Raw genomic sequence first — 56288 nt, 5'->3', positions numbered from 1 at the left:
CGTTAGGCGGGTGGGGTAAATTTGGGAATTGTAAGTAATTAAGCGGACATGATATAACGGGATACCGAGAGTTGCGCTTGTAGCTTATAGCTCTCTTCTTTGTAGGTGTAGGATTCTCAACGTCATTGTCAGAACGAAAATCTAAAAAATATTTTAAATTTAAAATTTATTTTCACTACAGCGGCACATCCTGCTACAATCAACCAGGGTCAATGAAATGCACATTTACTTAATGGAGATTGTAAGCATAAATACACATGTATTATGTATACTTTGTGTCAATTTTAATTGCAAAATTTGAATATAAGTAAAGTTAGTATTTTTTGAAAGACTACAATAAAGTAGTTTCCGTGATGGGTGTGCGTAACATACGGAAGTTACCTAAGCGTGATTTTTTTACGGAGAGGTCAGGGTATGGCGATCGCCACAATTAATCCAGCAACTGGAGAGTTGCTGAAAACTTTTGAGCCACTAAATGATATAGAAATCGCTCAAAAATTAGATTTGGCACAACAGGCTTTTGAGAAGTACCACAAAACTTCTTTTCAAGAACGTTCTGTTTGGATGCAAAAAGCTGCTGAGATTTTAGAACAAGAAAAAGCAGATTTTGCCAAGATGATGACACTGGAAATGGGTAAGCCCTTGAAAGCGGCGATCGCCGAAGTCGAAAAATGTGCCCTCGTTTGTCGTTACTACGCTGAACACGCGGCTGAATTTCTGGCTGACACTTCAGTAAAAACCGATGCTAGCCAAAGTTTTATAAAATATCAACCATTAGGTATTATTCTCGCAGTGATGCCGTGGAATTTTCCCTTTTGGCAAGTGTTTCGTTTTGTGGGACCAGCCTTGATGGCTGGGAATGTCGGATTACTCAAACACGCTTCCAATGTTCCACAATGTGCTTTGGCGATAGAAGAAATTATACAAAAAGCAGGTTTTCCACAAGGTGTATTTCAAACTCTATTGATAGGTGCTAGCAAGGTTGCGGATTTGATGAGTGATGAGCGCGTCAAAGCTGCTACATTAACAGGAAGCGAACCAGCAGGCGCAAGTCTGGCGGCTGCAGCAGGAAAACAAATTAAAAAAACTGTCCTGGAATTAGGAGGAAGCGATCCGTTTATTGTATTGGAAAGTGCAGACTTAGAAACGGCAGTAGCCACCGCAACGACAGCGAGAATGTTGAATAACGGGCAATCGTGTATTGCAGCGAAACGCTTCATTGTTGTTGAGACAATAGCAGACAAGTTTGAAAAGCTATTACTAGAAAAATTCCAAGCACTGAAAGTTGGTAATCCGATGGAAAGCGAAACTGACTTAGGTCCATTAGCAACTCCTGATATTCTTAAAGAAATAGACCAGCAAGTGCAAGCAGGTGTTAAGAGTGGGGCAAAAGTTTTGACAGGTGGACATCCTTTATCAGATCGTCCTGGTAACTTTTATCCACCAACCATTCTCACGGATATTTCCCCAGAGAATCCAGTGGCGCAGGAAGAGTTTTTTGGTCCAGTCGCGATGTTATTTCGTGTACCGGATATTGACGCAGCGATAAAAATCGCAAATGCGACACCGTTTGGCTTAGGTGCTAGTGCTTGGACAACGAACTCTCAAGAATGCGATCGCCTGATCGAAGAAATCGAAGCAGGTTCAGTATTTATCAACGGTATGGTGAAGTCTGACCCTCGCTTACCCTTTGGTGGCATTAAGCGTTCTGGATATGGCAGAGAATTGAGTATCCAAGGTATACATGAATTCGTAAATGTTAAAACTGTGTGGGTGAAATAACAAAACAGAATATAGGAGTCAGAATCTAGAAGTCAGAAGATTTTGAAGTAAGGCTTTATACCCTACCTCAACTAAGACCTCTCCTACAGGCGGGGATCTGAAATCCAAAATTCATCTGCCACGTGTACAGAATCCCCAAGCTGGATTCTGACAACTGACTCCTGAATTCTTCTTCAAGAAACCACATCAGGTGCAATCAACCCAGAGGAATAATTAGAGGAAATATGAACACAGCGGAATTACTTGTACAGTGCTTGGAAAATGAAGGAGTGCAATACGTTTTCGGACTACCTGGGGAAGAAAATCTACACGTTTTAGAGGCGCTAAAACATTCTTCCATTCAGTTTATTACCACTCGTCACGAACAAGGTGCAGCATTCATGGCAGATGTCTACGGACGTCTGACAGGAAAAGCAGGAGTTTGTCTTTCGACTCTTGGTCCAGGGGCGACAAACTTGATGACTGGGGTAGCAGATGCTAACCTTGATGGTGCGCCTTTGGTCGCAATCACTGGGCAAGTCGGTACAGATAGAATGCACATCGAATCCCACCAATATTTAGACTTGGTGGCGATGTTTGCCCCGGTGACAAAGTGGAATAAACAGATTGTACGACCGAGTATTACACCAGAACTTGTGCGCAAAGCATTTAAGCGGGCGCAAAGTGAAAAACCAGGTGCAGTTCACATTGATTTACCAGAAAATATTGCCGCTATGCCTGCAGAAGGCAATCCCTTACGTAAGGATAACATCGAAAAAACCTTCGCTTCTTTTGCAAGTATTAGGGCAGCAGCCGCAGCAATTTCCCAAGCAGTTAACCCAATTATTCTAGTTGGTAATGGGGCGATTCGTGACCAAGCAAGCGATGCTGTCACACAATTTGCGAGTCAGATGAACATTCCTGTTGCCAATACTTTCATGGGCAAAGGTGTGATTCCTTACACTCATTCCTTAGCTTTGTGGTCAGTAGGATTGCAACAGCGAGATTTTATTACCTGTGGTTTTGATAGCACAGATTTAGTCATTGCCATTGGCTATGATTTGATTGAGTTTTCCCCGAAAAAATGGAATCCTGATGGAAGAATTCCTATTATTCATGTTGGCGTAACCCCTGCAGAAATTGATAGTAGTTATATCCCTAACGTTGAAGTCGTAGGAAATATTTCTGATTCCCTCTTTGAAATCTTAAAATTTGCAGATCGCGAAGGTAAGCCTAATCCCCAGGCTATCAGCCTACGGACAAATATCCGTGCTGACTATGAACAATATGCTCATGATGACGGATTTCCCATTAAACCTCAAAAGTTAATTTATGACTTGCGACAAGTAATGGGACCAGAAGATATCGTCATCTCTGACGTTGGCGCACATAAAATGTGGATTGCCCGCCATTATCACTGCCATAGCCCGAATACTTGCATTATATCCAATGGCTTTGCCGCAATGGGTATAGCAATTCCTGGAGCGATCGCCGCAAAACTCGTGCATCCGAAGCGCAAAGTTATTGCTGCAACTGGTGATGGTGGCTTTATGATGAATTGCCAGGAATTAGAAACAGCTTTACGTGTTGGTACACCCTTTGTCACCCTCATCTTTAATGATGGTGGTTATGGTTTAGTTGAGTGGAAACAAGAAAATTACTTCGGCAAAGGTAGATCATCTTTTGTGCATTTTGGCAACCCTGATTTTGTTAAATTTGCTGAGAGTATGGGTCTAAAAGGCTACCGTATTGAATCTGTTACTGATTTGGTTCCTGTCTTGAAAGAGGCTTTAGCACAGGATGTTCCAGCAGTCATAGATTGTCCTGTTGATTACCGGGAGAATGCTCGTTTCTCCAGAAAAGCCGTTGAGTTGAATTGTGCGGTGTAGGAGATTTTCCTCACGCCAAGACGACGCCAAGACGAGCCAGTACTGCAGGAGGGTTTCCCTCCGTAGGTATCTGGCGTCGCTAAGATTTCTTGGCGTTCTTGGCGTCTTAGCGGTTCGTTTTTGTTAACTTGTCTTCTAGCGCCCTTGCAACCTTTTCCAAGCTGTCATCAGTATCTTTAGTCATTTTTCGCCATGAGGTACTAACAAATGTATACATACCCCCTGCGGTAGCAGTAAATGCTCCTTCGGAAACTTTTCCAGACAATAGTAGTACAACACTTGCAATACCAATTATCGCACCGAGGATTGTTAAACTGTAAGCGAGATTGAATGCTTTACGATCTTGCAGCCGTTGCTGGCGATAAATACTAAAGAGTTCTTCAGACATCATTTTTTGAATTTGCTGATCGTACATTTGTCGTCTTTGTCAACTCTACAATTTCATTAAAATCTGTCAGGAGACGACATCCTGGTTGGGAAATCATTGAGTTGTGGCTGACTTATCGTTGACTGGAGGTTGATATACTCAAAATAGTTTTGTAATGATAAGTGATGGCGCGATCGCTTAAAGTTGCCCAAGAGTACCAGCAAAAAGTTAAATCATCTCTTCAGCGTAACAGCTATCCCAGCCAGAAAGCTTTAGCTGATGATCTGGGGATATCTCTATCCACCGTCAAAAATTTTCTTGGTAGCAAACCCGTTGATTACCAGTATTTTGTAGAAATTTGCCGGAAATTAGAGCTAAATTGGCAAGAAATTGCGCATAAAGAATCAGACACTCAACTCAACTCAAGCACAACCCTTGAGGAAACCTCACCTTTCATCACTGGTTCATCCATCACTCATCCTCGCCACTTTTTCGGACGACAAAAAGAACTCAAGCGCCTGTTCGATTTACTCAAACGCCATCCCCTACAAAACGCTGCAATTATCGGTAAGCGGCGCATTGGCAAAACTTCTCTGCTGCACTACCTGAAAAACATCACTACCACTCCACCAGAACAGTTGCGTGCAGCACAAAAGTACGACTGGCTACCGCATCCAGAAAATTACAAGTGGATATTCGTAGACTTCCAAGATCCGCGTATGGCAAGCAGAGAAAGGTTATTGAGCTATATCCTAGAATGCCTGAGTTTAAAAGTGCCAACGCTTTGTAATTTGGATTACTTCATGGATATAGTCAGCGATAATCTACATTCCCCCACAGTCATCTTACTTGATGAAATTGGCGTTGGGTTGAAACGCTGTCCGGAATTAGATGATGAGTTTTGGGAGTGTTTGCGTTCGTTGGCGACGAACCACACAAGGGGAAATCTGGCTTTTATCTTAGCAACCCACGAATCACCCATTGAACTTGCTCGCAATACAGGGCATAGTTCGCCTTTCTTCAATATTTTCGGTTATACCGCAACTTTGGGAGCGCTGACTGAGGCAGAAGCACGGGAATTGATAGCGAGTTCGCCTATTACTTTCGCTGAGGAAGATGTAGAGTGGATTTTACAACAAAGTCAATGCTTACCACTCTTGCTGCAAATTCTTTGTCGGGAAAGATTGTTTAATCTAGAAGATGGGGAGACTGATGAGAATTGGCGCGAGGAAGGGTTACGACAGATAGAGCCATTTGCTCATTTGTTGGAAGCACAAACACAGAGGTGAAAAAATGCCTTTTAGTAGCTACAAGAGTATTGGCGCTGTTGCCAAAGAATTTCAAATTAAGTATGTGCGGGATAATTTTATTGTTGAGACAGAATTTTTAATCAGTGATATTTTTCGTCAAGAATTAGATTTAATTTTTAATGAAGGTGTTTTTGATAATTCAGAAATAGCTATTTGTGAGAATATCATTTATCCGATTTTAAAAGAAGTTTGGAAAGCTTACCGGAGTAACTTTCTTCTCTGGAGTCATCAAACATTGATTTATGATGAGAAATTATGCGGGGTTCCTGATTACATAGTGGCAAAGCGCTCTCCCCTTGGGACAGTAGTTTTTGACAAGCCATATTTTGTTTTAGTTGAGGCGAAGAAAGAAAGCGATTTTACTGAAGGTTGGGGTCAGTGTTTAGCAGAAATGTTGGCAGTACAACGGCTGAATAATGAGCCAGAACAAACTATCTTTGGAATTGTTTCTAATGGGGCAGTCTGGCAGTTCGGCAAGCTGAGTTTAGATATTTTTACACAAAATAAAACTTTTTATACAATTCAGGATTTAGAGCGGCTGTTTGCAGCGGTTAATTATGTTTTTCAACAGTGTGAATTGCAATTGGATGAGCAATGATATCTTGTTATATTCATTATATGACAGAGAAAATGTCATTGCGAGCGAAACGAAGTGAAGCGAAGCAATCTCAAATCCTAGATTTCGTCACTAACGACGAAATAGAAAATGTCATTGTGATCGCAACGAAGTGTAGCGAAGCAATCTCAAATTCTAGATTTCGTCACGCATCTATCAATAAATTATTAAAAATGAACAAACAATACTATTTGTATATAATGACGAATCATTATAACACCGTGCTTTACACAGGGGTGACTAACGACTTACAAAGGAGAGTTTACGAACACAAATCAAAATCAATAGAAGGATTTACGAAAAAATACAATATTACTAAATTAGTTTACTATGAGATATTTGAAGATGCCTCGACAGCAATTAGTAGAGAAAAACAGATTAAAGCTGGTTCTAGGCAAAAGAAGATTGATTTAGTCAATAGTCTTAATCAAGAATGGAAAGATTTATATGATGAATTATAAAGTCACACAGTGTCATTGCGAGCGGAATGCAATGGGTGAGCCGAAGCCGCGAGCCGCAGGCGTGGCGGGAAGCAATCCCAAAGATTTGGCGTTAGGGGAGATTGCTTCACTACGCTAGCGCTGCGTTCGCAATGACATACTCTGTTTTATCATTGCGAGTGCAACAAAGTGGGTGAGCCGAAGCCGCGAGCCGTTCGGCGATAGCCGTGGCGTCAGCCATAGGCGTGGCGGGAAGCAATCTCAAAGATTTGGCGTCAGGGGAGATTGCTTCACTGCGCTAGCGGTGCGTTCGCAATGACATAAATTTAGTTTTAATTCCTAATGACACCCACCATCGACTACTCCAAAATCTACACCGATGCACCCCAGCAGCACCCCAACTTGATACTGGGTAGCTTGCAACTGCTGTTCTGGCTATTCTTCCGCCCCACAGCATTGCGGAATCACTTAGTCAACATTGACCCTGCTCTAGACCCCGACTCTTACAACCCTTTAGACTGGCGGAATCAGAAGCTATGGCAGCTGCTGATACAAGGATTCATTGTCTTGCCTATCCTGACTAATTTAACCCGAAGCGTGGTGCTGTGGGGATGGGGTGAGTCAGCAGAAAGTATAGCAGTTCGTGTGGTGGGGAGAGCAGTGTTCAGTGTGGTGGTCAGTGTGTTGGTTGGTGTGGTGGTGAGCGTCGCTTGGGCTCTGGTGTTCAGCGTGGTGTGGGATGTGGCGTGGGGCGTAGGGTGTGGTGTGAATTTGGGTGTGACGTTCGGCATGGCAGCAGGCGTAGCGGCAGGCATCGTGTTCGATATGGCATGGAACATGGCGTGGGGTGTCGCGGTGGGCGTGGTCTTTGGCGTGGCGTTGAGCCTGGTGTTCGGCACGGTGGGAGGTGTGGTTTTGGGCATATTGGGGAGCGTGGTGTTCGGCATGGTGGGAAACCTGGTGTTCGGCATGGTATGGGGTGTGATGTTTATTAGCATAATGGGAACCACTATAAACTTATGGCGACCTGTGGTGCTCTACCCCTTCCTAACGATATGGAATACTCTGCTCTATCTATTGGACAAAGCACTTACAGGCACTGATCCAAGTCGATTGCGCTATCATTCTGCTTTTTGGGATGAGTGGCAATTTCTTCCTCTAATTGGCTTGGACAAGCACCTAATATTAGTAGCTGAGCGTAACGCAGTTGAGGGACAAGCTGCTATTGATTACCTGAGTCATAGCCGCCACTGGGCAATTCCAGGAGCCCAGAAGGTAGTACAGATTGAACTGGATGCACGCAGTTTAGAACGCTGTAATGATATAGAAGCCATCCGTGACATTCACCAAAAACTAATAGTTGGTGAACTTAAAAGCCCAGTTACCGCCCTACTAAACATCTTCACTCGCATCAGCGGGGATGTGGACGCGGCTTTAAATCAGCAAAGTTCTTACAACCAGCGTCTAGCACTCAGGGCTGTTGTTGACAGTTTAGATGCACAGTTGCAAAACTTAGCTCGCACTAGCAATAAATATGCCCCCCGCTTCTACCCCATCGCCCAAAGTTGGCGTCAGATAATTGGCAACTATAAAGAGGTACTCGCTAAAGCCACCGAACTTCGCAAAGAAATTGACTCACCTTATATTACCGGCGTTCCCCTGACACTAGAGCAAGCAATCTTCACCGGACGCAATCATATCGGCACGCGCATTGAGCAATTAATTTTAGACCGCCGTCGTCCACCTCTGCTACTCTACGGACAGCGGCGCATGGGTAAAACTTCCCTGCTAAACAACCTGGGACGCCTGCTACCCAATAGCATCATCCCCATGTTTGTTGACTTGCAAGGCGCACCGTCATCAGCAAGTGACAATGCAGGTTTTCTCTACAATCTCGCCAGAGGAATGATAACATCAGCCAAACGGCAAAGCGCTTTAACTTTACCATCCTTGACACGGGAAGATTTAGAAAAAGACCCTTTCACCTGCTTTAATGAATGGTTAGATAAAGTAGAAGAAGCGTTACAGGATAATACAGCACTGCTTTCCCTAGACGAATTCGAGGTACTCGATAGCGCCATTTCCAAAGGGCGCTTTGATGAGCAAGATGTTTTAGGAATGCTGCGTAATCTCATCCAACATCGTCCCAAGTTTAAGATATTAATTGCTGGCTCGCATACTATTGAAGAATATCAGCGCTGGGCTAGTTACCTCATCAACGTCCAAGTCGTGCATATCAGCTACCTGAAAGAAGACGAAGCCCGTCAACTCATTGAACGCCCTGTCAAAGATTTTACCCTACGCTATGAACCAGAAGCCGTGGAGCGAGTGCTGCAACTTACCCGCTGTCACCCATTCCTCGTACAATTACTGTGTGGTGAAATTGTCGTTCTCAAAAATGAGCAAGACCCCTCAGTGCGACGATTGGCAACTTTAGCAGATGTGGAAGCTGCGGTTCCAGAAGCTTTGAGTAGTAGTGGTTTCTTTTTTGCAGATATTCAAAATAACCAGGTTGACGCTGCGGGGTTAGCTATCCTGAAATACTTGGCAGCACAAGGAGAAGGGGCAATATTCAATAAAATAACTATATTAAAAAAACTTCCTGATGTATCGGAAAGCGCTTTTAAACTACTGTTGCAACGCGAGTTTATTGAGGAAGTTGAGGACGGCTTTCGCTTCCAAGTAGAGTTGATTCGACGGTGGTTTGCTCAAATCTAGAGATGATATCAAGTTTGGTTAATCATTTACTACTCGTCATTGCGAGCGGAATGTAATGGAGCGAAGCAATCTCAAAGATTTAGCGTGAGGGGGAGATTGCTTCACTTCGCTAGCGCTCCGCTCGCAATGACAATATCCGCACATAATATTATTCAGCCGTTTGACGTACACCTAAAGATTGAAATTTAACCTTCTAGTAATACAATCTTGGTGTCCTCATATCCGGAAGTTTATGCGGTTTTTTACACACGGTTACCGCTGGGTATTCCTAACCCTTTTCGTTATAGCAGTTATCGTAGCGTGTACAGCATCGCCTGGAAAACGCTCTGGGCAAACAACACAACAGCAAGCGACACAACATAATATGGTCATTTTCGTTGCAGATGGGCTGCGTCCGACTTCGATAAATGCTACCGATACCCCAATTATGAATGAGATACGGGAACGGGGTGTCAAGTTTACCAATAGTCACTCTTTGTTTCCGACTTTTACGACTGCTAATGCTTCGGCGATCGCCACCGGTCATTATTTAGGCGATACAGGTGACTTTAGCAATACTATCCAAGTCAACGCCCCAGTCAAAAGTGCCAAAAACAGCCTTGTCCCCTTCCTAGAAAACAATGCTGTTCTCCAAGAAGTGAACAAACAGTTTGGTGCTAACTATCTCAACGAACAAACTCTTCTAGAAGCTGCAAGAAAAGCTGGTTTCAGCACTGCTGCTATCGGCAAAATCGGACCTGTTTTAATTCAAGATATTACTTTGCAAAAGGATGAACCAACTATCATTTTTGATGACGCTACTGGTACACCTACAGGTATTTCCCTGAGTTCTGAAATCACTGAATTGCTTACCAAAAATTCATTACCAACAGCAGCACCTTCACGAGGTGACAATGGTAAAGCTGGTGATAGCAAGACTCCTGGTACTAAAGTTGCCAATACAACTCAGCAGCAATATTTTGCTGATGTGACGACTAAGGTCATCCTACCACTGTTCAAGCGACGGCAAAAACCTTTTGTGCTGGTTTTCTGGTCTCGTGACCCAGATGGTACACAGCATAATCACGGTGATAGCCTCAACCAGCTTGTTCCTGGTATTAATGGTCCTACAGTGCAAGCAGCCCGCCAAAATGTTGACAAGAACCTGACTCAAATTCGCACTGCATTAAAAGATTTAGGTTTAGAAGCAAGCACAAATATATTCTTGACTGCTGACCACGGATTTTCAACTACTAGTAAGGAGAGTAAAACTAGTTATTCAGCAACGCTTTCTTACCCAGAAGTACCAAAAGGCTTTATCCCACCTGGTTTTGTGGCGATTGATATTGCACAAGAGTTGAAACTGTCTCTGTTTGATCCAGATAACAACAATGCAACTGTAGATCCAACTAAAGGACAGTTTTCTAGAAATAGCTTTATTGGAAAAGACCCTAAAAAGCCAGATGTTATTGTCGCTGCTAATGGCGGTTCTGATTTACTCTATTTACCTAATACAGTAAACAAAAAAGCGACTGCTCAAAAAATTATAAATCTGCTGCTGAAGCAAGATTATATCAGCGGTATCTTTGTGGATGATGCTTTGGGAAAAATTCCTGGAACTTTACCAATGGATGCGATCGCTCTTCGAGGCGCAGCACGTACCCCCAAGCCTTCCATCTTAATAAACTTTCGTTCCTTCGATACAGGTTGCGGTAATCCTACGGCGTGTGGTGCGGAGTTAGCCGATACAGGTTTGCAGCAAGGACAGGGAATACACGGTAGCTTTAGTCGTGCAGATACTTACAACACGATGGCAGCAATTGGACCGGATTTTAAACAAGATTATGAAGACTTAGCTCCAGCAAGTAACGCAGATGTTGCAGTCACCATAGCGAAAATACTGGATTTGAAGTTGTCCACTCAGGGTAAACTAGTTGGTCGAGTGTTAAGTGAAGCGCTAGTCAATGGACCTGATAGCGTTCAGTATAAATCTTTTACCCTGAAATCTCCATCCGCTGCTAATGGTTTAAAAACCATCCTCAAGTATCAAACGGTAGGAAAAACTCGCTATTTTGATGTTGCTGGATTTCCAGGTCGTACCCTTGGACTGTGATCATAAATTTGACGCATGCACTATCTAGCAGCGATTTTTGACTCATATTTTGGGGATTTGTATTCACAATCAGATTCAATTGTGTAGAATCCTAACTCACTGTGCTTGAATCAATCCCCAGTTCTGAATAGCTTTGTTTTAACTGTTCCCAGAGTTCACTTATTTGCTGGTAAGCGTCTTTTGGAGAAAGCTTTCCAAGAGTCTGTAAGTTAGAAATGTAGCTAACGCGTGTGGCAAATTCTTGTAAGTTAGCGTTGAATACAAAAGCCTCTGGCGTAAAGTGACCGTGGTAACTTCGTTTTGGATAAATAAACTCATGTTTGTCTATTTGCTCTTTCATAATCCACCTGTTGTTTATAAAATCTCTCTAATTCATTTGTATACCGACAAAACGATAAAGACAAATATATTTTCTTGTTAATTTAATCAATAAAAATGATTACAAATAACTAACTTAGGTATGATGACTGACTGTGATTAATATGGTAGATATTGTATTTGTGTAAAAAAAACCCTACCTGTCAAACTGACAGTGCAGGGAACGTTTTTATTGTTGTTGCAGCATCTACCATAGTTATCAGCTTAGGCAAAGAAGATTACGCAAGATTTGCTATTTCTTTACAGAACTTATTAAAAAGCTTGCTTTAGCGATAGAAGTTGCAAATACGCAACGCAAATTTCTCTACGCAAGCTTAACTCAGTTTTGTCTGCAAGACTTTAGATACACCCTGTGATAACAACATCTCACGTATCTGCTCCAAATTCCTTGGCTTTGGTGACTCAGTCAAAGTTTTTGTTTGCAATTGAGTTTCAGGAGGTTGTTTACTAGATAGAGCAGCTGCAAATTGCTTGTAAAGTTCTGGGTTGACAGCAAAGTAAAAAGCTAGCTCTTGTCCTACCTCTTTCAATCGGTTTGGTAACCTGTATCAGGAAGCCCAATGACAATCCCATGTCCTGGTGGTAAATTCGGATCAGGGAAAAAGCGTGACCATGCCTCCAAGACTCGAAGTTGCTTAAGACTCCACTCTACATCACTGCTTTCGTCTAAAGCTTTATGCTGAAAACCTGCAACTGCCTGTTTGGACTCTTGATTCCAGTCAGAAGACGGTATGGGAACAGCAAATAATGGCTGTGCATCCACAACACCCGGCCCAGAACGCAGATCATATGTTTTATCCCAAGCTTCTTTAACTGATAGTGTATCTCCCTTTTTGCTTACTTCAAACTCGGTGCGATTATCTCCAATCGATTTAACCTTCCAATTTGAACCCAGTGTCTTGGTAACGATTTCTTTAACTCTGTGTTCCAATCCCGGTATAACCATCTGGAGAAAAAAACCTTCAAACTTAGCACCGTAGTCATTTGAGTCGCTGAGTTGATCGCGATCTGCCTTTGGCAGCAAGCTAGCGCCGAAGGGCGCGCTACGCAAACGCTTATCGCTCATACAATTGTCCTCTGGTGAAATCAGTTCTTAACGTTAAATCTAGTTCAGTACTTGACTACACTCCAACAATTGATGATTGCGGTAAATTCTACTCCAAAAAAATAAGTCCCGGTTAAGGTAACCAGGACTTCCTTGAAAATTTTGCGTTAACTACAAGCTTGAGATAGCTATTCATGCAAGGCTGTTGAAAATGATAGCCCAGAGAGTTCCCGCTATTCCAACGCCAACGAACAGGTAAGTGAAGAAATTACCCAATTCAGGATTTGCTCCCAGTGCTTTATCTTCTTGACCTGCGGTGAAAAATAATGACCAAGCTTGATTGACGGTGATTGCTTCAAAGTTGTTAAAATCAGGTCTAAACACAACAGGTCCAACTAACTCTTTTTTAGGAAAGTCAAAGTCAGTTCTCATCGTTATTCCTCCACAATTTATCTACACAGATTGATGACAGATTGATGATTTTCTAAAAATCCAGTTTTGTGATTACAGGCTTGTAAGCCAACCGATAAAACCATGTCCGGTCAGAACTTCCAGCGCGATGAGTGCGACAAAACCAATCATTGCTAAACGCCCATTGAGTAACTCAGCGTACTCGGTGAAGCCAAACTTCTGAGTTTCGTCCACGTACATCTTGGGTTCGATTGCGTAGTTGTTTAATCTGTTTCCTTCTTCTACGACGTAAGTGCGTCCTGTCATGGCTTTATCCTTAATTTTTTTTCTTGGTTATTTTCTAGGAATTTTATTTTTCGCGATTACAGGTTTTCGTGATTACAGGCTTGTAAGCCAACCGATAAAACCATGTCCGGTCAGAACTTCCAGCGCGATGAGTGCGACAAAACCAATCATTGCTAAACGCCCATTGAGTAACTCAGCGTACTCGGTGAAGCCAAACTTCTGGGTTTCGTCCACGTACATCTTGGGTTCTCGCGCGTAGTTGTTTAATCTGTTTCCTTCTTCTACAACGTAAGTGCGTCCTGTCATCGTTGTCTCCTTGTTTTCTTTCTCTTGTTAACTAATGTAAAGCAATGTAAACAAATGTTGCAAGTCTTTTACAAAGAAAATGATGAGTCAAAACCGTACTTCACAGGTAGAGAAAACCGTACTTAGCTCAAATGAAGCAATGTATTATGGTTCTCGTATTGCTTGCTCTGTATAGGTTTTAAGATTTTGCTAGTTAAGCACTCAGCTTTGATCAGTCCTTTGACCAATAAACAAGCACTTGAGAGTGCAACACAGGTTTATTGTGGAGGTGAGACAGCTACACGTTTCAGTACTTCACACTCAGGCAAGCATGACAGAAACAGAGTTTCAAAAAGTAAGACCACGCAAAGTCTTTGCACAGCATTGGCTCAAAAGTGAAAAAGCTCTCAACGAGATTATTCAAGCTTCCCAGTTACAATCTACTGACAGGGTTCTGGAAATTGGTCCGGGTACAGGGATTCTGACTCGCCGCTTATTATCTTTGGTAGAATCTTTGCTAGCAGTGGAAATAGACCGGGATTTGTGCGATCGCCTAATCAAACAATTCGGACGCCAAGAAAATTTCTTACTTTTGCAAGGAGATTTTTTAGATCTAGATTTACCTTCCCTGCTATCACCATTTCCAGTTTTTGGGAAACAAAATAAAGTTGTCGCTAATATTCCTTACAATATTACAGGACCAATTCTAGAAAAACTTCTGGGGACAATTGCTAACCCAAACCCCGAACCTTATGACTTGATAGTGCTTTTGGTACAAAAAGAAGTCGCTCAAAGGCTGGTTGCAAAACCAAGCTCAAAAGCATTTGGGGCGCTATCGGTACGAGTGCAATATTTGGCAAAGTGCGAACTAATTTACATTGTCCCAGCTGGAGCATTTCATCCACCACCCAAAGTAGATTCAGCAGTCGTGCGTTTAACTCCACGTCTTATAGAAACACCAGCCACAGATACTCGACGATTAGAAACTTTAGTGAAATTGGGCTTTGGGGAAAAACGTAAAATGTTACGAAATAATTTGCAATCGGTTGTAGAACGCGATCGCCTGTCACAATTACTGGAAAAATTAGAGATAAACCCTCAAGCTCGCGCTGAAGACCTCAGCGTCAGCCAGTGGGTGGCTCTAGCAAATGAGTTATCATTTCTGGGTGACGAGTCATGAGTCATGTTTTCCCATGTTCTCAGTCTTCAGCAGTTAAAACAGTTATCAGTTATCAGTTACCAGTAGCCTGTTCACTGTTCACTGTTCACTGTTCACTGTTCACTGTTCACTGATTTGTTGAATATGCGTTCTTACACCCTCATCGCCCCTGCCAAAATCAACTTACATCTGGAAATTATTGGTGCCCGTCCTGATGGATATCATGAGTTAGTCATGATACTTCAAAGCATAGACTTAGCTGACGAAATTTATCTACAAGCAGGCGATACACAAGCCATCCGCGTTCGTTGTCCTCATCCGGAAGTTCCCGTAGATAATAGTAATATTGCATACAAAGCAGCCGAACTTATGGCGGCGGAGTTTCCATCCGCCTTTGCCAAATATGGCGGCGTTAATATTACCATCAACAAGCGTATACCTGTTGCAGCGGGGTTAGCGGGAGGTTCGACGAATGCAGCAGCGGTGCTGGTGGGAATAGATTTACTCTGGAATTTGGGGTTAACTCAGTCAGAGTTAGAGGAATTGGGAGCACAACTAGGTTCAGATGTACCGTTTTGTGTGGCGGGTGGGACGGCGATCGCCACAGGAAGAGGTGAGCAACTTTCTGTGCTTCCTAGTTTAGACAACATATATATAGTATTAGGTAAATATCGTAGTCTTGCAGTCTCTACCCCTTGGGCATACAAAATCTATCGAGAACAATTTGGTGATTCCTATCTTAAAGATACCGACAGCTTAACAACTCGCGCAGCAGCCATACACTCTGGACCAATAGTCAAAGCTATTCTGAATCAGGACACAACGGAAATTGCTCAAAAGCTGCATAATGATTTAGAGCGTGTGGTGTTACCAGCATATCCGCAAGTCTTGCAATTGCGAGAAACTTTTGCTAACGCTGGTGTTTTGGGGACAATGATGTCTGGTTCTGGTCCTAGTGTCTTTGCGATTTGTGAGTCCCAACAGCAAGCGGAACAAGTTAAGCTTCGTGTGAGGGAGACAATTCCTGATGAGGATTTAGAATTGTTTGTGACTCGGATGACTTCACATGGAATTCAGATAACATCATCAGTGTAACGATAAGATAGACGAACCGCCAAGACGCAAAGGACGCGAAGATTTTATGAGTGATGAGAAGATAACGCAACAAGTAGAGGCTCAAACGCAGCTTCAATCAAGTCCCTTACGTTGTGTAATTGGAGCAATGATTTCGGGGGCACTTGCGTATGGAGTATACTCTCTGATGATTGCCACAGCCACAACTTTTGCAACGAAACCCATTCATTCAGATAACGTTATAGTACTGAAGATTGCTTCTGCAGTGCGTACCTTAGTTGTTGGTATGATGGCTTTGGGAAGTGGGGTATTTGGAATAGTGGCGATCGGGTTGCTGGCGTTGGCGGTGCAGTTATTGGTGCAGCAGTTGATGAAAAAGCAAGAATCAAGCTAAACGCAAACCTTCATCCACCTGTTCTTGAAAGTCAGAAGGCAAAGAAAATACCATTCAGTGACACTATTGCCTAAATCTTCGGTAAAATATTCGGCTTGACGGCGCTCCCATTGAATTTCTTGTCCTTGGGCGTTGACCTTTTTTGAATTCAAAGTTCAAAGTTCGCTCGTTCAAAATGAAGAAGAGGAAAATTTTTGAATTAATTAATTCCGAGTACAAGCTCCCGCTCTCCACTTCGTTTTCAGCGGTCTGAAATCGGTGGTGGGTTCAAGCCCCCACCGATTGCAAAACTACTCGGTTAAGATTTTTTTCAACACCATAGACAACGACATTTCAATAGTTTTAGCCCCACCTAATTTCCTTAACCGAGCAGTATTGATAGCCATCCTATATGAGTTGTAAAAATTGCTGGAGTCCAGAAACCTGGTTTCTGCTAGAAACCGGGTTTCTAATTTTTCACAAATGATTTGTGAGTGCTATATCTTATCAGCAACCGTATTGGACTAAAATTTGCTTGACAAACTCAACGTTGTAAACATGAAATGGAAACTAGGGATTTCTAGGAATACGTTCAATCTCTGCATAACCACTAAAAATCAACCGTTCACCCTCTGTTTCTAAACGATTAAGACGCATTTTCACCCCATCTAAGTCAAAGCGGTCTAAATCCACCATATTATCTAAAATTTCCACTAATGCTAAACTCAAGGTTCGTGATATTTCCTTTTGTGCTTCGCTGACTTGATCAAGTTCAATTTCTGGGTTTTTAAAACTAACACGTCGCCGTCGTTCAATACCTATAGTGACAGTCATATATAGTGGTACGAGTGTACCGTTGTTTAAATCTGCCTTGGCGAAAATCCGCAATCGATTTTGAGGTAGTAACTTTACTTGGACTTCGGGAAAAGAAACTGGTTGACCGCCAGAGAATGCTGTCAATGCTGGTGCAGTAAGATTTTCTAAGCGCTTTCTCACCAATTCTGCTTTAAAAGATTGGTTGATACCGTCTTCTAGTAGGACAACTTGAGCGATCGCCTGAGTCGGTTGCTTCAGGCGCAGCTTACCGCTCAAAACGGAACTAAAGTCAATGGCTACGGCATCAGTTTCTACAAAAAGTTCTTCAGCAGCGAATTGTCTGCGGATAACTAAGCCACGACCTTTCATTGTAAAGCTATCGATGCTGCCCTGCAAAAGTTTACTTGAAGGATTGCAGCGGACAGAGACTTCTACTGACTCGCTTTGGGTGAACAAATGCCGAATCGTTTGGCTCGCGACAGTGTTGAGCATGCGCTCGCCCCAGTCACTGCCTTTAGGATCTGTTAAACCAGTAAGTCCGCCTAGCATTCTAGTGTAAGTTTATAAAGGTCTTTGTCTTCTTGTAACAAATTGTGAAGAAGTCAGCAAGTTTTTGATGATGGAATGACTAGCGATCTGCTGCTTTGCTGCAGCGCACTCGTGCAAAGCGCACGCTACGGGTTGGCTGCGCCTGTGCTTTGCGCTTACGCTTCGCTCGCAATGACACCTATTCAACCCGATTTCATATTATTGAGCAGTTGATGTTGCTTCCTAAAGCCTAGTCTAACCGAATCTTGAAACGGATAAACGAAATATCCTGCTATTTTTCCGTAAAGTCTTGATAGCCGAGAGTAGTATTAATCTGCAAAGTCCTTGAAAGGAAAGCAACAAGATTATGCGAAAAATAAGGTTATTCATTGCCTCTAGTCTTGACGGGTACATTGCGAGGACATCAGGAGAGGTAGATTGGCTATTTACTGACCAAGATTACGGTTACAATGAGTTCTTTAACCAAATTGATACAGTACTGATGGGGAGTAAAACATATCATCAAGTACTGACATTTGGGGAATACCCATACAAAGATAAAAAAGGTTTTGTTTTTTCAAAAACTGTGCAAGTCGAAAGAGATAACAACGTGGAATTTGTCAAGGAAAATTGGAAAGATTTTATTAACGCGTTGCGTCAATCGAGCGGTCATGATATTTGGTTAGTTGGGGGAGCACAGACAATTCATTATTTCATGAAACACGGTTTTGTCGATGAATTGATTCTCTCGATACATCCAATTATTCTAGGGAATGGAATTCCATTAATTGTGAATGATTCAAGCTTGGAAACAGCACTGGAGTTCAAAAATGTGAAAACTTATGATTCTGGATTGTTGCAAGTGTCTTATGATTTGAAAAAAAATATATACTAGTCATAAATCATATGCCCTACGGGCACGCTACGCGCTCCGCGAAAAACAAGATTCCCGACAACTTTTACGAAGTCGGGGTTCTGTGTCACTACTCTTGCATTCCTGCATACAGCAGTCGTACAAATAAGCGAACGCCATCATCCTTCTTCAGAGTTGAATAAGAAGGAGCTTCACCGTTACCAATTGCACGCAGATCCTCTAGCAATTCTGGATGAAACTGGCAAGTAAACGATCGCCGGATTTTCTTAGTCTCAAAGTCTTTGTAGTTAATACAGGTAGCCGAACATTCTGTCACTATTTCACCACCTTCCTCTGCTGTCGAACAAAGAATTTCCACAGAATCAGGTAGTTGTATCAGCCATGACAAAAGACTTCCAGCGATGATGTGTCGATAGGGAACAATGGCATCATGAATACTGCGGTAAGCCCAGTAGACATCTCCAAAATAGAAGTTTTCTGTGGTAAAAGAGTATAAAATAACCTTTTGACTACAAGAACATGAGTAGCATACTAGATTACATTGAATACAATCCTCAGGAAACACAACGATTGGTTGGTCTGAAATACGAGCAGCTAAAACAACTAATAAAGCAGGCGATCGCCTTACATATCCAAAAGCAGCAGGAGATAGAAGCAAAGAAAGTTAGAATTATTAATAAAGGGGGTGGTCGCAAGGTAAAGCTGTCCAGCGAACAGCAAATTTTGTTAACTCTGACATATTTGCGACATTTGACAACGTTTCAATTGCTAGGTATCCAGTTTTGAGTGAGTGAATCAACAGCAAATGATACATTTAACTACTGGTTTCCACTCCTACAAGAACTCTTGCCATCAAGCTTACTTGAACAGGTAAAAAAAACACGAGTGACTATGAGATAGTTCAAGAAATTTTAACCGATTACGAACTAATAGTAGATAACTCTGAACAGCTTAGAGAGCGGCCTAGCGAGTATAAAGAACAGAAAAGGTATTACTCTGGTAAAAAGAAAAGTCATACATTTAAAAATCAAATTATCGTTTTACCATCCGGAAAAGATATTGTTGATGTAATCGTGGGAAAACCGGGACCAAAAAGTGATATAAATTTATTCCGTGAAGGTCACAAAGGCTTTGACCCTAATCAAAGGTTCAAAGGAGATAAAGCTTATGAAGGAGAACTATCAATTAAGACTCCTACAAAAAAGCCAAAAAAACAAGAATTAAGTCTAGAGCAAAAAGAGAAAAATAAAGAACTGGCGTCGGAACGAATTTTTGTTGAACATTTAATTCGTTTTGTTAAAATATTTCGAGTTGCCTCTGAAAGATTTCGATTAAATCCACGTAAATACGAACAGGTAATCATGACTATTTGTGGACTTGTAAGATTGCGAATAGAAGCTTTAGTATTACCAAAATAAAGTATCGCCGTTAAACCAGGTCAAAATTGGCGTGTAAAGATACTTACTTTTGCATTATTATCAACACTAACTGTCTCAAGCGCTTATTTTTGCGTGCAGGCTGGCTGATATTTGAAACTAGCGATCGCCTGTTTAAAGCCAGTCATAGAGCACTATTGGCATTTTTCGGAGATGTCTAGTTAGCAAATAGTATTGCTTCTTCGTTGACTTCATCAGAGTGAAACATCGAAATCGAGACTTCATGTTCATATTGAATCGTTGTGTCAATCACACCTTCATGCGTGTCAGACGTAACATCGTGGGCATGAATGATTTCCCAAGGAATATTTAAAGTATCGCCGTCGGGAGATTGATAGGGCAATAACACGCGAGCGCCAACTTCCTTTAATTCATTGCGCGTAACTGCAAAATGCTCATCATTCCAGCCAGACGCAACGAGGCGTCCATCACGCTTTTTAACTTCGAGTGTCTTGCCCATAGCCTCAATGCGAAGAGCGACTTCTTGCAGTGATTTGAGTGCTCTGTTATCCTTGTCACGTTCTAGAGATGTCAAGCTCAGAATTTCTTTAACGGCTTTGCGGATCAGTCGTATGTGACATTCAGCTGCTAGTTGATGCCCTACACAAATGAAGATGACAGGAGCACTCGCGGGCGATAGCTTCGCTGCTGCCTTCGGCAGATCGCGAAATCAGTAATTTTTCCACTAATGCAAACATATCATCTCGCGGACATGCCGGACTTGTCCAAGTGGATGGATCGTACGTCGATGGATCACCTCCTTCCACGACTACAGCATAACCAGAGGTGATTGCCGGAACAACTAATTCTGGATCAATGACTCCACAGGACCAAACAGGCAATAATACTGAGTCCATGTCAGCGACTTTCTGAGCAATGTAGGCAACATTTTTAGAAGCCCGAACATCTTCACCAAGACCGTTAAAGCCTACATGTTCCCACGGTTCAATAATAGTTATCGAATTGCGTAACAGACTGGGATTTTTAAGGAGAAACTCAAAATCTTCTCGTGAATAAATCACTTTTTCTAAAGGTACGGCGTGTCCCCATTCAAAAATACCATCAGGAGCAAACAATTCTTTTTCTACTAATGGAGCTTCAGAAGTTCTATCTGCCAGGAAACGACCTAACAAAATATGTACTGATTCAAAATCAGATCTACTTTCATGCAAGTAGCCAGGAGTTAGTCGCCAGTCGGCTGTGGAGGTTTTTTTTTCGTTATCTTTTAATGACCTTATCATGGTTTTAACACTTTTTTCTATATTTTATTCGTCATCTCAATCTATCATATTATCAATCGATTTTAGTGGACCTTTCTGATAAGAAAATCCCAAAAAAAAAATAAAGCTGACACAAATGCTGATTTCTATTAGCTAATCAAAACTAACGACTATAAGTATTTTTTAACTGACTTGTATGTCTAAGAAAAAGTCAGACTTCAAAATCAATTTGGTTGGGAATTCAAACCGACAACCAATCATTAACCACCAAATTTACTATTTTTATAGAGACGATGACCACCCATGTATTCAACTGAGTGTCTAAAGAGTTACTACTGTAAGCGCAAAGCACAGGCTGAGTCCCAAGGGGACACGCATTTGCGTTCGCCAACGCGCAGCTTGTCCACAGGACACATTCTGGGGACTGACGCCTCTGTTGTTTTTTGTTAAATAATGAAAAACTATGAATAGAGTAAAATGTTGCAATCTCAGATTGCAATGTACCATTAGTATGATTTAATTTTAATTTTTCACCAACAAGCTACGCTATATAGTTTTAAAAAACTAGTGTCAACCCTTGGAAAAACCGTAAATCTCAATTTCTTCCTGGCTAAAAGTTTCCTTGAATATTTTGCGGAGAACACGCTGGATATGAAGGTGTTTTCCAGGTTTAACCTTTGTCAGCGTCAGAAGCAACAAATTATGCTCCCCAAAATTTTCTATTCCAACGACTCGCGTGGGTTCTAGAATATTTGGATCATCCGCCTTTAACTGTTGTCCTATCTTCTCGACTACCCTGTACACATGATCTAAATTGGAGTCATAGGAAACGCTAAGTTCTACCCTTGCATATATATACTGCTTAGAGTAGTTGATAATTGATCCAATATCCCCATTCCGGATAATCTGTAATTGACCATCAGGATGTCGGATGTGAGTCGTTCTCAACTCAATTGCCTCTACAATCCCCTCAACACTTCTCTCTTCCGTTTTCCCGGCTTCGATATAGTCACCCACCAAGTAATAGTTTTCAAACAGAATCAAAAATCCACAAACGACATCATTAATGAGGTTTTGTGCGCCAAGACCAACTGCTATACCCACAATCCCTGCACCTGCTAAGATAGGCGCAGGATCAATGCCAATGATCTTGAGTATGCTAACTACGGCAGTGAAGTAGATGAAATATTTTGCAAAACTCCGTATTAAGGGAATGAGCGTCAGTCGTTTCTGTTGCTCTGAGTCATTTAAATCTGTAGTTTTGAGGTAGAACTCATCAAGGATGAAGTAAGCGACTTCAATCAAAACATTGCTGATAAAGAAAATTCCAATTATCTGAACGATTTTGGGGGTATAAGCACCTATCCAAGCGATAAATTCTATTTCTGGAACAACGAGGTTTACTATGCCGACATAGAGAACGTATTCCAAACATTTTTTGAACAGTGGAATCAGGCGGCGTAAACGCTCGTAGAAACGCAGTAGATTATTAGAACTAGAGTATTTAAGACTGAGAGCATCGAGAGTGTCAACGATAGTAGCAACAGCTTTGATTATGAGTAAACCAACTGTGACGATGATATAAATTTTTAAGGCAATATAAAGATATTTGGGAACGACTTCTGGCAGGTAGAAAAATTTAGCACATAAGATAGCAGATGATACCCAAAGAGTATGAGTGATAATTCTTTTTAAGACTTGAAAAAAAGCCTCAGTACTCTCATCATTAGCCTTGATTTGATCAACCTTCTTAGCGTAATCGCAGACCGAGTTTATACCTCGTTGTAAAGGTGGTATGCTGAAATTAACCAGTATCAGCAGGCTCACACTTTTCAAGCTCGCCGTGAAGAGATTGACCCAGAATTGATTGGGAACACTGCGAATTAAGTTAAGTTGAAATTCCTTGATGTTTCCGCCTCGATAAATCACCACCCCATTTATACCAATCAGCGCCAGACACAACGCCACACAAGTAAAAATTAAAAGTCTGCTGATATTTCGGCGCACAAAGGTGATATTCGCAGATCTCCCCTGAAGCCAAGAAACCTTAGTAAACTGGCTGACAATTATTCCAATAAGCCAGTTCAACAAGGAGAAAATGAGTATTAAAAAACCGAGTTCAGCTAGAATAATTAGTATGTTCATATCTAAACATGAATGTAAAAAACTTGAGTGAAGTACATTGGCTTGTCAGATTTCATCTTCAGCTAAAGTCATTAGTATGTCATTAAAGTGAAATTTAGCTGCTTATCTAGATGGGCGTGTCATTGTGCTCATTTTCGCGCTCAGACACAATTGTCACGCTCTTATTTAGGTAAAATATTTTGAACAGCAGATACTGATTCCACTTTCTGCTGGATGTTCTTTCCTAAAACTATGACAATAAACCATTCAGGTAATGTTCGCAAGGAACCTGAAAAGCCTACAGAAGTCAGAATTTGTGAAACCTTTTAGTTTTCTCATGCTGGGATTCTTAACTGTTATCTACACTTTGCCGTTGGTGTTAGCCGATACTACGTATTTACCAAAAAATAGTACCAATGTAATTCATCATAGCTTATCAGCGTTCCCTCAGAACAAAAAAGGATTACAGAGTGATTTGATACTGGTACAAGTGATAGACAAGGAGGAACAAGAGCGATAGCTAGCCCCTTAGGGGGCCTGCGCTAACGCTTGCCTTACGAGCGCAAAGCGCACGCTACGCGCTTCGGCAGATCGCGCTTGATTCAACAAGCAAATATTTTGTATGGTCAAAGAGAATTTGCAGCCGCAGAGGAAACTTTACGCAAGTTGATCAAGAAATTCCCCAAAAATGCTTTTGAACACTATCAACTCGGCAATGTTCTTTATCAACAAGGCAAAGCCGAAGAAGCAATTGGTGAATTTGACACTCTCCGTCCTAAAGGAGCGGAGATTCTTAAGATATCACTGCCTTAATATCCTGTTTGCACAGGTTAAAACGACACAAGCGCGAGAGAATAGTAGAGAAGTTGAGAGTGCTTTCCCCCGAACAACTCGCTGCTATGGGCATTGATCCTAAAATGTTGGATTAAAATAAACTCCATAAAGGATACTCAAAATGAAGGTGTTGAAACTAGCGAAAGTAAAGATAACTCATGGAATTTGTGCATCTTTATTCTTGACTTTTGCTCTTGGTATACCTTTAGCTAGTGCTGCCAATACCGCTGGTGACTATCGACAATTAGGGCTTTTGTATCGTCAACAAGGACGGCTACCTGAAGCAATTGCTGCAATGCAAAAATCTGTAAAACTCGAACCGAAAAATCTTATGGGACGAGTTAATTTGGGTTGGACACAGCATTTAGCTGGACATGAGCAACAAGCAGCACAATCTTTATGGCAAGCAATATATCAAAAGCCTACCTTTGTTCCAGCATACAATGCTTTGGGAATTGTTTATCTTGTGGATAGCAACTTAACAGCAGCAGTCTTGGTTCATACTTGGGCAGCAATTCTTAAGCCAGATAATGAAATTGCGTATTATAACTTGAGTTTAGCATTACACAGATTACAAATTTATAACTTGGCAATTACAACCGCTAACCGTGCTGCTATTCTTGAACCGAATAATCCTCATCCTTTAGTTGCTAGTGCGATCGCCTATTGGGATAATGGTGACAAAGATGCTGCTAAAAAAGTTTATACCAAAGCTATGACTTTAGATTCGAGGTACCGCGAGCAAACTTTTTTAAGTCATCTCAAGCAAGCTGCCTTTAGTCAAGAGCAAATCAAAAAAGCGGAGCAAATACTGAATTTTTGAGGTGAATTCAAATACACTATAACAACTAGAACAGTTATAAGCTCTTTGATCCTATTTGCCATGACACAGACAGCCCTCGACAAATTTTGGGAGCTTGTATTTGGAGCGATCGCCCTCAACCCGGAAGCCTTTAGGCTGATTCAATCGCTACCTCAAGCTTCAAAAGCAGCTTTATACATTGTACTCATTGCTGGGTTTTCTCAAGCTGTGGGTCAGGGAATGGTGCTATTTGTCAACCGAGTTAAACCACTTCGCTTTCTTCTGAGTTTGTTGATTGCGTCTGTGTTATTTGTATTCACCATTTTGTTTTGGACTTTAAGTACATGGTTGGTGAGCCTTGTACTATTCAATGCTAATATTCCCTATAACGTGATTTGGTCTACGCTAGGATTTGCCTACGTACCACTGATGTTTAGTTTTTTGGTAGCATTACCTTATTTGGGTGTACCTATTCAAGTCTTGCTTTCTATTTGGACGCTGTTAGCATTTGTCATAGGCTTGCACGTCGCTCTTGATGTTGGTGTTTGGCAAGCGCTTTGGTGCGGTGTGTTGGGATGGGTTGTCTTTCAGATTGTACAGCGCACCATTGGACGACCAGTTGCAAATCTTGGCAAGTGGCTGTCTAATACAGTAGCAGGGACACACTTAGTCACAGATATACAAGGAGTTGAACAACTTCTGCAAGCAGGACCACAGATTTTACGTAGAAATCACCGAACGAAAACTGGTAATAGAGGAGACAACGGCAGAGTATGAATGTGAAGCGAGTCAGCAAATTTTTAGGAATTGTTTTCATTGCTCTACTTTGTACTCTACTCTTCCCGCAACTTCGCCATGTGTGGTTTGTTTGGTACAATGCTTTGGGGAGTGCGTTGAAGCTGACAGTTGATTTGTTGCAGATAACTTTGATTGCTGTTGTCTTCGCTGGACTCCTAGTTCCTCTTGAAGCTTTGGGATGGTGGGCTGGATGGTATGGTGATAAAATTAACACCACAAGCTTCGGGATATTAGAAGAACCGATTCCACCACAAACAAATGTCGTTCGTTACGTCATTTACCTTGATGGTATTGGTCAGGCTTCATCTAAATACTTCCCAGATGGTGATCAATTTTTGCGTGAGTTAGCAGCAAATTTGCCAGATAATATTGTTATCATTAAAGGAATCATACCCTATTCAGTCTTTAATCGACCACTGACAGAAGGTGATGGAATACTCTCATCATTTTGGCGCTTTGCTGAGCGAGCGAGTCAATCCAGTAGTGGTAGTCTATTCAATAGTTTGTTTGCCTTAACAATTAATATTCGCAATCTGATTGTTGTTGGGGTTTGTGCTGATCAACGCTTTGGACTCATCTATAATCAGGGAACAGCGCAGGTCATGTACAATAGCCTCGTGAACCACGGTTACAAACCTGGTAGCCCAGTACCAATTACACTGATTGGTTTTAGCGGTGGCGCACAGATTGCAATGGGAGCGGTTTCTTATCTCAAGCAAGCATTATCGAATGCACCCATAGAAGTTGTTTCCTTGGCTGGTGTCATCAGTGGTAATAATAATGCGTTGTTGGTTGAACATCTCTACCATCTTGTTGGTGACAAAGACCCAGTAGAGCGCTTAGGCCCAATTTTGTTTGCAAGGCGCTGGAAGCTCTTTTTCTTATCTTACTGGAACCGTGCTAAAAGCATGGGCAAAATCACTTTTGTTTCACTCGGCCCAGTCGGTCATATGGGTGCTGGAGGTCCTTTAGACGCAAACAAATATTTAAGCGATGGTCGCAGTTATTTGCGCCAAACGATTGAAATTATTTCTAAAATTATACTAGAACAGTATCCCTACAATCAAGAACTCGTTAAAACAAAGATTAGCAATTATGAATTGTATCAGCAAGCAGCGTTTAATCGACCAGATTACTACCCTTTGAACCAATCGGTCAATGGAGATCTTTATCGACCAATTGCTTCTTGGATGGGACGACTGATTTTACCGCCTAAGGAACAACGTCAATTCGGTGTTCTGTTTGAAGTACATCACGCAGATGCTAAACACCAACACTTGGTGGGACAAATTGTATATTTAAAATGGATTGACGATCGCGAATCAAAAATATCGGTTCAGTCAACAAAAAAGGATGTTCACTTCAACGCAGAAGCACTATACAACTATACACAAGGGAAAATCGTTCCCATTCGGATCAATCATTGGCGTCAGGTGACTCCTTTAGAATCGCTGGCTGGCTCAAGACCTAATGATGATATGATTGTCATGTTACGCCAGCCAGTTGTCGTTGAACAGAATGGCAAAATTCCGACTCTTTACGTAACAACTGAACCTGTTCAAATCTCTGGACGCTTTTATGGATTAGTGAAGTTTCTACAGCCTATCCAGCCAGAAAGCGAACAGTTCAGGGTTGTACATTTCAATCGGCATTCCCGTGAGTTTGATTCTGCTGAAGAAGTCGTGCTTTTGCCTAAGGTGATTCCTTCTGAGCAAAACTTTTACAACTCAACCAGCCGCGATATCGAAAAGTCTCCCTTGAACGACAAAGGCTGGTACATTTACGGCGCAAAAAATGCTGCTGGGATGTTTGTCGTTCAGGCGATCGCTCCGTATGCTTTATTACAAGTCCAACCTCAAGAGGTGATTGTTGGTAGAAAACCAACACTTGAATATATTAGGAAACGAGTATGGGAAAAGATTACCACAAACAAAGGACAAATACAATCCGTTCTTTTGAGTACAAGAAGTACAGATATTCAGCGAGCAGTGTCCAAATGGCGTGAAGGTGACTGTGCGTTGCTTTTACACGTCTATGGCGGTATTGGAGGCAAAAAACCAGAAGCCGCAGCGAAAGCCCCTGTCTACTTTGGTCATTTTGCCTATGGAGTAGCAGAAGTCGTGCGGGAACCCCTGACAGGTGAGTTGCGCTTTAACATAGAGTATCACCAAGTTTATACTCACAACGTTGATGGGCTGATTGCAGGTACGCTTTCTTGGACTCGTTATATGGGCGATCGCCAGTTTGGCTGGTTAGGAATTCGTCCCGTTTGCGATCTCCTCATCAAATTCGATGCTTTGAGTGATGACTATGATACTGATGAAGTCAAACGCACACTATTAGGAACTTTCATCCGTCAGCTAGAAATCATGACAGCACGTTACCGTATTGGAGATGGTATGGGTGCAACTTATGTCGGTCCAGCAAATAACTGTGCCCAGGATTCTAACCAGGCATTATATGCAGCAATTAAAATCATTCAGGCTGCAACTCAATACAATTCTAAAGATATCGCATATGCGATCAAAACAAATCCGGAGTTTAAAAATTGGTTACTTCGCCATCCGGAATATGCAACTAGCTTTAAGCAGTTGGTGAAGTTAGACAAAACTATCAGACATCAACTCTTACCATTTGGGGTTGCGCGTGCTGACTGGGAGAGTTCCACAACAACCATAGGCACTTCTCTATTAGACAGCCCTGTGCAACACATTATTAGAGCTTTAGTCAGTTGGCGAAGCATTTTGCCTCGAAAAACAAGCGATACTATTGCTGAGATATTTCTGAAACAGAAAGCATCAATGTGGATATTGAGCACCAGTCAGGTAGGGAACTTAGATCCAGAAATTGCGGCGATCGCTCCTTTTACCTTTTAGCTAGTTACGACACAAGCCCCATGTCTTACCTGTAAGACTCCTCTATACCCAAAAGGTTTCTTCTAGAAATTTTGAGCAAACAAGGGCGATCGTATCGCAATCAGATCTACGGCTAACCCAATGTCACGTGTCAGTCGCACCGCCAGTGCCAGCATGATGTTAGTATCCAAGTCAGCGCAGATGATTTATCTGTGTTAACCTGTGTGCATCTGTGGTTCCAAATATTGGAATATCGCTCTTGCAAAAGGACTCTTGACTATCGACTAAGAACTAATGAATAAAAAATGGTTTCAGATTGGCATGGCGGGTGTATTTTTACTGTCACTCGCCTTACGAATTTGGGGACTTGGACGATTTAATACCTTTGTCTTTGATGAGGTTTACTACGCTAAATTTGGGAATGACTATCTCACCCATACACCGTTTTTTGATGGTCATCCACCATTAGGCAAATATATGATTGCACTAGGGATTTGGATTGGCAAGCATATTCCCTTTTGGCAAGATGAGGTGAATGGGTTTACAGGTTCAGTCATGTCACCCGTCAGTTACCGTTGGATGAATGCCTTTTGTGGTTCATTTCTCCCTATAATCATAGCCGCTATTGCCTATCAAATAAGTTATCGTCGTGGTTTTGCTTTACTTGCTGGTTTGTTCACAGCTTGTGACGGTATATTTCTTGTAGAATCTCGCTATGCCCTGATCAACCAATATATCGTTATCTTTGGGTTGCTGGGACAATTGTTTTTATTATTGGCATTAGCAAAACAAAGACAACAACGCAATTTCTGGTTAATACTTTCTGGCATAGCATTTGGTGCATCAGTTGCTACCAAGTGGAATGGTTTGTGGTTTTTGCTAGGAACTTATCTTCTCTGGATATTAGCTTGGATAATTCATTTGTGGCAATCTTTTCACTTTGTTTACCAAGAAAATCTCAGTCTAAACCAACAGGAGTTTTCTTCTCATTCTCCCGACAAAATCAGTGGAACAAAAGGTCGTCAAAAAAGTTTTTCCCTCTCTTCCTTAAGTCTCTTTCCTTCTGGTTCATCTAGTGAAAAAAGAATATATAAAATTTCTCCTTCAGGCGCAAACTTCGGAACTTCCAACAACAATGGACAAGTCAATCAAACACCATTACAAAAATTAACTCAACTTCATATTATTCATATAATTATTTATTTAGGTATTGTCCCTTTAATAGTTTACAGTTTGCTCTGGATTCCGCACTTACAATTAGATACAAGGTATGGATTTATAGAAGTACACAAGCAAATTTTGCTGTTTCATGAACAACTTGGTGGTAACACTCCCAAAGTACATCCTTACTGCGCTGCTTGGTATAAATGGCCCTTAATGACTCGACCAATGGCATATTTATATCAAACCGCACAAAGTTTAAATGAACCACCACCTGTCATGGGACCTCCTTTACCTTCCGGTGCTGGGAAAATCATTTACGATGTCCATGCAATGGGCAATCCCTTTTTATGGTGGTTTGGCGTTGCAGCGCTTTTGTTTTTTGTAGGAATATTAGTGTGGCAATTCATCATTCCTCGGATAAAGCAAAAGCATTTTTATCCTCCTACAATATTGAGTCTTGATAGTTGGATTGCCTTGTATTTAGTTATCAATTATGCTGCTAACTTACTGCCTTGGACTGGAGTCAATCGTTGCGTTTTTATCTATCACTACATGACAGCTGTCGTGTTTGCATTTTTAGCCATTGCTTGGCTTGTGGATCAGTGCTTACGCAGTTATTTTATTCTACTCCGCGCTCTGGGTGTAACGATTACATTTATTATTGTGATAGCTTTTGTTTTTTGGATGCCTATTTATTTAGGTTTACCTCTTTCAAACTTTGAATATAGGCCACTGCGGATGTGGTTTAATTCTTGGATTTAGAATAGTTTTTGCTCCTTTGTACTTTACCTTGAACAGCAAGAAGGCTCACACTGTACCTGTACTCAGGGAGCGTGTTGAGAAGAATTGCGAGTGAGTCGAGTTGCGTAGTTTGATTGTATTTGAGCGTAGCGAAAACAAAGAAAACTACAGCGACGAGACGAACAAAATATTTTGTTTTGAGTAGCGCAAGTGAGCAAAAGTGCATTATCATAAATATGTAAACACGGTAAGGTCGATACCATGTACAGAGCAGTTAAAGTTAGAATCTATCCTACTGATGAGCAAAAATCCTATCTAGCTCAATGTTTTGGTAATACTCGTTGGTTGTGGAATTATATGTTTAATGCCACGACTACCGCGTATAAAGAAACCGGAAAAGGTATTTCTAAAGCCGCGATGGACAAGTTGCTTCCTAATTTAAAAAAGGAATATGAATGGTTGGGACTTGCTTATAGTCAAGTTCTGCAACGAGTGACATTCAACCTTTCAAGCGCGTTTGTCAATTTCTTTGAAGGACGTGCTAAATTCCCTAACTTTAAATCTAAGCATGGTAAGCAGTCGATTCAATATCGCCAAAATGTGAAACTGATGCCAGAGAATTCTGTGATTAAGTTTCCTGGTAATTTGGGGTTAATGAAAACCGTGTTTCACAAAGAACTACCGGATGCAAAATTCACTACTGTAACAATATCGAGAAATGCATCCGGTAGGTATTATGCATCTATTCTTTTCAACCAAAATGATAATCCAGTAGTTGCGATTAGAGACGCTATTGGTGTTGATTTAGGACTAAAAAACTTTGCTATCACATCTGAAGGTTCAAAGTATGACCTTCCTAAAAATCAATTAGCGAAGTTAGAAAAAAATAGAAAGCGCAAGCAGAAAAAATTAGCCAAAAAGACAGATAAAACTTCTAATAAACGTCGTAAAGCTAAACGTTTAGTTGCAAAAGTATCTAGCAAAGTAGCTAGAGTAAGAGAAGACTTTTTACACAAGCTATCTCGCAAAATAGCATACGAAAACCAAGTTATTTGTGTAGAAGATTTGGCAGTGAAGAATATGGTTAAAAACCCTAACTTAGCAAAAGCTATCAGTGACCAGGGTTGGGGGATGTTTTTAACCATGCTTAAATACAAAGCTGAGAGATTTGGTCACGCCTATCAAGAGATAGGACGTTTCTTCCCGTCTTCTCAACTATGTAGCGAGACTCTACTACCAATCCCAATGCTGCAAAAAGGTTATGATTCATTGGGTGTAAGGTTTGTAGATTGTCCACACTGCCAGCATCAGCATGATAGAGACATCAATGCTGCTATAAATATCAGAAATGAAGGATTGCGATTATGGAGCCACTACGGTCTTGGGGTCTCCCCAAGTAGAGTAACTGGCGTGGCGTTAGGAACTAGCGCTTCTGCCCTTGGAGGGGATGTAAGACCAAAGTCTTCTGGACGTAAAAAATCTATGAAAACCTAGGCAATCCCCAATGAATTGGGAAGCCTACACTCTACCGTCAGGTCGGTGTAGGTAGTTCACAATAAAAAGTCCTCAGTAACCACAACATTTTTGAAACTGATTTCAACTTTAAATTGTTTACCCAAAGCTTCACTAAATTCTAACTGAATGACATTATCAGCTTCCCTCGCAGTGACTTCCTGACTTTCTGACTCAGATGTGTTGGGATTAAGAGTCACTTTCAGCTTCAAACCAGGCGGTAGAGATTCCTGATTGCGATGTTCCTCATAGCAATGAATCACTTGTACAAGCACATCGACTTCATTATTTTCCAACCGTTTTAGATTGACAACTAAAGCTAAAGTTTGACCATTTAGTAGTAGTCCAAAATCTAACTTTTTAGCCCCAGAATAATGATCCGCTATTGAGTGACTTCTTACATAACCCCAAACATAGTTATTATCAAGCGTTTTCAGAATATTTTTGGTAGATTGCCAACCTTCTTCAAAAACTTCAAGCCACCAATTGGTTAGGTTAACTGGTGCTTTAGTAGAAATGCTTGTAGCCTGAGTTAGATTTTGTCTGTCTGTATGATTGACTTCAACTACTGACGGTAAAGGAATAGCAGTTGGTGACAAGAAACGTGAGTATAACAAGAGATTGTTTATTTCAGAATCAAACCAAGAAAGCGGTAGCTGATAACAACTATCAGATTTCGCCTCCAAATTAATTGATTGGCAATATTTGACGAGTTGGTCGTAACGCAAAAAACCGTGAATATTTAATTGTTCTTCCTCTTCTAAAATTTCCAGCAAGACATAGAAGTGAGCAACCCTTTTTGGTGAAGTGATGACTTCTTCTGGTACAGTGACAAAATCATCAATCAGGTTATCTACGGTAATTAAGCAAAGACGAAATTCACCAAGATTGAGATAACAAATATCATCAATTGGATTAGCACCACTCTCTTGATTAATTTTAATATTTGGATTTCGTTCTTTCAGGTACTTTTCAAAGCCAAGTAGTGCTAATGCGTTTAAATATATTTTCCATTGGCTTATTTCGCCGAATTGGTTGAAATTCTTCTCGCTGATGACTTGTGCTTCCTCAAAACTTTCTGGTTCTAGTAAAACAACTTTTGGGGAGAATGTTATTCTCCTCTTTTTTGTTTGCAGTATGGATTTTGGTGAGCGATTCATATTTTCTCCCCCATTGATTATCTCATGGAAAAAGCAATGTATATTTTCTAGTAGATGCATAGTTTATGCTGCGTAGGATGAATCACTAAGGTAGATGCGGATTGTTTGAGAAAATAAGCTGTTTTTCATTTGCTTTTTACCACTCACAAGTTCTGCTTTTGCTGCTTTAAATGTTTGATTCCAGGAAAATTCTCTAATTGCCACAGCAATATTTTTTAGATATTCAGGCTCATGACAAATTCTTGTTAACTGAGATTTATTAAACGATGGTAAAAGTTTATCTAAAAAAACTTCCTCTGTTTGATACTGCACAACTTCTAAAAAGTTTTTTAGCTGCATAATGCGTCTGACTTTGGTCCATTCTATTCCCCAAAGTTTACCAATTTCACTTAAGGATATATTCTCTTGGTAATAAAGTCGCAAGCCTTCCGGAAATCGTTGAGCAAAATTTTTGTAACCTTTACTTTTTTTCAACTCTTCAATCCGCTGGTGAATCACCTCTCCTATTGTTTGATATAAGACTTCTTCAAACAATTCTTGACAAAATGCTTGTAATTTTTCTAATTCTACTTCCTCCGGCTCGCAGTCTGTGTAATCAGGTAATTCTGGATGAGGAAAATAATCATTTTTTGAATGATCATACACTTCTATAGAGACAGTTTTGGTAATGCCTGTTTTTCTATAAAGCCAGTCTTGACGCAAGATTTCTGCAATGCATTTGAGATGATAAATTAATTCATTAGGAGAAAGAATAATATTTTCTTGCTGCAACAAATGTAACATTTCTTGGAGTTGGCTTGGTGTTGGTTTAAAATAGCGTCCTTTTTGGCGTGTTTTTAATCTATCTTGTCGGTAAACTGTTTGAAAAGCTTTTACAATTTCATAGTCTTCTGTTGAAATAAGCCCAGATAGAGAACGGGGTACAGATTTACATAGTAGTCCCCAATCACTGGGAGTTGCTAACCCAAATTCCCACAAAAATGACTTGATTTCTTCATTCTGGCGGGTGAGTCTGGTAGTCCAATTATCTAAGCTTTCGTTAGAACCTAAGTTGGGATTAAATTTGCGCAAAATTTCAACGCTAAAAAATTCTCCGCCTTTTGCTATTGGTCGAGTTGTACCATCATGATGATTCAAGATATGTTGGGTTTTACCCTCACTATCTAAAATCACCAGTGCTTTACCATCGTCGTTTAAAACGAAGGGAAGTAAATCCGTGTATTTAAAAAGATTTTCTGCACTGAGGTTGTAGATGTGAGGGATAGTTTTGCAGGTGATGAAAATTCTGTGTGAAACATAGCAGCGTAGACAAAGCCCGGCGATCGCACGTTGGTAACTGTCGTCATCTAAACGAAAAGTTTTCCACAAAACTGTTTGAACTTGTTTATTTTCTTCTGTCGATAGTGTAAGTTTAGTGCTTAAGTGAGGAAATTGTATTTTAAAAAAATCTTTAGCTCTAGAGATTTCTCTGCGGTGTTTTAGCTGAACGTCCTCCCCTATAGAAAGTATTTGCATTTGCCAATATTTAGTAGGTGATACCATAGTAATTAAAGTTACTGAAGCCTGAGAAAACATGACATTCACAGCGAAGCTTTAGCACCAGAGACTATTTTTTGATTCATCTTCTGGAGGCTACATATATATTAGAGTTGATTTTGGGTACATATGCACTTTTGAGGAATGAGGAAGCCAAGCTAGAGACATCAATTTCAAGCTGATAAATATTGGGCGAACGCATCCAATAAAGAGGAGCGCGATCGCGCCCCTGGTAGAAAAGGTCATTGTTTTCTCTACTTCCACCCACTTTTAAATAAGTTCAGGTTCAATCAACCTATACACTTCGTTGAAAGAATTGATAGGAATTATTAACAAAAATCCGAGCTACATTTATAACCCTGGACGGGTGTCGGCGACTGGTGCAAGATGTCGGTTAACGCTTCTGAGTGCCAATACCGTCACACAAAGTGCGATCGCTCTTACTGACATTGGGATTAGTTTTCAGATAATCTCGCACCCAGTCGCAACCATAAGCTAGTATCTTATTTAGATCGACGACACGATCTAAATTCCACAGAATCACTGTCTTGTCGTCACTCGCCGAAGCGAGCTTTTTACCGTCAAGACTGAAAGCAACTCTCCAAACTTTGCTGCTATGCCCATTGAGAGTAGCCAGTAACTTGCCCGTCTCGATTTTCCACAGTTTGATGGTTTTGTCTGCACTCGCCGAAGCTAGAATCTTACCATCAGGACTGAAAGCCACTCCAAAGACTATAGATTGATGTCCCTCAAGAGTATTCAGCAAAGTGCCGTCTCGCTTCCAGAGTTTGACCGTCTTATCTTCACTAGCTGAAGCGATTGTATTGCTGTCAGGACTTATTGCAACTCCCCAAATCCCAGCTTTGTGTCCCTTAAGAGTATTCAATAAGGTGCCGTTTTTATTCCACAGCTTGAGTGTCATGTCTCCACTGGCTGAGGCGATTGTATTGCCGTCAGGGCTTATTGCAACATCCCAAATCGGCTCTTGATGCCCCTTAAGAGTATTCAGTAAGGTGCCGTTTTTGTTCCACAGTTTGACTGTTTTGTCCCACCCCGCCGAGGCGATAGTGTTCCCGTCGGGGCTAAAAGCAACTCCCCAATTCCCAGCTTCGTGTCCTTTAAGAGTATTCAGTAAGGTGCCGTTTTTGTTCCACAGTTTGACCTTTGTGTCCAAGCCCACCGAGGCGATCGTACTACTGTCGGGACTGAAAGCTACTCGGTAAACTGCTGCTTTATGATCAAGTGTAACAGGTAACGTGCTATCCTGAGTCCAGAGTTTGACGGTTCCATCGTCACTCGCCGAGGCAACCGTCTTACCATCAGGGCTGATGGCAACTCCAATAACCGCAGCGCTATGACCTTGGAGGGTAGTTAGCAACGCACTGTCTAGTTTCCAGAATTTGATCGTTTCATCTGCACTTGCCGAGGCTAAAATCTTGCTGTGGTTGAAACTGACTTTCCAAACCCGATCATTATGTCCATTAAGTGTAGTCAACAACGTGCCATCCTTGTTCCAAAGCTTAATAGTTTTGTCCCAACTTGCCGAAGCTATAGTATTACCATCAGGGCTTATTGCAACTCCTGAAACACCAGCTTGATGCCCCTCCAGAGTTTTCAGCAACTTGCCCGACCTATTCGAGATCTTGACAGTGTTGTCTGAACTCGCCGAGACAATTGTCTTCCCATCGGGGCTTATTGCAACATCCCAAACTGTATCGTTATGCTTCGCGACCGTGGTCAAGAACGTGCCGTCCCGCTTCCATAGTTTGACGGTCTTGTCTGCACTAGCCGAGGCGATAGTATTCCCGTCGGGGCTTATTGCAACTGCGTTAACCGAATTTTCATGTCCCTTGAGGGTAGTCAATAAGACAGGCATTTTATTATGCGACACTCTCCAAAGTTTGACCGTCCAATCATCACTCGCTGAAGCAAGCGTTTGACCGTCACGACTGAAAGCAACATTCAAAACTCTACGACCATGCCCCTCCAGAGTCGCCAGCAAAGTGCCGTTTTTGTTCCACAGTTTGATAGTCTTATCTTCACTCGCTGAAGCTAGAGTTTGACCGTCGGGGCTGATTGCAACATCTGAAACCCCAGCACGATGCCTCTCCAGAGTTTTCAGCAAATTACCGTCACGCTTCCAAAGTCTGACGGTTTTATCGTTACTCGTCGAGGCAAGCGTGTTACCATCTGGGCTGAAAACTACACTTTTAACTTCACCGCTATGTCCTTCCAAACGATTGTACTCAACCGCCCCATAAACTGCCTGCCGCAGAGCCAATTCAACCTTATTCTGAGTGTCTGCGTCCACACTTCCTAAGTTTTGCAGTTTTCGCTTCGCCCTAATTGCTTCTCTAAGCGCGTCTAATTTTTGATTTGAAGCAAACAGCGCTGCTGAGGATTCACTAATCGCTTTAATTTCACTTTTGACAGAATTCTGCCATTGCCACCATGAATTCCCAGCTAGCATTAAGGTTACCAGCAAAACACCAGTAAGAACAAAAATAGTTAGCTGTCGTCTGCGCCTCTGTTTTTGCTGCTCTTGTTTGCGCCATTTAATGCTAGCGGTAATAAAACGTCGCGTTCGTGGTGTTAGTTCATCTCTGCGTTGTTTGTACCAATCTTCTGCTACAGCTAGCCGCGTTCGTTGCAATAAGGCTTCTGGGTTTTGATGGCTATTTTCCCAATCACGCATTTCTTGCTTGAGTCTTTCTTGCCAAATGCGAAACTCACGGTTTGCTTCTATCCACTTCCGCAAGGTTCTCCATTCCCGAATCAACGCTTCATGGACAATTTCTACTGTTTCTATTTTCTCAGTTTCATCCCACCCAGTCACCACTAAACGTTCATCAGCCAAGTGTTTGACTAAACCCCAATTTTCTTCCCCCACCTCGTTGCGAGTCGCCACACGCCTAGTATCTTCCGTCCCTTCCCCTGGACGCACTAACTGAATAAATACTCTTTGTGCTTGTTGTTTCTCTTCCTCAGATAGGTTTTTTAAAACTTCATCAGCGTGTTTTGCTAAAGCTTTTTCTAAACCGCCAATTTCTTCATAAGCCTTGTGAGTCAAATACCAATTTTTCTGTTTTGACCAGAGTTGGGTTAAAGCAAATTCCAAAAGAGGTAAACGACCAGGGCGATCGCCCACACTATTAATAAGTTTACTTGTTAACCCCTCCTCCAATTCCACCTTCATTTTTAAAGCTGGTTTTTCAATCGCATCTCGCAATTCCTTTTTGTCCATTGGAGTCAGTAACAATGGGGTGTATTCTTGCAAAGCTTTCCCCATTGGTTGATAATCAAGCACAATTCCCAAAAAATCCGCTCGCAGCGTCAACACCAGCGTCAACGCTGGAATAGATTTTACAGCCAAAAGCAGTACATTCAAAAAACTGTAACGTTCTTCCTGAGCAGCAAGAGTGTAAAGTTCTTCAAACTGGTCTGCCACTAACACCAAACGCTGATACCCTGAGGAGTGAATGATATTTTCGAGAAAATGGCATAATGCTGTCTCATCATGTCGCAAGTTGACCTCAAATTCTAGTTCAGTCAACCGACTCTGGGCTTCTCTTGATGCTTTTGGTTGTCGTTGTACCAGGGACTGGCAATATTTGCTTAGGGCGATCGCCATTGCATCAAACGGATTTTTCCCTGGACGAAAACTGACTATCCCCACATTCCCAACAGATCTTAAACGCGGAATCAACCCTGCAAACACAACAGAAGACTTTCCACTCCCAGAAGCACCAACTACAGGAACTAACGGTTTGCTGTTTACTGCTTCCACTAAAGAAGCAATAAACTTCTCCCTACCAAAAAAGAAGTCTGCATCTTTCTCCCCAAACGCAGATAAACCGTGATAAGGACATTCAGGAAGTTCACCAGAAAGTCCTCCCAAATCTTCCCAACTCGGTGGCGGTTCAGTTGTATTTTGACAGATAATTGGTAACCAACTCACCCCCGGTAGCTGCTTTGCAATATCTGTGTCATCTGCAAGTTCTTTCAGCTTATCTCTGGCTTCTCCAACTGCAGTAAATAAAGATTGACCTTCAGCAAAAGAACTTAAAAAATATTTGAGAAACTTTTGTGCTAATTTATCTGGCACTTCTTCCCGCCAGACAATAATGTAGGGAAGATTTAAATCTGCTAATTGCTTTGCTAAACCTAAACCATCGCAGGAATTGAAAATTGCTAATTTTAAACCTTTGTTAATTGCTGCTTTCAGTGTTCTTTTGATTTCTGACAAACTTAAACTATCATTGGGATTAATATTTATAATGCCTGTTTGACCATCACTTTTTGTCTCGCTATGACCGGCAAAAAATAGGATATCACAAGCTTCTTCCCAGAGTGCGTTAAAATCTGAACGATTTGGTTCAGTCAAAACTATGAGTTCTGCTGCTCGTTTTTGCAATTTTTGCAGTAACTCTTTATCGGCACTAGTATCAATATTTTTACTGTCTCCAAAAATACTAATAATCCTAGGTCTTCTAATTTTACTAAAAGTGGATGATTTTTCTGATGCCGTAGTACTTGCAACACAAGAGTGAAAACAAACAGCCGCTTCACAAGAGAAATTTTGAGTAAAAAAATCCCATTCCTGCCAAGGAAGTCGATGTAAAATATCCTTGGTTGTCTGTGATCCAATTTTCTGTGTGTTGATAATCAAACGAATTTCTGGTTGAAAGTCTTGTGGCAATGCTTGTTTTAATTCTGATTGAATAGGGTAAAGCCACTGATGAAGGTGACGGCATAAACGCTGAGCAGAATCGTAACAATCTGTTTTGGAAATATGAGTGACTTGGTTCTTTTTAAAACCACCTCTGGAATGCTTCAGTAACGAGTAGTATTGCTCTTTCCAGCGTTGATAGGAAACTGGAATTTCGGCATTTGGGGGTAATTGCACTTCTAGTTGTGTGATGTTACGCTGTGCATTTGCTACCGTCACCTCAAGATTGAGATTACCAAACCCGCGCTCAAAGTTTCCGTCACCAAACTCCAAGTTTACCCATATTTCCATAAACGACCATCCTAAATTAGTTTACGTAACACATCACTATTGTTTTTTAAAAAATGATTAATCAAAAAGTCATAACTAAGGCGAAAATCAGCCCTAGTTCATATACATCACTCGACGACTGCGAGAGTTTTCAGCTTCTAACTCTACTCTTTTGTAAAAGAGCATAGCTTGGTGCGATAATTGCACTGTTGTATCCAATTTCATGGATAGCTACAAGTGTCAAAATATTGATTTCGTAGAAAATACTATTTGAAAAATAAATATACTCTCTTGAAATATTATTATGGTATATATTTGATTTAATAGTATAAAAAGTGGTAAAAATGGGCGTTAATAGCTAAGTATGACTAACTTTGAAAATAGATATTTTTCTGCCATTAATAGTATTAATATAACTTTGTCACAAACTAGACTCCAAGTGATTTCCACTGATTACTGAAGAGACTTTTATCTACTTTTGATGCTAGAAAGTTTACAATTCGATTGGTTTGCATATATCACAAATCACTACATTTTTTCATGGAAATATCTGATGTAAAAAAGTGAACTCAACAAAATTATCAATTAATCTATTAACTTATCTAATCTATTCTGCTAGACTTAAGACCCCTACGACAAACCGCCAAGGAATGTCTACAAGCCTGGAAACCCTAGTCAAGCACTGGCTCGGCTACACAAACAAAGGCTGCCTCCACAGGCTAAAATCAGTCCACATAGGTGGACTTCGCCTGTATAGCCAAGCCAGTGCGTTGGGGAGCCAGTGCGTTGGGGAGCCAGTGCTGCACAGAGAAGTGCCTTGCGCGGGTTCCCCGCGTTGTGGCAACTTCGGAGAGGGTTTCCCGACAGAGGCATCTGGCGTTAGCGCAGCGAGACCGATAGGCGAAGCCGTGCCGTAGGCATAGGTCTTCCCCGGAGGGGGGTCTTGCCCCCCAACCCCAGAGGGGACGCATGTGCCCCCCGTTGAAGCAACTGGCGTCGGGTTTCCCGACTTGTAGACGCCGGAGGCGGTGAGCCAGTCCGGTGGACGGGTTCCCCGGCATAAAGGAACTGGCGGAACGCGCAGCGAGACCGGAGGTCTTCCCCGTAGGGCTTCCCGTAGGGTAGCAACTGGCGCGCGATTTCTAATCGGCAGGTCTTTTTGCATGTATTGGGATGCTCCCCTGTCCGGATGAAATTTTTTCATCCTTCTTGCACGAGTCTAAACTCCAGTAAACTTAACAAAGCTACATATATAGAGTGCAGTTAATCAGATATTTTTAACATTTGTTATCCTTGATCAGGGTTATTGATTGTTACACTACTATGGCAGGCAAATAAATTATGACAAATATGTAAATTTATTTATCTATTCATCAAAGCAGAGAATTAACTCTTTAACATTCTTATAGTTATGTATGAAGCAAATTTATAAAGTGTTAAGAAACTGCATGAGATAGATGTCTCACCCTTGATAAGGTGTTAAACCATATTAATATTTGATTTTGAATCATCCTGAAAAAACAGGAGAGTTGGAATGGTTGGTAATTTACAATTCCAAGGCATTGATTTGACTAACTTGAAAGAACCACAAATTCATCTTCATAGTCAAATTCAACCTCATGGAGTGTTGTTCGTTCTCAAAGAACCTGATCTGACAATATTGCAGGTTAGCAGTAATGTATCTTCTGTTTTTGGTATATCTCCCGAGAATCTACTGCAAACTAAACTAGAAGATTTACTCGACTCTTTTCAAATCGAGAGAATCCAAGCAGGACTATTAGAGGAAAGTCTTGATTATATCAATCCCACAAAAATTTGGGTGAGAAAAAAAGGTGATGATTACATAGTCTTTGATGCCGTTTTCCACCGAAATTCAGAAGGATTCTTGATTCTGGAATTAGAACCTGCGATTTCTCAGGAAAATATTCCATTTTTAAGCTTTTATCATCTGGCAAGAGCTTCTATCAACCAACTAGAAAAAACTGCAAATCTCAAAGATTTCTGTCAAATCATTGTTCGAGAAGTCAGGAAGGTCACAGGATTTGATAGAGTGATGCTCTATAAGTTTGATCACGATGGGCATGGTTCAGTTGTTGCTGAAGAAAAACTAGAAAGCCAAGAACCTTATTTAGGTCTGCACTACCCAGAGTCAGATATTCCGAAACCAGCAAGAAAATTATTTACTTCCAATTGGATTAGATTAATACCGGATACTCATTCTAATCCTGTAGAAATTGTCCCAAACAAGAATCCAGAAACTGAACGTCCGCTTGATTTAACGAACTCCATTCTCAGAAGTGTTTTCTCTTGTCATATGGAGTACTTACATAATATGGGTGTAGGTGCTTCTTTGACGATTTCTCTGATGAAAGAAGGAAAACTCTGGGGATTGATTGCTTGTCATCATCAAACACCAAAGTATGTTTCCTACGAATTGCGAAAAGCATGCGAATTTTTGGGTCGATTGATATTCTCGGAAATTTCTGCTAGAGAAGAAACTGAAGATTACGACTATCGCATGCAACTGACATATATCCAATCAGCATTGGTTGAATATATGTCCCAAGAAGAAAACTTTATTGATGGGTTAGTTAAACATCAACCAAATCTCCTCAATTTAACTGGTGCTCAAGGTGCGGCTATTTGTTTTGGCGGTCGTTATACATTAATTGGTGAGACGCCCAAAGAAGAAGACGTAAATTTTTTAGTTCAATGGCTCAAGAGTCACGTGAAAGAAGAAGTCTTCTACACGAATTCTCTGCCGCACATTTATCCGGATGCTGAAAAATTCAAGAATGTTGCCAGTGGTTTATTGGCGATTCCGATTTCTAAACGAAATTATGTTTTGTGGTTTCGCCCAGAAGTCATTCAAACTGTTAATTGGGGAGGTGATCCCAATCAAGCATTTGAGTTAAGTCAGTCAGAAGGAAATTTACGTCTGCGTCCGCGTAAATCATTTGAACTATGGAAAGAAACAGTTCGTCTGACTTCTTTACCCTGGAAACATGTAGAAATAAAAGCAGCGCTAGAACTACGCAAAGCAATTGTTAATATTGTGCTGCGTCAGGCAGATGAATTAGCACAGCTTGCACAAGATTTAGAACGTTCCAACGCAGAACTGAAAAAGTTTGCCTACGTCGCCTCCCACGATTTGCAAGAACCACTTAATCAAGTGGCTAATTATGTGCAATTGTTGGAGATGCGCTATCAAGACCAACTTGACGAAGATGCTAATGAGTTTATTGGCTACGCCGTTGAGGGAGTCAGTCTTATGCAGACGCTGATTGATGATGTGTTGGCATACTCTAAAGTAGATATGCAGGCAATTGAGTTTCAGTTGACTGAGGTAGAGACAGCTTTAGAACGTGCTTTGACCAATTTGCGTAAACGCATTTCTGAAACTGGGGGTGTTGTTACTTATAATGAGTTACCAACTGTGATGGCTGACAGCACACAACTGATGCAGTTATTCCAGAATCTCATTGGTAATGCCATTAAGTTCCGTAGTGACAAACCACCAGAAATTCATGTAGAAGCAACTCGAACTGAAGATGAGTGGCTGTTCTCAGTACGGGATAATGGTATAGGTCTGAATCCGCAGTTTAGCGATCGCATTTTTGTCATCTTTCAGCGCCTGCACACACGCGACGAGTACCCAGGTACAGGTATGGGTTTAGCTATCTGCAAGAAAATTGTCGAGTGCCATAGGGGGAGGATTTGGGTAGAATCACAACTTGGAGAAGGAGCAACATTCTACTTTACGATTCCAGTCGGAGGACGCGATCGTGAGCGCAGAAATGGACGAAAAGCACAAAACAATCTTTTTGGTAGAAGACAATAAAGCCGATATTCGTCTCATCCAAGAAGCATTGAAAAATAGCTCAGTGCCACATCAAGTCGTGACAGTCAGAGATGGCATGGACGCTATGGCTTATTTGCGCCAAGAAGGGGAGTATGCCCAAGCACCACGCCCCGATCTCATTCTGCTAGATTTAAACTTACCTAAGAAGGATGGTAGAGAAGTTCTGGCAGAAATCAAAGCTGATCCCAAACTCAAACGCATTCCCGTAGTCGTGCTGACAACATCACACAATGAAGATGACATTTTCCACAGCTACGACTTACACGTGAATTGCTACATTACCAAATCTCGAAACCTCAGTCAGCTATTCAAAATAGTCAAAGGGATTGAGGAGTTTTGGCTAGAAACTGCTACTTTACCATTGGAATGAGAGTTGGAGACGAGAAGGAGGATAAGTAGGATGAGCAGGATGAGCAAAGATATTTTCCCACACTCCCCCACTCTCCCACCTCCCTTATCTTCTCTCTCAAGACTCACTAATTTCATAAGTAAAGAAATGGGGGGTGAAATTACAAGACAATGGCTATAAGCTATTCTTCAGTAAAAATCTTGTTGATTGAAGACAATCTGGCAGAAGCTAGATTGTTACAAGAGTTTCTGAAGCAAGCCAAGTCCCATAAGTTTAATGTAGTTCATGTCAAAAGATTGGGGGAAGCCCTTAAAGAACTCAGTCGGGGAATCTACGATGTCATTTTGTTGGATCTAACGCTACCAGATAGCCAAGGATTAGCATCCCTCACTCCTTTGATGAGTCATGCTCCTCGCGTACCAATTGTCGTACTTACTAATACCAATGATGATGATCTTGCCTTAGAAGCAGTGCGGCGAGGAGCACAAGACTATCTCGTCAAGCGACAGGTTAATTCAGATTTACTCATTCGCTCTTTAAGGTATGCAATTGAGCGTAAACAAGTTGTAGAAACACTACGCACAGTCAATGAAGCATTAGAAATTCGGGTTCAAGAACGAACAGCTGAACTGGTGAAAGTCCAAGAAATCAGCCAATTTAAATCTGAATTTGTTTCGATGTTGTCTCACGACATTCGCAATCCCCTCAATACAATTCAACTCATTGCTGGATTACTGCAAAATAATGATGACAAATTGCCAAAAGAGAAAAAGTTTTCTCATTTTCAACTGATTCGTTCAGCTATTAAAAACGTAGCTCAGCTCTTAGATGAAGTGTCATTATTAGGTAGAGCTGATTCTGGGCAGCTTCATTGTGAATTACATCGATTGGATTTGGAAAAATTTTGTTGCCAACTTGTTGAAGAAGCTCAACCGAGTATACAGCAAAAACACTTAACTCTAATTTTTACGAGTGTGGGAGAATTAAGTGAAGCATTGTGGGATGAAAGCCTGTTGCGTCATATTTTGAGCAATTTACTCAGCAATGCTATTAAGTATTCACCTAATGGTGGTACAGTTCGGTTTGAACTCATTACTCAGGAAAATAGAGTCATTTTCCAAATACAAGATGAGGGAATTGGTATTCCCAAAGGAGAACAGCACCAGTTGTTCAAACCTTTTTATCGTGCTTCCAATGTGGACAAAATTCCCGGTACTGGCTTAGGGTTGGCAATTGTTAAAAAGTGTGTAGAGACACTCGGTGGTGAGATTTCCGTTCATAGCGAAGTTGAGGTAGGTACAACGTTTGCAATAATGCTACCGTTGATCAGAGGAAGTACAGAATAAGATACTTACAGGTATATGTAAAAAAACAGGTGAGTATCAAATCACGCCAGCCATAGAACAAGGTAGTACAATCTTGATGTTAAATAACGATTGTTTGACACAAAGAGTAAATGCTTATCAAAATACATTAGAGTGTAATGAAAGTTTATATTCGGAGTTTACTCAACTTGTAGCAAAAGTTCCTTTTCTGGAAAACCATAGAAACCATATAGAAGCTAATGATTTAGGTTTTGGTGACAGAGCATTTCATTATATGTGGCTTTTATTGCTTCAGTATATAGCTGATAAATTTCCACATCCTAAATTCTTAGAAATTGGTGTTTATAAAGGTCAAGTCATCAGTCTTTGGGCTTTGATAGCTTCGCAGCTAAATATAGATATATCTATTACTGCTATTAGTCCACTTAGAGGAAACCCACGCCCAAAATCACCATTAGTGGCACTATCCATAGCTCTGTTTAATACTAAATTTCGCAAAAACTTAAGATTTGGCAATTTTTATGATAATGAAGATTACCTCTCAATTATTTCTAATTTATTTGAGAGTTTTGATCTCGATTTTACCAAAATTAGGATGATTAAGGGTTACTCTAACGATGAGCTTGTCATTCAGCAGGTAAAAGACGAAAAGTTTTCAGTCATTTACATTGATGGAGACCATACCTTTGAAGGCGTGACACAAGATATCAATAATTATGCATTGAAAGTAGAGAAAGGAGGTTTTTTAGTTATGGATGATGCTTCCTACTATCTTCCTAGCAAAAGTTTTTGGAAAGGTCATGAAACTGTTTCTCGTGCGTGCAAAGTTATCCCTTCATTAGGTTTTACTAATGTTTTAAACGTTGGGCATAATCGCATTTATCAAAGATTAGAGTACACAGAACATGACTCATAAATAAAAGGTAAGAATTCAGGATTTGTGAATAGTTAAACTCTTTCAAACAAAGCACGATAAACAGGTTCACCCTTGTTTATTGTCACCATCTCCCGTTCTGTAGGAACTGGTAGCGGGTTTTCTGGTAGCCATTTTCCTGTACCAAGTTTTTGAAAAGCAAAATTTTCTGCAAAGCGATCGCACATTTCCACCGCCACAAACTCAATATCCGATTGCAAAAATACAATACCCCCAGGTACCAGAAATTCTGCCAGTTCTGCAACTAACTCTGGTTGCACGACTCGCCGTTTTGCATGACGGTTTTTAAACCAAGGATCAGGAAATTGAATTGTGACGCGTTGTAAACTTCCTTGAGGTAGAGAAGAGAAAAGCGATCGCAATGAATTATTTGCATTGCAAAACACATAGTGGAGATTTGTCAGTCCCAACTCATCCCGCCACTTGTTCGCTTCCACCACTAACGGTTCGCGAATTTCTAAACCCAGAAAATTCCAGTTTGGTTCAGTTTTTGCCATGCTCAATAAAAAGCGCCCTCGTGCAGATCCAATATCTAGATGTAGGGGTTGGTTTGGCTGGGCGTAAACTTTTTCCCAATCTAGGGGATTAATGAGTGTTTGATACTTGTGTGCAAGAGGGTTAACGTGTTGACGGACTCTAACAAATGCCAAGATTGATTCTCCTTATCTTTACTACCGCGACTTTGAAACTGAGCTTTCAAAGTCTTCATCTTCCAGTTTTAGCTTTACATTAATAATTATTTAGTTTTTCAACTAAATAATTAGTATTACAATATTAAGCTGTTGCGTTTTTTGTAAGCTGAAATCCTCGCAGGCAGGATTTGTAGCCGGAACATTGTAGAACCGACAGCTTAAAACTGTCATTTTTAGTCTTTATTCCCTATTCCCTAAATCATTTCAAGAAAATATGTGCCTTTGTGACAAATTTTTCTGCTAGAGGAGATTGTTTGGAGTGTCAGAGTCTTGGCTGGTTCTACTACTTAAAGGGTTTACTCTGTTTGCTGGACTTATTGTCGCCATTGGTGCGCAAAACGCCTTCGTTCTGCGTCAAGGTCTTAAGCGCCAATATGTTTTCGTGACAGCAAGTATCTGCTTCCTGTGTGACTTCATCCTAATTACTATCGGTACTATCGGGTTCGGCACACTGAGTTCAAAAGTTCCAGGACTAACTCAGGCGGCTGCGTGGGCAGGTGCGGTATTTCTTTTATTTTACGGCTTGCGTTCATTTAAATCGGCTCTTGCTCCACTAGTCATAGATATAGATAAAGTGGATACCCAGTCAAAAAGTTTTCGCAGTACTGTTGTGACAACGCTAGCACTCAGCCTTCTAAATCCACACGCCCATCTCGACACCCTGGTAGTTGTTGGTAGTATGGCGACTCAGTACTCATTGAGTCAGCGCTTTTTTTTCGCGCTTGGCGCGAGCGGAGCCTCCCTAACCTGGTTTTTCGGACTTGGATATGGTGCAGCCTGGCTAACTCCATTGTTCCAACGTCCATCTGCCTGGCGAATTCTTGACACTATCATCGGCTGCATCATGTGGTCTATCGCTGTATCCCTCATCTTTGCTGCACTTAACAACTCGCTCTAGTACTCTACCAAGGTAACTTTGAGGGGCTTCCCGCAGTCTTTGGACGCAAAGAGCACGTATCTGCTAATTCCTTCGCGTGAGCCGTTTGCATCACTACTTAGTTCTGCAACGTCTTATTCTGTTCGGTTGTTCTCTCTAAAGCTGTCAGGTTCAGTAAGGATGCGCCGCACCTCATTTTGGCATTGTTCAATAACTTGCCGCACACGACGGATTGTCTCGCGATCATCTGAGTTCAGGGCATTTCGTAATCCACCCCACACTGTCCGCGTCAAGTGATCCAATTCGTCTTGTAGAAAACCGATTTCGGCAAGGCTTGCAGCAGATGTATCAGGTTCTTTTAATCGCCCCCAAAAAGCATCCACTTCTTGGGCATGAGCCTCTAACTCAACCCGTCCAGTCTCAGTCAGATGATAAACGCGCCGCGCTGCTTGGTGATCGGCGCGCACCAATCCCATGTCCTCCAGATATTGCAGAGTCGGATAGACTGTCCCAGGGCTGGGAGCGTACTGCCCAGATGAACGCTCCTCCAGCGCCTTGATAATCTCATAGCCGTGTTTGGGTTCGTCGCGGAGTGCGTCAAGCAGCACGTAACGCGCCTCGCCTCGCCGGACTCTGCCTTCTCCTCCTCTGCGTCTACCTTCTCCTCTATGGAAATGAGGCTCGTGTCTGCGGGCATGGTGTTCGCGTTCTTGATGATGTCGTCTTATTCGCTCATGCATAGGATTATTTTCTTTTTTGTTCAACATGTTTTTATTATATCACGATATATCGTTAAACGACAAATACGTTTGTCCGCTGCAACCGAATTGTTAGACCTCATTCGGGACCGATGCAAAGTATCGGCTTTTCCGTCGTCTTCTGTAAGAAAAAGGAATTGCTCCAATCCGAATTGGAAAGGAGCGTCTTTGCAGAATACTTACCAGTGATAATGTAAATTATCAAAACTCTTAATTTACGGTTGTTTCAGGTTGGAAGGAGAGCAATACGCAGCATTTGTATTACATAAAAATGCCAGCGCCAGGAAATAGCTCGCCCTCGACAACTGGTGGTACCAAAAAAATCGCAGCTGCACGTATGCTCAAGAACCTATCCATATCAGTAAGTTGGTTCTTAGGATCACCACCAAAATTTGTACTACCAAGCCAAGTTTCTTGTGTGAGCATTCTAAGCAACCGTTCGGGGGTATCTTGAAAACTCACAAAGTTCAACCCTGTGCGAAAGCCAGGAGCACTATCGAGGGGTTCGAGGAAGTCGTAGCCTTGGCGGAAAATGCGGAGTGAAGTGCGATCGCTCACTGGTGTAAGGTGATGGTTTGCTCTTTGGACATGGCTTTGCTTTAGGATTGTTTCATTCACAGTCTCAGGTTCAAAGAAAGCTTCGTTGCCAGGGCTTAAAACATCCGTTCTTCCTGTGACTGGACACCCTGTTTTGATGACTGGATGACCTTCACTATCAAGGGACATCAAAGGACAACCAGTTATTTTGTCTCTACCTACCAATAGCTCTTGTTGTTGACGATTGAGCTTTTGCCAAACTGTCAACTCAATTGCAATCCTCAGGAATACTAAATAAGTACCGCCTTCAATCCATCGCTCCTCTGGCGGACGAGGTTTAATTGCGATCGCGCCAGAGCGTTCTGAGCTTTTCATGTTAGAGATGCCGTCATGAAAATCAATCCAGCTACGTCCATCATCGCGTTGAAACCCACTGTAAAAGCCAGTCAAAAGTAATGGAGCAGCACCTGTAGCTAGATCGCTCATGTTTTGCAACGCTTTCCATGTCTCCACAACTGCACGATTTACCGCCAGTTGTGTTTCTGCAATAAACTGCACTGCAATCTCCTCAGTAGCAGGGTTCGTTTTCACATCATCTGCATACCGCAGACCCGAACCAATCAGTAGTGGACCTCCTCCAGTTGGTAACGGTGAGCGAAAAGCGCCAAATTCCCTAATCTGACTAGGTACTTGGCGCTGAATACCAGGGAGTTTAAAGACATTTGCACCATAGCCAACAAGAACCGTTAGATCGCCTGCAGGAAGGGGGTGTTCTGGTAAATCTGTTAACTTACCGTTTTTCAACTCCTGATACATCTGCCAAAGCTTACCAAATGCTTCTCCCACCTGGCGAGCATCCAAACCTGGTAAAGTACGTAAAAATAAAATATTAAAAAAGTTACCAGGTTTGACCCCCGGAGAATGATAAATTCCCTCTTGCAATTTGCCAGCCACTCTCTTTAACTCCTAAATCCCATTGTTCGCGGTGCTACTCGTACCATTTGTTGCGTGTTGTCAAACTCTTGCTTGAGAGACTGTATAGTCTGACAAATGTCAGCTTCTTGGCATTGGATAGGAGCGTCAGTTGCACTGAGAATGACATACTCATCCTCTGCAATTGGAGTTGGTTGCCCAATAACTACCAGAGGTCCGACTTCCATCTGTTGTACCACTTGAAAACCACCTGTTAGCGGTTCTTCATTGCCACCAATAGCCACCGTAATATCATCTAAAAACGCTGGTTCGTCATCACCAGGACCAAATTCCAAACGTTGACACATTTCTTCTGTTGCACCTCTGCTCAAACGCACCCATGAATCTGGAATGGGTTCCCCCCTGAACAAAAATACATTTTTTGTGAATGAACGAATATACATTCCTAACGGGTTAGCAAACGCAACTGTATGTCCGTTAAAAGCACCTCCCAAGGCACCCATTGCTGCATTTGGGTCTGCATGACGACACGCTAAATGTTCCACACCGAATTCACGGAAAAGTTGTTCCCGTGTTGCTTGTTGTGGATTGCTAGCAGTGCCACTGGCATAAGGCTTGGCACCAAACATCACAATGTAAAGCAGGTCGTCAAGCCCGTTAATCGGATGGGTCATAAATAAAGCGTTGTCAGTGTTTAACTTACCAGTTGGTTGACTGGGGACGCCAGCATCAATCAGCTCGTCATCATTACCATGACCTGCAACTAATGTAGAGAAAGCAATTGAGCGCTGCTGTTGAGTTAACGCAAGTGGATCGCTGACTCCGTAAAGGTCTTCCCAAGTTGGCTCAAAGCCAAGTACACTTTGTGCGATCGCACGCACAGCTAGAGGGTCATGCTTAGCAACAGATACCCAATACTCCCGCAATTCAGTTGTGACTTGGACTCGTTTTGGTCGCATCCGACCTGTAGCATCAGCCTTCTCAATAATTCGATATTCGCAGTACTCGTTATGCAAGACGTGTCTTCCTCGGACACCCCAATCAGATAATTGCCGCGCCACTTCTGCACCAAGACAAAAGTTAGGTTCTGCTGGATCGCCAAACCACTTAATTGGTGCTGGAGTAGGGTCAGTCAAGGTGCTGGGATCAAGGGTAAAAAAGCGGCTACCAAAATCGGGCTGTAAATTCGCATAGGCAGCTTGAATTGCTTCATTCCATTTCTGAACTAAGTCAGTACTAAGTTGGTCAGCACGACCTGGAATGTCATAGACCATAGCTCGTCGCTCCTTTTTTCATCTAATTAGAACTTACGCATTGACAGAAGTTTGATTATGTGTATTTACCTGATTTTCAATAACGGAAGTTAAGCTTGGAGAGCTTTCCCGCTTGTATTTTTAATATGTGTAAGCAAAATTAACTTATGCACCCTTGGGGACAAAAATAGGAAAAACGCCAATACAAGGTAAGACAGTGTGAAAGAACCGCTGCACGGTTCGATTTTTATGTACAAATGTTAAGCAAAATCACTGGCAAGCAGCGTAGCGAAGCAAGAGTTATACTCTTTTTAAAAAGAGTTTTTTTACACCCTACTTTTAAAATTGTCATTAAATCAATGATTTCAAATTTTCGCTTTGCTGTAGTCAGCGATTTGCACCTTGCGCTTTCCCATACAATCTGGAATCATCCCAGTCGTTTTCATTTGGTGGAAGTTAGTATTCCTGCGTTTGAAAGTGTACTAGAACATTTAACACAACTTAATCTAGATTTTCTTTTGCTTCCAGGAGATTTAACTCAGCACGGTGAACCAGAGAATCATGCTTGGTTGGAAGAACGCTTAAGACAGCTTCCTTTTCCTGTCTATGTTGTTCCTGGTAACCATGATGTGCCTGTTGTAACGGCGAATGAACAATCGATTGCTGCCTTGGATTTTCCGCATTATTACCGTAAGTGCGGCTACAGCGATACTGACCAACTTTACTACACTTGTCAATTACTGCCGGGTGTTAGGCTTATTGGTCTAAATTCTAACTCTTTTGACGACCAAGGACAGCAGATAGGATGTTTAGATACACAACAACTACGGTGGTTAGAAGAAGTCTTACAACAGTGTGGTGATCAATTTGTGTTAGTTATGGTGCATCACAATATTGTTGAACATCTTCCTAATCAATTAAATCACCCAATGGCAAATCGTTATATGTTAGGAAATGCAAAAGAAGTGTTGCAGATGCTAAAGCGCTACGGTGTTCGCCTGGTGTTTACAGGACACTTGCATGTTCAAGATATTGCTTATGGCGATGGCGTATACGATATCACAACAGGTTCTTTAGTCAGCTATCCTCATCCTTACCGAATATTAGAGTTTCGTCAGGATAATCACGGTCAACAATGGTTACAAATACTATCCTATCGCGTCGAGTCAGTTCCTGATTTCCCAAACTTGCAACACACATCTAAGAAGTGGATGGGCGATCGCAGTTTTTCCTTCCTTGTCAAACTCCTAACTCTGCCTCCTTTAAATTTACCAATGTCCCAGGCAACAGAATTAGCTCCTAGTTTACGCGAGTTTTGGGCAAATATGGCTGATGGAGATGCTTTGTTTGATTATCCCAACTTTCCAAGCGAACTGCGTCGCTACTTTGAAAAGTATGGTGCGATCGCACCATGTGGGACTCCATCATTTATTGACAACAACACGACGTTATTACTTTAAGGACAAACAAAAATCTGTCACTTATTCTCGACTTCCTGTAGCACGGCAAATTCCAAAAACAGAGGTATAATTGTGTAACAAAGTATTACCACCTACAGGACCGATTTCACCACCGCAAAAAAAGCCTGCTAAAGGGATATCTTTGAGGTAGCGTCTAAACAGTTCAGAATCAAAGTTAGGTTTTCCGTAGAGTCCTTCACCACGTCCTAAACAGGAGAACATCAGCGCACCAACTGCAGAGGGTTGTGCAATTTGCCTTCTATGATAACTTTCTAACAGAAATTCCAAGTCTTCAGCGGAAGCTTGAGCATCGCGCAGGTGAAATTGCAGGCGTTGTCCAGGGCGAATATAGTCTGCAATTGCAATTGCCCCAGCTGTTGGATCTACCCCTAATATACTACGAATCAAAAAGTCTCCTTGATGTAAATCTTGCTTGAATCCATCCATCGCCAACCCAACAAACAGGGAATGTTGTGCTAACACTCGGTCTTCTTCACTCAGTTGAGCAATCAAATTTCGCAAGACTATCAATGGGATTTGCTCATCGAGTTCCATGATAATGTTGCGATCGCCTCTGGTCACTTGGTACGGTTTACCAATCGGTCGGCATCCTTGTGCCACAATCGTTTCCAAGACAATATTGCCACTCAAAGCAACGCCAATCGTCCCTTCAGTATACACTCTGTTATTGTAAAATAGGGCGATACGACTTCCCAAACCCCCTCCACTTGAAAGTCCTCCCACCGTTACCGAACCAGGATAAGCAAAGTCAATCCCTTGTAATAAATCGTTAATTCCAGAAGAAAACGAGCCAGACAGCAAGATAAACTGAGGCACGGGTGTGGATGGTACACCTATCAAATCAATCCAATCATCTGGCGGACTATCCAAGTCAGGTAATTCATCAGGAAAAATATGAAAAGCTTTAACACTGACTTGGGGCAGATGCGCTAAAGTCAAACTCAGGGCAGGTTCTGCTTCCAACTCATGGATTTGTCCGTACCCAGTTGTGCCAATAACACCACCACCGCTACAACCAATCAGCACAGGAACTGAAAGTTGCTGTGCAAGTAAGGGTAAAAGCCGCGAATACTCACTTGTAAAAGCAGACGAAATGAACACCAGCCCTAAATCAGCAGGTACTGTTAACGACGAGACAGCTTGTTGTACGACATCTGTAATAGCTGCTTCCAAAGAAGGACGGGTGGATAAGGCGTTTGCCCACTGCATTTGATCTGCCATGAGTTTTACACTCTATTTTTTTGACGCTCATTGGTTTTTTATTTTTATCGTATCAAGAACCGACGATCGGACTCTAGCGACACTCAATGTCTGTAAAATCTTAAAAGATAAGGACGAATAAAGAACCATTCGTACGGTTTACAGTAATAGTTATGGAGTACATTCCCCCAACTTACTGGTAAGACGACTTGTGGTCAACAACTGTAAAATGAGGAATGATGCAAAAACCGTCATTTTTCAATTTTTTCTATACTTGTATTGAAAACACACAACAAGATTAGGGAAATGAGCAACATGCAAGACACAATTGGACAAAACATACAAGACAGAATCGAACAAGAAACAGAGCAAGCGCGTGCTGCTTGCGATGTCTCAGGTAGCAACTCTCCTGAGTGTGCTGCTGCTTGGGATGCAGTAGAAGAATTGCAAGCTGAAGCTTCCCACCAGAAGCAATCTAAACCCAAAAACTCTCTTGAAAAGTACTGCGATGCTAATCCAGAAGCAGATGAATGCAGAGTTTACGAAGACTAGAAATTGACTCAGCCGCATTTATCTATAGCTGGTGAACAAGCAACCAGAATCTATTTGCTTGGTGTCTGAGATTCTAAAGGCACTATCGTACAAAATCTCACTCCAACCTCACTCCATTTTCTGTAGAAGGTGGACAATTCAGGTAACGAGTGAGATTTTCTTGTAATCCTCTATATCAAAGCCTGTTTTTTAAACTTAATAGAGAGATCAAAAAAAAAATTTAAGGTCTAATGGAATACTATATAACCGTTAAGTATCTATTATAGTCCTCAGTGTATCATCTAAAAAAACTATGAATAATGAAGTCTGGTTTCGTCCGTTTGTCTGGATGGACTACCGATTAGCAGTCTTATTTACGGTAATTATCCCGATCATTTTACTCGTTTGGGCATTTGTACAAAAAGCCGATGCAATACAACGCTTGCTCGTGATTTACTGGCGAGTCTCAAGTTTGCTGGCAATCACTGTCTACTTGATGATTGGGGGCTTTGGAGTTAGTTTTTTATCAGGGCTGATAGGTCGTATCCTGATTCCCATATCACTGTGGTTCTGGGTAGATCTCAATGATGAAATTGAGTATCACCCAGATGGGGCTTTAAAGTTACTTTTCACCTCTTGGCGCTGGGCTACGACTGTCTATTGTACTTTGGGTACAATTGCCTCTATACCTTTTGTGGGTTGTGCTTTTTCCGACATTACGAGTGACAATCCCTATTGTCGCGTTTGGCTTGAGGCACCGTTACTCTATAAAGAGTATTTCCATGCCAACAGCAAACCTGGATTTCTTGGCTTTCTAGGCATCCTTGGTTTAATCATCTATGTAGTTTGCTTAAGCTACTTCGTCCTCGTTAAACTAGGTAAGCAAGGACGCTCAGCAACACCCCAATAGCTAATAATCTCTAGTAATACCATTTCACGAAAGTCCTGATACAACTAATTCCCCCGACTCTCCCGACTCCCCCGACTTGCCTACCATGTTCTAACCTTAAAGTGAAAGGGTATAACGGCAGTTCAGAGTCGCGGGCAATCAGAAGCACAGACTCATTCGCTAGGAAGAATTCAAGACTTACCAAGTCAGAATTCATACAAAATTCCTGACTTCTGACTCCTTTTTGGTCATTTTGAAAATGAACAACTCTATTAGCAAGCGCTTGGAACAATATAGCGCTAAACGCCCCCAAGAAGTCCTGCTTGTCACAGTGGAAATAGCAGGTGAAGAAGACCAAATTGCCATTTTTAAAGGGTTTTCCAGTTCTTTGACGCGCCCAACCGCATTTGATCCCGACGTGCCTGTACTGCCAGATGAGGCAAAGATTATGACAATTGACCGTGTAGCCAGTCCTTATAATCCTGAAGCACCTCGCTACATCCAACAAGGACTTTCTTGGGACAACATGCAAGTCTTATTGTCAGAAGTCGGAACGTAGAGTCATGGAGTCAGGGAGTGAGGAATCCTCTGTGTGTAATAAGCTAAACAAATTGTATATTAATGGCAAAACTATGTTAAGTTATGATAAATAATTTTAAAAGTCGCTAATTAAGCTATCATCTTTTAGCAATCTAGGGTAAGTTCTTTTTCTTAATACCATTTACATATATATTGACCAAGCAGACGCGTTTGAGGTCGCGTTTGGTAAGAATTTTTATTACCATCACAGCCTGACAACGCACGGGAATGGTATTGTTCCGGACTTGGTCAACACCCCTGCCTAAAGGCTATTGGCTCTCTAGCCTCAAATCTTTAGGATTAGTTGACCCGATTAAGTACCTTGAGTACTACGTTATTGGCAAGTGTTAAAGTTCCTACCTACGGATGCGCAGCCCCTTCGGGGTTCAGCAGTCGCAGCCTACGGCTCGCTCCGCTAACATGGGGGAAACCACGCCAGGTGCTACAACGGAGGGAACCTCCAAGGGCGCACTGGCTCCCCAAGAC

Annotated in this window: 49 protein-coding genes; 29 read left to right on the top strand and 20 right to left on the bottom strand. The window is 41.6% G+C overall.

What is annotated here, in order from left to right:
• Positions 1 to 414: 414 nt before the first annotated feature.
• Both DP117_RS10915 and DP117_RS10910 read left to right on the top strand, forming a co-directional pair.
• On the top strand, positions 415 to 1782 hold the full coding sequence (locus tag DP117_RS10915; RefSeq protein WP_169218329.1) for an NAD-dependent succinate-semialdehyde dehydrogenase: 1368 nt from the start codon (positions 415 to 417) through the stop codon (positions 1780 to 1782).
• Positions 1783 to 2006: 224 nt separating this feature from the next.
• Positions 2007 to 3650: an acetolactate synthase large subunit gene (locus tag DP117_RS10910; protein WP_169218325.1), complete on the top strand. Its 1644-nt coding sequence runs from the start codon at positions 2007 to 2009 to the stop codon at positions 3648 to 3650.
• Between the two features lie 106 nt (positions 3651 to 3756).
• Here the strand turns inward: DP117_RS10910 and DP117_RS10905 are convergent, their stop codons facing one another.
• The gene (locus tag DP117_RS10905) at positions 3757 to 4065 is read right to left on the bottom strand and encodes a hypothetical protein (protein WP_169218324.1); all 309 of its coding nucleotides are present in this window, start codon (positions 4063 to 4065) and stop codon (positions 3757 to 3759) included.
• A 137-nt stretch (positions 4066 to 4202) separates the two neighbouring features.
• Between DP117_RS10905 and DP117_RS10900 the strand changes: the two genes are divergently transcribed.
• The 6 genes from DP117_RS10900 (at position 4203) to DP117_RS10880 (ending at position 11193) form a co-directional block, all read left to right on the top strand.
• On the top strand, positions 4203 to 5306 hold the full coding sequence (locus tag DP117_RS10900) for an ATP-binding protein (RefSeq protein WP_169218323.1): 1104 nt from the start codon (positions 4203 to 4205) through the stop codon (positions 5304 to 5306).
• Between the two features lie 4 nt (positions 5307 to 5310).
• On the top strand, positions 5311 to 5925 hold the full coding sequence (locus tag DP117_RS10895; RefSeq protein ID WP_169218322.1) for a hypothetical protein: 615 nt from the start codon (positions 5311 to 5313) through the stop codon (positions 5923 to 5925).
• Between the two features lie 38 nt (positions 5926 to 5963).
• Positions 5964 to 6404 carry a GIY-YIG nuclease family protein gene (locus DP117_RS36150; RefSeq protein ID WP_248277618.1) on the top strand — a complete coding sequence of 147 codons (441 nt, stop codon included), beginning with the start codon at positions 5964 to 5966 and terminating at the stop codon, positions 6402 to 6404.
• On the top strand, positions 6391 to 6522 hold the full coding sequence (locus DP117_RS36940) for a hypothetical protein (protein WP_282440271.1): 132 nt from the start codon (positions 6391 to 6393) through the stop codon (positions 6520 to 6522). The genes DP117_RS36150 and DP117_RS36940 overlap by 14 nt, the downstream gene beginning before the upstream one ends.
• 203 nt (positions 6523 to 6725) lie before the next feature.
• On the top strand, positions 6726 to 9101 hold the full coding sequence (locus tag DP117_RS10885) for an AAA family ATPase (protein WP_169218321.1): 2376 nt from the start codon (positions 6726 to 6728) through the stop codon (positions 9099 to 9101).
• A gap of 232 nt (positions 9102 to 9333) precedes the next feature.
• Entirely contained in the window at positions 9334 to 11193 is a 1860-nt protein-coding gene (locus DP117_RS10880; protein ID WP_169218320.1) for an alkaline phosphatase family protein, read from the top strand.
• A 91-nt stretch (positions 11194 to 11284) separates the two neighbouring features.
• On the opposite strand, the gene DP117_RS10875 is transcribed toward DP117_RS10880, so the two are convergent.
• From DP117_RS10875 to DP117_RS10850, 6 genes are all read right to left on the bottom strand, one after another.
• On the bottom strand, positions 11285 to 11533 hold the full coding sequence (locus DP117_RS10875; RefSeq protein WP_169218319.1) for a hypothetical protein: 249 nt from the start codon (positions 11531 to 11533) through the stop codon (positions 11285 to 11287).
• 352 nt (positions 11534 to 11885) lie between these two features.
• Positions 11886 to 12101, bottom strand: coding sequence for a hypothetical protein (locus DP117_RS10870; RefSeq protein ID WP_169218318.1), 216 nt, complete (start codon positions 12099 to 12101; stop codon positions 11886 to 11888).
• Positions 12098 to 12637 (bottom strand): hypothetical protein, encoded by a 540-nt coding sequence (locus DP117_RS10865; RefSeq protein WP_169218317.1) that lies wholly within the window; start codon positions 12635 to 12637, stop codon positions 12098 to 12100. Before DP117_RS10865 ends, DP117_RS10870 begins: the two co-directional genes overlap by 4 nt.
• A 171-nt stretch (positions 12638 to 12808) precedes the next feature.
• The gene (locus tag DP117_RS10860; RefSeq protein ID WP_169218316.1) at positions 12809 to 13048 is read right to left on the bottom strand and encodes a hypothetical protein; all 240 of its coding nucleotides are present in this window, start codon (positions 13046 to 13048) and stop codon (positions 12809 to 12811) included.
• Positions 13049 to 13120: 72 nt separating this feature from the next.
• On the bottom strand, positions 13121 to 13333 hold the full coding sequence (locus DP117_RS10855; RefSeq protein ID WP_169218315.1) for a chlorophyll a/b-binding protein: 213 nt from the start codon (positions 13331 to 13333) through the stop codon (positions 13121 to 13123).
• A gap of 72 nt (positions 13334 to 13405) precedes the next feature.
• Complete coding sequence (locus DP117_RS10850; RefSeq protein WP_169218314.1) at positions 13406 to 13618, bottom strand: chlorophyll a/b-binding protein; 213 nt, start codon at positions 13616 to 13618, stop codon at positions 13406 to 13408.
• A 310-nt stretch (positions 13619 to 13928) separates the two neighbouring features.
• On the opposite strand from DP117_RS10850, the gene rsmA reads away from it, so the two are divergent.
• The 3 genes from rsmA to DP117_RS10835 all read left to right on the top strand — a co-directional run bounded on the left by rsmA (position 13929) and on the right by DP117_RS10835 (position 16224).
• Complete coding sequence (gene rsmA, locus DP117_RS10845) at positions 13929 to 14777, top strand: 16S rRNA (adenine(1518)-N(6)/adenine(1519)-N(6))-dimethyltransferase RsmA (protein ID WP_169218313.1); 849 nt, start codon at positions 13929 to 13931, stop codon at positions 14775 to 14777.
• Between the two features lie 123 nt (positions 14778 to 14900).
• Positions 14901 to 15851, top strand: coding sequence for a 4-(cytidine 5'-diphospho)-2-C-methyl-D-erythritol kinase (gene ispE / locus DP117_RS10840; RefSeq protein ID WP_169218312.1), 951 nt, complete (start codon positions 14901 to 14903; stop codon positions 15849 to 15851).
• 46 nt (positions 15852 to 15897) lie between these two features.
• Positions 15898 to 16224 carry a DUF3082 domain-containing protein gene (locus DP117_RS10835; protein WP_169218311.1) on the top strand — a complete coding sequence of 109 codons (327 nt, stop codon included), beginning with the start codon at positions 15898 to 15900 and terminating at the stop codon, positions 16222 to 16224.
• A 549-nt stretch (positions 16225 to 16773) separates the two neighbouring features.
• Here DP117_RS10835 and DP117_RS10830 read toward each other — a convergent pair.
• Complete coding sequence (locus DP117_RS10830) at positions 16774 to 17568, bottom strand: DUF2993 domain-containing protein (RefSeq protein ID WP_169218310.1); 795 nt, start codon at positions 17566 to 17568, stop codon at positions 16774 to 16776.
• Between the two features lie 346 nt (positions 17569 to 17914).
• On the opposite strand from DP117_RS10830, the gene DP117_RS10825 reads away from it, so the two are divergent.
• Positions 17915 to 18442: a dihydrofolate reductase family protein gene (locus DP117_RS10825; RefSeq protein ID WP_169218309.1), complete on the top strand. Its 528-nt coding sequence runs from the start codon at positions 17915 to 17917 to the stop codon at positions 18440 to 18442.
• An 88-nt stretch (positions 18443 to 18530) separates the two neighbouring features.
• On the opposite strand, the gene DP117_RS10820 is transcribed toward DP117_RS10825, so the two are convergent.
• Complete coding sequence (locus DP117_RS10820) at positions 18531 to 18809, bottom strand: hypothetical protein (RefSeq protein WP_248277617.1); 279 nt, start codon at positions 18807 to 18809, stop codon at positions 18531 to 18533.
• A 131-nt stretch (positions 18810 to 18940) separates the two neighbouring features.
• On the opposite strand from DP117_RS10820, the gene DP117_RS10815 reads away from it, so the two are divergent.
• Both DP117_RS10815 and DP117_RS36145 read left to right on the top strand, forming a co-directional pair.
• The gene (locus tag DP117_RS10815; RefSeq protein WP_169218308.1) at positions 18941 to 19207 is read left to right on the top strand and encodes a transposase family protein; all 267 of its coding nucleotides are present in this window, start codon (positions 18941 to 18943) and stop codon (positions 19205 to 19207) included.
• 110 nt (positions 19208 to 19317) lie between these two features.
• The gene (locus tag DP117_RS36145; RefSeq protein WP_339381162.1) at positions 19318 to 19839 is read left to right on the top strand and encodes a transposase family protein; all 522 of its coding nucleotides are present in this window, start codon (positions 19318 to 19320) and stop codon (positions 19837 to 19839) included.
• 175 nt (positions 19840 to 20014) lie between these two features.
• Here DP117_RS36145 and DP117_RS36140 read toward each other — a convergent pair whose 3' ends face one another.
• The 3 genes from DP117_RS36140 to DP117_RS10800 form a co-directional block, all read right to left on the bottom strand.
• A complete protein-coding gene (locus DP117_RS36140; RefSeq protein WP_248277616.1) occupies positions 20015 to 20392 on the bottom strand; it encodes a hypothetical protein in 378 nt (125 codons plus the stop codon).
• Between the two features lie 46 nt (positions 20393 to 20438).
• Complete coding sequence (locus DP117_RS36135) at positions 20439 to 21098, bottom strand: hypothetical protein (RefSeq protein ID WP_248277615.1); 660 nt, start codon at positions 21096 to 21098, stop codon at positions 20439 to 20441.
• Between the two features lie 549 nt (positions 21099 to 21647).
• Positions 21648 to 23222: a mechanosensitive ion channel family protein gene (locus DP117_RS10800; RefSeq protein WP_169218307.1), complete on the bottom strand. Its 1575-nt coding sequence runs from the start codon at positions 23220 to 23222 to the stop codon at positions 21648 to 21650.
• A gap of 576 nt (positions 23223 to 23798) precedes the next feature.
• Between DP117_RS10800 and DP117_RS10795 the strand changes: the two genes are divergently transcribed.
• From DP117_RS10795 to DP117_RS10765, 6 genes are all read left to right on the top strand, one after another.
• A complete protein-coding gene (locus DP117_RS10795; RefSeq protein ID WP_169218306.1) occupies positions 23799 to 24014 on the top strand; it encodes a tetratricopeptide repeat protein in 216 nt (71 codons plus the stop codon).
• Between the two features lie 142 nt (positions 24015 to 24156).
• Positions 24157 to 24858, top strand: coding sequence for a tetratricopeptide repeat protein (locus DP117_RS10785; protein WP_169218305.1), 702 nt, complete (start codon positions 24157 to 24159; stop codon positions 24856 to 24858).
• Positions 24859 to 24918: 60 nt separating this feature from the next.
• Positions 24919 to 25614: a hypothetical protein gene (locus DP117_RS10780; protein WP_169218304.1), complete on the top strand. Its 696-nt coding sequence runs from the start codon at positions 24919 to 24921 to the stop codon at positions 25612 to 25614.
• Positions 25611 to 28511: a CAAX protease gene (locus tag DP117_RS10775; RefSeq protein ID WP_169218303.1), complete on the top strand. Its 2901-nt coding sequence runs from the start codon at positions 25611 to 25613 to the stop codon at positions 28509 to 28511. The genes DP117_RS10780 and DP117_RS10775 overlap by 4 nt, the downstream gene beginning before the upstream one ends.
• 273 nt (positions 28512 to 28784) lie before the next feature.
• Positions 28785 to 30416 carry a phospholipid carrier-dependent glycosyltransferase gene (locus tag DP117_RS10770; protein WP_169218302.1) on the top strand — a complete coding sequence of 544 codons (1632 nt, stop codon included), beginning with the start codon at positions 28785 to 28787 and terminating at the stop codon, positions 30414 to 30416.
• A 240-nt stretch (positions 30417 to 30656) separates the two neighbouring features.
• Positions 30657 to 31889, top strand: a complete 1233-nt coding sequence (locus DP117_RS10765) for an RNA-guided endonuclease TnpB family protein (RefSeq protein WP_169218301.1) — start codon at positions 30657 to 30659, stop codon at positions 31887 to 31889.
• A 56-nt stretch (positions 31890 to 31945) separates the two neighbouring features.
• Here DP117_RS10765 and DP117_RS10760 read toward each other — a convergent pair whose 3' ends face one another.
• From DP117_RS10760 to DP117_RS10750, 3 genes are all read right to left on the bottom strand, one after another.
• Complete coding sequence (locus DP117_RS10760) at positions 31946 to 33067, bottom strand: DUF1822 family protein (RefSeq protein ID WP_169218300.1); 1122 nt, start codon at positions 33065 to 33067, stop codon at positions 31946 to 31948.
• Positions 33068 to 33130: 63 nt separating this feature from the next.
• The gene (locus tag DP117_RS10755) at positions 33131 to 34609 is read right to left on the bottom strand and encodes a hypothetical protein (protein ID WP_169218299.1); all 1479 of its coding nucleotides are present in this window, start codon (positions 34607 to 34609) and stop codon (positions 33131 to 33133) included.
• 388 nt (positions 34610 to 34997) lie between these two features.
• A complete protein-coding gene (locus DP117_RS10750; protein WP_169218298.1) occupies positions 34998 to 39623 on the bottom strand; it encodes a CHAT domain-containing protein in 4626 nt (1541 codons plus the stop codon).
• Positions 39624 to 41136: 1513 nt separating this feature from the next.
• On the opposite strand from DP117_RS10750, the gene DP117_RS10745 reads away from it, so the two are divergent.
• From DP117_RS10745 to DP117_RS10730, 4 genes are all read left to right on the top strand, one after another.
• Positions 41137 to 43443 carry an ATP-binding protein gene (locus tag DP117_RS10745; protein WP_169218297.1) on the top strand — a complete coding sequence of 769 codons (2307 nt, stop codon included), beginning with the start codon at positions 41137 to 41139 and terminating at the stop codon, positions 43441 to 43443.
• Entirely contained in the window at positions 43388 to 43834 is a 447-nt protein-coding gene (locus tag DP117_RS10740; RefSeq protein ID WP_169218296.1) for a response regulator, read from the top strand. The genes DP117_RS10745 and DP117_RS10740 overlap by 56 nt, the downstream gene beginning before the upstream one ends.
• A gap of 149 nt (positions 43835 to 43983) precedes the next feature.
• Positions 43984 to 45159 (top strand): hybrid sensor histidine kinase/response regulator, encoded by a 1176-nt coding sequence (locus DP117_RS10735; RefSeq protein ID WP_211176039.1) that lies wholly within the window; start codon positions 43984 to 43986, stop codon positions 45157 to 45159.
• A 76-nt stretch (positions 45160 to 45235) separates the two neighbouring features.
• On the top strand, positions 45236 to 46054 hold the full coding sequence (locus DP117_RS10730) for a class I SAM-dependent methyltransferase (RefSeq protein WP_169218295.1): 819 nt from the start codon (positions 45236 to 45238) through the stop codon (positions 46052 to 46054).
• A 32-nt stretch (positions 46055 to 46086) separates the two neighbouring features.
• Here the strand turns inward: DP117_RS10730 and trmB are convergent, their stop codons facing one another.
• Positions 46087 to 46722: a tRNA (guanosine(46)-N7)-methyltransferase TrmB gene (gene trmB / locus DP117_RS10725; RefSeq protein WP_169218294.1), complete on the bottom strand. Its 636-nt coding sequence runs from the start codon at positions 46720 to 46722 to the stop codon at positions 46087 to 46089.
• Positions 46723 to 47023: 301 nt separating this feature from the next.
• Here trmB and DP117_RS10720 point away from each other — a divergent pair, with 301 nt between their 5' ends.
• Positions 47024 to 47662, top strand: a complete 639-nt coding sequence (locus DP117_RS10720) for a LysE/ArgO family amino acid transporter (protein ID WP_211176038.1) — start codon at positions 47024 to 47026, stop codon at positions 47660 to 47662.
• Positions 47663 to 47775: 113 nt separating this feature from the next.
• Here the strand turns inward: DP117_RS10720 and DP117_RS10715 are convergent, their stop codons facing one another.
• From DP117_RS10715 to DP117_RS10705, 3 genes are all read right to left on the bottom strand, one after another.
• Positions 47776 to 48381 (bottom strand): PadR family transcriptional regulator, encoded by a 606-nt coding sequence (locus tag DP117_RS10715; RefSeq protein ID WP_169218293.1) that lies wholly within the window; start codon positions 48379 to 48381, stop codon positions 47776 to 47778.
• Between the two features lie 279 nt (positions 48382 to 48660).
• Positions 48661 to 49890: a Dyp-type peroxidase domain-containing protein gene (locus DP117_RS37215; protein WP_169218292.1), complete on the bottom strand. Its 1230-nt coding sequence runs from the start codon at positions 49888 to 49890 to the stop codon at positions 48661 to 48663.
• Positions 49891 to 49895: 5 nt separating this feature from the next.
• A complete protein-coding gene (locus DP117_RS10705; RefSeq protein WP_169218291.1) occupies positions 49896 to 51143 on the bottom strand; it encodes a hypothetical protein in 1248 nt (415 codons plus the stop codon).
• A 338-nt stretch (positions 51144 to 51481) separates the two neighbouring features.
• Between DP117_RS10705 and DP117_RS10700 the strand changes: the two genes are divergently transcribed.
• A complete protein-coding gene (locus DP117_RS10700; protein ID WP_169218290.1) occupies positions 51482 to 52582 on the top strand; it encodes a metallophosphoesterase in 1101 nt (366 codons plus the stop codon).
• Between the two features lie 21 nt (positions 52583 to 52603).
• On the opposite strand, the gene DP117_RS10695 is transcribed toward DP117_RS10700, so the two are convergent.
• Positions 52604 to 53824 (bottom strand): FIST N-terminal domain-containing protein, encoded by a 1221-nt coding sequence (locus tag DP117_RS10695; RefSeq protein ID WP_169218289.1) that lies wholly within the window; start codon positions 53822 to 53824, stop codon positions 52604 to 52606.
• A gap of 285 nt (positions 53825 to 54109) precedes the next feature.
• Between DP117_RS10695 and DP117_RS10690 the strand changes: the two genes are divergently transcribed.
• The 3 genes from DP117_RS10690 to DP117_RS10680 all read left to right on the top strand — a co-directional run bounded on the left by DP117_RS10690 (position 54110) and on the right by DP117_RS10680 (position 55782).
• Positions 54110 to 54355: a Calvin cycle protein CP12 gene (locus DP117_RS10690; RefSeq protein WP_211176037.1), complete on the top strand. Its 246-nt coding sequence runs from the start codon at positions 54110 to 54112 to the stop codon at positions 54353 to 54355.
• Between the two features lie 292 nt (positions 54356 to 54647).
• Positions 54648 to 55244, top strand: a complete 597-nt coding sequence (locus DP117_RS10685; RefSeq protein WP_169218287.1) for a DUF3177 family protein — start codon at positions 54648 to 54650, stop codon at positions 55242 to 55244.
• Between the two features lie 238 nt (positions 55245 to 55482).
• Entirely contained in the window at positions 55483 to 55782 is a 300-nt protein-coding gene (locus DP117_RS10680) for a hypothetical protein (protein WP_169218286.1), read from the top strand.
• The last annotated feature ends 506 nt before the right edge of the window (positions 55783 to 56288 follow it).

This window comes from Brasilonema sp. UFV-L1 (assembly GCF_012912105.1).
Classification (GTDB): Bacteria; Cyanobacteriota; Cyanobacteriia; order Cyanobacteriales; family Nostocaceae; genus Brasilonema.
Note: the sequence above shows the minus strand (reverse complement) of the source record. Positions and strands in the feature narration are given on the sequence as shown.

Coding starts and splice junctions, on each gene's coding strand:
- DP117_RS10775 (WP_169218303.1), top strand. CDS start 25,611: ATGAATGTGAAGCGAGTCAGCAAATTTTTAGGAATTGTTTTCATTGCT.
- DP117_RS10825 (WP_169218309.1), top strand. CDS start 17,915: ATGCGAAAAATAAGGTTATTCATTGCCTCTAGTCTTGACGGGTACATT.
- DP117_RS10830 (WP_169218310.1), bottom strand. CDS start 17,568: ATGCTAGGCGGACTTACTGGTTTAACAGATCCTAAAGGCAGTGACTGG.
- DP117_RS10905 (WP_169218324.1), bottom strand. CDS start 4,065: ATGTACGATCAGCAAATTCAAAAAATGATGTCTGAAGAACTCTTTAGT.
- DP117_RS10680 (WP_169218286.1), top strand. CDS start 55,483: ATGAACAACTCTATTAGCAAGCGCTTGGAACAATATAGCGCTAAACGC.
- DP117_RS36940 (WP_282440271.1), top strand. CDS start 6,391: ATGATGAATTATAAAGTCACACAGTGTCATTGCGAGCGGAATGCAATG.
- DP117_RS10835 (WP_169218311.1), top strand. CDS start 15,898: ATGAGTGATGAGAAGATAACGCAACAAGTAGAGGCTCAAACGCAGCTT.
- DP117_RS10855 (WP_169218315.1), bottom strand. CDS start 13,333: ATGACAGGACGCACTTACGTCGTAGAAGAAGGAAACAGATTAAACAAC.
- DP117_RS10915 (WP_169218329.1), top strand. CDS start 415: ATGGCGATCGCCACAATTAATCCAGCAACTGGAGAGTTGCTGAAAACT.
- DP117_RS10815 (WP_169218308.1), top strand. CDS start 18,941: ATGAGTAGCATACTAGATTACATTGAATACAATCCTCAGGAAACACAA.
- DP117_RS10850 (WP_169218314.1), bottom strand. CDS start 13,618: ATGACAGGACGCACTTACGTTGTAGAAGAAGGAAACAGATTAAACAAC.
- DP117_RS10755 (WP_169218299.1), bottom strand. CDS start 34,609: ATGGTATCACCTACTAAATATTGGCAAATGCAAATACTTTCTATAGGG.
- DP117_RS10690 (WP_211176037.1), top strand. CDS start 54,110: ATGAGCAACATGCAAGACACAATTGGACAAAACATACAAGACAGAATC.
- DP117_RS10880 (WP_169218320.1), top strand. CDS start 9,334: ATGCGGTTTTTTACACACGGTTACCGCTGGGTATTCCTAACCCTTTTC.
- DP117_RS10865 (WP_169218317.1), bottom strand. CDS start 12,637: ATGAGCGATAAGCGTTTGCGTAGCGCGCCCTTCGGCGCTAGCTTGCTG.
- rsmA (WP_169218313.1), top strand. CDS start 13,929: ATGACAGAAACAGAGTTTCAAAAAGTAAGACCACGCAAAGTCTTTGCA.
- DP117_RS10715 (WP_169218293.1), bottom strand. CDS start 48,381: ATGCATGAGCGAATAAGACGACATCATCAAGAACGCGAACACCATGCC.
- DP117_RS10705 (WP_169218291.1), bottom strand. CDS start 51,143: ATGGTCTATGACATTCCAGGTCGTGCTGACCAACTTAGTACTGACTTA.
- DP117_RS10700 (WP_169218290.1), top strand. CDS start 51,482: ATGATTTCAAATTTTCGCTTTGCTGTAGTCAGCGATTTGCACCTTGCG.
- DP117_RS10685 (WP_169218287.1), top strand. CDS start 54,648: ATGAATAATGAAGTCTGGTTTCGTCCGTTTGTCTGGATGGACTACCGA.
- DP117_RS10765 (WP_169218301.1), top strand. CDS start 30,657: ATGTACAGAGCAGTTAAAGTTAGAATCTATCCTACTGATGAGCAAAAA.
- DP117_RS36135 (WP_248277615.1), bottom strand. CDS start 21,098: ATGATAAGGTCATTAAAAGATAACGAAAAAAAAACCTCCACAGCCGAC.
- DP117_RS10900 (WP_169218323.1), top strand. CDS start 4,203: ATGGCGCGATCGCTTAAAGTTGCCCAAGAGTACCAGCAAAAAGTTAAA.
- DP117_RS10885 (WP_169218321.1), top strand. CDS start 6,726: ATGACACCCACCATCGACTACTCCAAAATCTACACCGATGCACCCCAG.
- DP117_RS10770 (WP_169218302.1), top strand. CDS start 28,785: ATGAATAAAAAATGGTTTCAGATTGGCATGGCGGGTGTATTTTTACTG.
- DP117_RS10875 (WP_169218319.1), bottom strand. CDS start 11,533: ATGAAAGAGCAAATAGACAAACATGAGTTTATTTATCCAAAACGAAGT.
- ispE (WP_169218312.1), top strand. CDS start 14,901: ATGCGTTCTTACACCCTCATCGCCCCTGCCAAAATCAACTTACATCTG.
- DP117_RS10860 (WP_169218316.1), bottom strand. CDS start 13,048: ATGAGAACTGACTTTGACTTTCCTAAAAAAGAGTTAGTTGGACCTGTT.
- DP117_RS10695 (WP_169218289.1), bottom strand. CDS start 53,824: ATGGCAGATCAAATGCAGTGGGCAAACGCCTTATCCACCCGTCCTTCT.
- DP117_RS10750 (WP_169218298.1), bottom strand. CDS start 39,623: ATGGAAATATGGGTAAACTTGGAGTTTGGTGACGGAAACTTTGAGCGC.
- DP117_RS10730 (WP_169218295.1), top strand. CDS start 45,236: ATGTTAAATAACGATTGTTTGACACAAAGAGTAAATGCTTATCAAAAT.
- DP117_RS10745 (WP_169218297.1), top strand. CDS start 41,137: ATGGTTGGTAATTTACAATTCCAAGGCATTGATTTGACTAACTTGAAA.
- DP117_RS10800 (WP_169218307.1), bottom strand. CDS start 23,222: ATGAACATACTAATTATTCTAGCTGAACTCGGTTTTTTAATACTCATT.
- DP117_RS10760 (WP_169218300.1), bottom strand. CDS start 33,067: ATGAATCGCTCACCAAAATCCATACTGCAAACAAAAAAGAGGAGAATA.
- DP117_RS10895 (WP_169218322.1), top strand. CDS start 5,311: ATGCCTTTTAGTAGCTACAAGAGTATTGGCGCTGTTGCCAAAGAATTT.
- DP117_RS10780 (WP_169218304.1), top strand. CDS start 24,919: ATGACACAGACAGCCCTCGACAAATTTTGGGAGCTTGTATTTGGAGCG.
- DP117_RS10910 (WP_169218325.1), top strand. CDS start 2,007: ATGAACACAGCGGAATTACTTGTACAGTGCTTGGAAAATGAAGGAGTG.
- DP117_RS10785 (WP_169218305.1), top strand. CDS start 24,157: ATGAAGGTGTTGAAACTAGCGAAAGTAAAGATAACTCATGGAATTTGT.
- DP117_RS10735 (WP_211176039.1), top strand. CDS start 43,984: ATGGCTATAAGCTATTCTTCAGTAAAAATCTTGTTGATTGAAGACAAT.